The organism is Streptomyces sp. NPDC086147, assembly GCF_040702165.1.
In the GTDB taxonomy this organism is placed as follows: domain Bacteria; phylum Actinomycetota; class Actinomycetes; order Streptomycetales; family Streptomycetaceae; genus Streptomyces.
This window is the reverse complement of the sequence record NZ_JBFBJO010000012.1, coordinates 1-56,081: the sequence shown is the minus strand read 5'-3', so window position 1 is coordinate 56,081 and position 56,081 is coordinate 1. Positions and strand designations below refer to the sequence as shown.

The 56,081-nt window shown below is 73.9% G+C and carries 52 protein-coding genes, 1 rRNA gene and 1 pseudogene (1 of these 54 running past the window's edge); 13 read left to right on the top strand and 41 right to left on the bottom strand.

Annotated features, from left to right (window positions below; genetic code table 11):
- The 5 genes from AB0398_RS24150 to AB0398_RS24130 all read right to left on the bottom strand — a co-directional run.
- Window positions 1-366, bottom strand: partial view of an ABC transporter substrate-binding protein gene (locus AB0398_RS24150; RefSeq protein WP_366377697.1) — the start only. Its footprint begins 609 nt before the window's first position; only the first 366 of its 975 coding nucleotides appear in the window; it begins with the start codon at window positions 364-366; the stop codon falls past the left edge of the window.
- 50 nt (window positions 367-416) lie between these two features.
- Window positions 417-1,214, bottom strand: a complete 798-nt coding sequence (locus tag AB0398_RS24145) for an amino acid ABC transporter ATP-binding protein (RefSeq protein ID WP_366377696.1) — start codon at window positions 1,212-1,214, stop codon at window positions 417-419.
- Window positions 1,211-2,107, bottom strand: a complete 897-nt coding sequence (locus AB0398_RS24140) for an amino acid ABC transporter permease (RefSeq protein WP_366377695.1) — start codon at window positions 2,105-2,107, stop codon at window positions 1,211-1,213. The genes AB0398_RS24145 and AB0398_RS24140 overlap by 4 nt, the downstream gene beginning before the upstream one ends.
- A gap of 100 nt (window positions 2,108-2,207) precedes the next feature.
- Window positions 2,208-4,013, bottom strand: coding sequence for an FAD/NAD(P)-binding protein (locus AB0398_RS24135; protein WP_366377694.1), 1,806 nt, complete (start codon window positions 4,011-4,013; stop codon window positions 2,208-2,210).
- Window positions 4,010-4,867, bottom strand: coding sequence for an amino acid ABC transporter permease (locus tag AB0398_RS24130; protein ID WP_366377693.1), 858 nt, complete (start codon window positions 4,865-4,867; stop codon window positions 4,010-4,012). Before AB0398_RS24130 ends, AB0398_RS24135 begins: the two co-directional genes overlap by 4 nt.
- 537 nt (window positions 4,868-5,404) lie before the next feature.
- On the opposite strand from AB0398_RS24130, the gene AB0398_RS24125 reads away from it, so the two are divergent.
- Both AB0398_RS24125 and AB0398_RS24120 read left to right on the top strand, forming a co-directional pair.
- Window positions 5,405-5,902: a GNAT family N-acetyltransferase gene (locus AB0398_RS24125; RefSeq protein ID WP_366377692.1), complete on the top strand. Its 498-nt coding sequence runs from the start codon at window positions 5,405-5,407 to the stop codon at window positions 5,900-5,902.
- Window positions 5,899-6,867, top strand: coding sequence for an ABC transporter substrate-binding protein (locus AB0398_RS24120; protein WP_366377691.1), 969 nt, complete (start codon window positions 5,899-5,901; stop codon window positions 6,865-6,867). Before AB0398_RS24125 ends, AB0398_RS24120 begins: the two co-directional genes overlap by 4 nt.
- A gap of 82 nt (window positions 6,868-6,949) precedes the next feature.
- Here the strand turns inward: AB0398_RS24120 and AB0398_RS24115 are convergent, their stop codons facing one another.
- Window positions 6,950-8,233, bottom strand: a complete 1,284-nt coding sequence (locus AB0398_RS24115) for a DUF5685 family protein (protein WP_366377690.1) — start codon at window positions 8,231-8,233, stop codon at window positions 6,950-6,952.
- Between the two features lie 371 nt (window positions 8,234-8,604).
- Between AB0398_RS24115 and sepF the strand changes: the two genes are divergently transcribed.
- Window positions 8,605-9,036, top strand: coding sequence for a cell division protein SepF (gene sepF / locus AB0398_RS24110; RefSeq protein WP_366377689.1), 432 nt, complete (start codon window positions 8,605-8,607; stop codon window positions 9,034-9,036).
- 42 nt (window positions 9,037-9,078) lie between these two features.
- On the opposite strand, the gene AB0398_RS24105 is transcribed toward sepF, so the two are convergent.
- Window positions 9,079-10,809 (bottom strand): MFS transporter, encoded by a 1,731-nt coding sequence (locus AB0398_RS24105; RefSeq protein WP_366377688.1) that lies wholly within the window; start codon window positions 10,807-10,809, stop codon window positions 9,079-9,081.
- A gap of 406 nt (window positions 10,810-11,215) precedes the next feature.
- Between AB0398_RS24105 and AB0398_RS24100 the strand changes: the two genes are divergently transcribed.
- The gene (locus AB0398_RS24100) at window positions 11,216-12,100 is read left to right on the top strand and encodes a phosphatase PAP2 family protein (RefSeq protein WP_366377687.1); all 885 of its coding nucleotides are present in this window, start codon (window positions 11,216-11,218) and stop codon (window positions 12,098-12,100) included.
- 83 nt (window positions 12,101-12,183) lie between these two features.
- Here AB0398_RS24100 and AB0398_RS24095 read toward each other — a convergent pair whose 3' ends face one another.
- The 4 genes from AB0398_RS24095 to AB0398_RS24080 form a co-directional block, all read right to left on the bottom strand.
- Window positions 12,184-12,399, bottom strand: a complete 216-nt coding sequence (locus tag AB0398_RS24095; protein WP_366377686.1) for an I78 family peptidase inhibitor — start codon at window positions 12,397-12,399, stop codon at window positions 12,184-12,186.
- A 302-nt stretch (window positions 12,400-12,701) separates the two neighbouring features.
- Window positions 12,702-13,688 (bottom strand): YafY family protein, encoded by a 987-nt coding sequence (locus AB0398_RS24090; RefSeq protein WP_366377685.1) that lies wholly within the window; start codon window positions 13,686-13,688, stop codon window positions 12,702-12,704.
- A gap of 83 nt (window positions 13,689-13,771) precedes the next feature.
- Window positions 13,772-15,046 carry a glycosyltransferase family 4 protein gene (locus tag AB0398_RS24085; RefSeq protein WP_366377684.1) on the bottom strand — a complete coding sequence of 425 codons (1,275 nt, stop codon included), beginning with the start codon at window positions 15,044-15,046 and terminating at the stop codon, window positions 13,772-13,774.
- A gap of 116 nt (window positions 15,047-15,162) precedes the next feature.
- Window positions 15,163-15,756, bottom strand: a complete 594-nt coding sequence (locus tag AB0398_RS24080; RefSeq protein ID WP_366377683.1) for a transglycosylase family protein — start codon at window positions 15,754-15,756, stop codon at window positions 15,163-15,165.
- A gap of 216 nt (window positions 15,757-15,972) precedes the next feature.
- Here AB0398_RS24080 and AB0398_RS24075 point away from each other — a divergent pair, with 216 nt between their 5' ends.
- Together AB0398_RS24075 and AB0398_RS24070 are read left to right on the top strand one after the other, a co-directional pair.
- Complete coding sequence (locus AB0398_RS24075) at window positions 15,973-16,755, top strand: hypothetical protein (protein ID WP_366377682.1); 783 nt, start codon at window positions 15,973-15,975, stop codon at window positions 16,753-16,755.
- 212 nt (window positions 16,756-16,967) lie between these two features.
- Window positions 16,968-17,246, top strand: coding sequence for a hypothetical protein (locus AB0398_RS24070; RefSeq protein WP_366377681.1), 279 nt, complete (start codon window positions 16,968-16,970; stop codon window positions 17,244-17,246).
- Window positions 17,247-17,331: 85 nt separating this feature from the next.
- Here the strand turns inward: AB0398_RS24070 and der are convergent, their stop codons facing one another.
- From der to aroH, 5 genes are all read right to left on the bottom strand, one after another.
- Complete coding sequence (der, locus tag AB0398_RS24065) at window positions 17,332-18,780, bottom strand: ribosome biogenesis GTPase Der (protein WP_366377680.1); 1,449 nt, start codon at window positions 18,778-18,780, stop codon at window positions 17,332-17,334.
- Between the two features lie 69 nt (window positions 18,781-18,849).
- Complete coding sequence (locus tag AB0398_RS24060; RefSeq protein ID WP_366377679.1) at window positions 18,850-19,494, bottom strand: lysophospholipid acyltransferase family protein; 645 nt, start codon at window positions 19,492-19,494, stop codon at window positions 18,850-18,852.
- A gap of 80 nt (window positions 19,495-19,574) precedes the next feature.
- On the bottom strand, window positions 19,575-20,270 hold the full coding sequence (cmk, locus tag AB0398_RS24055; protein WP_366377678.1) for a (d)CMP kinase: 696 nt from the start codon (window positions 20,268-20,270) through the stop codon (window positions 19,575-19,577).
- A gap of 150 nt (window positions 20,271-20,420) precedes the next feature.
- Window positions 20,421-21,509: a prephenate dehydrogenase gene (locus AB0398_RS24050; RefSeq protein ID WP_366377677.1), complete on the bottom strand. Its 1,089-nt coding sequence runs from the start codon at window positions 21,507-21,509 to the stop codon at window positions 20,421-20,423.
- On the bottom strand, window positions 21,506-21,868 hold the full coding sequence (gene aroH, locus AB0398_RS24045; protein WP_366377676.1) for a chorismate mutase: 363 nt from the start codon (window positions 21,866-21,868) through the stop codon (window positions 21,506-21,508). Before aroH ends, AB0398_RS24050 begins: the two co-directional genes overlap by 4 nt.
- A 199-nt stretch (window positions 21,869-22,067) precedes the next feature.
- Between aroH and AB0398_RS24040 the strand changes: the two genes are divergently transcribed.
- Window positions 22,068-22,505: a Rieske (2Fe-2S) protein gene (locus tag AB0398_RS24040; RefSeq protein WP_366377675.1), complete on the top strand. Its 438-nt coding sequence runs from the start codon at window positions 22,068-22,070 to the stop codon at window positions 22,503-22,505.
- A 10-nt stretch (window positions 22,506-22,515) separates the two neighbouring features.
- Window positions 22,516-23,205: a nucleotidyltransferase domain-containing protein gene (locus AB0398_RS24035; RefSeq protein ID WP_366377674.1), complete on the top strand. Its 690-nt coding sequence runs from the start codon at window positions 22,516-22,518 to the stop codon at window positions 23,203-23,205.
- On the opposite strand, the gene AB0398_RS24030 is transcribed toward AB0398_RS24035, so the two are convergent.
- The 14 genes from AB0398_RS24030 to AB0398_RS23965 all read right to left on the bottom strand — a co-directional run bounded on the left by AB0398_RS24030 (window position 23,202) and on the right by AB0398_RS23965 (window position 38,313).
- On the bottom strand, window positions 23,202-23,771 hold the full coding sequence (locus tag AB0398_RS24030; protein WP_366377673.1) for a S1 RNA-binding domain-containing protein: 570 nt from the start codon (window positions 23,769-23,771) through the stop codon (window positions 23,202-23,204). The genes AB0398_RS24035 and AB0398_RS24030 overlap by 4 nt on opposite strands.
- 3 nt (window positions 23,772-23,774) lie before the next feature.
- Complete coding sequence (locus AB0398_RS24025; RefSeq protein WP_366377672.1) at window positions 23,775-24,797, bottom strand: ADP-ribosylglycohydrolase family protein; 1,023 nt, start codon at window positions 24,795-24,797, stop codon at window positions 23,775-23,777.
- On the bottom strand, window positions 24,794-25,531 hold the full coding sequence (locus tag AB0398_RS24020; protein ID WP_366377671.1) for an NUDIX domain-containing protein: 738 nt from the start codon (window positions 25,529-25,531) through the stop codon (window positions 24,794-24,796). Before AB0398_RS24020 ends, AB0398_RS24025 begins: the two co-directional genes overlap by 4 nt.
- Window positions 25,528-26,607, bottom strand: a complete 1,080-nt coding sequence (locus tag AB0398_RS24015) for an AAA family ATPase (protein ID WP_366377670.1) — start codon at window positions 26,605-26,607, stop codon at window positions 25,528-25,530. The genes AB0398_RS24020 and AB0398_RS24015 overlap by 4 nt, the downstream gene beginning before the upstream one ends.
- Window positions 26,604-27,254 (bottom strand): nicotinamide riboside transporter PnuC, encoded by a 651-nt coding sequence (gene pnuC / locus AB0398_RS24010; RefSeq protein WP_366377669.1) that lies wholly within the window; start codon window positions 27,252-27,254, stop codon window positions 26,604-26,606. The genes AB0398_RS24015 and pnuC overlap by 4 nt, the downstream gene beginning before the upstream one ends.
- Window positions 27,255-27,426: 172 nt before the next feature.
- Window positions 27,427-28,701: a pseudouridine synthase gene (locus AB0398_RS24005; protein WP_366377668.1), complete on the bottom strand. Its 1,275-nt coding sequence runs from the start codon at window positions 28,699-28,701 to the stop codon at window positions 27,427-27,429.
- On the bottom strand, window positions 28,701-29,324 hold the full coding sequence (gene scpB / locus AB0398_RS24000; protein WP_366377667.1) for an SMC-Scp complex subunit ScpB: 624 nt from the start codon (window positions 29,322-29,324) through the stop codon (window positions 28,701-28,703). Before scpB ends, AB0398_RS24005 begins: the two co-directional genes overlap by 1 nt.
- The gene (locus AB0398_RS23995) at window positions 29,321-30,496 is read right to left on the bottom strand and encodes a segregation/condensation protein A (RefSeq protein WP_366377666.1); all 1,176 of its coding nucleotides are present in this window, start codon (window positions 30,494-30,496) and stop codon (window positions 29,321-29,323) included. Before AB0398_RS23995 ends, scpB begins: the two co-directional genes overlap by 4 nt.
- A gap of 45 nt (window positions 30,497-30,541) precedes the next feature.
- Window positions 30,542-31,039, bottom strand: a complete 498-nt coding sequence (locus AB0398_RS23990; protein WP_366377665.1) for a hypothetical protein — start codon at window positions 31,037-31,039, stop codon at window positions 30,542-30,544.
- A complete protein-coding gene (locus AB0398_RS23985; protein WP_366377801.1) occupies window positions 31,024-32,049 on the bottom strand; it encodes a ParA family protein in 1,026 nt (341 codons plus the stop codon). The genes AB0398_RS23990 and AB0398_RS23985 overlap by 16 nt, the downstream gene beginning before the upstream one ends.
- Window positions 32,050-32,498: 449 nt before the next feature.
- Window positions 32,499-33,614, bottom strand: a complete 1,116-nt coding sequence (ald, locus tag AB0398_RS23980; protein WP_366377664.1) for an alanine dehydrogenase — start codon at window positions 33,612-33,614, stop codon at window positions 32,499-32,501.
- Window positions 33,615-33,762: 148 nt separating this feature from the next.
- Complete coding sequence (locus tag AB0398_RS23975) at window positions 33,763-35,748, bottom strand: tetratricopeptide repeat protein (RefSeq protein WP_366377663.1); 1,986 nt, start codon at window positions 35,746-35,748, stop codon at window positions 33,763-33,765.
- A gap of 178 nt (window positions 35,749-35,926) precedes the next feature.
- Window positions 35,927-36,553 carry an NUDIX hydrolase gene (locus tag AB0398_RS23970; RefSeq protein ID WP_366377662.1) on the bottom strand — a complete coding sequence of 209 codons (627 nt, stop codon included), beginning with the start codon at window positions 36,551-36,553 and terminating at the stop codon, window positions 35,927-35,929.
- A 110-nt stretch (window positions 36,554-36,663) separates the two neighbouring features.
- The gene (locus AB0398_RS23965; RefSeq protein WP_366377800.1) at window positions 36,664-38,313 is read right to left on the bottom strand and encodes a CTP synthase; all 1,650 of its coding nucleotides are present in this window, start codon (window positions 38,311-38,313) and stop codon (window positions 36,664-36,666) included.
- Between the two features lie 526 nt (window positions 38,314-38,839).
- Here AB0398_RS23965 and AB0398_RS23960 point away from each other — a divergent pair.
- From AB0398_RS23960 to AB0398_RS23950, 3 genes are all read left to right on the top strand, one after another.
- Window positions 38,840-40,642 carry a glycoside hydrolase family 15 protein gene (locus tag AB0398_RS23960; protein ID WP_366377661.1) on the top strand — a complete coding sequence of 601 codons (1,803 nt, stop codon included), beginning with the start codon at window positions 38,840-38,842 and terminating at the stop codon, window positions 40,640-40,642.
- A gap of 111 nt (window positions 40,643-40,753) precedes the next feature.
- Entirely contained in the window at window positions 40,754-42,145 is a 1,392-nt protein-coding gene (locus AB0398_RS23955) for an FAD-binding oxidoreductase (protein ID WP_366377660.1), read from the top strand.
- A gap of 172 nt (window positions 42,146-42,317) precedes the next feature.
- Entirely contained in the window at window positions 42,318-43,946 is a 1,629-nt protein-coding gene (locus AB0398_RS23950) for a PucR family transcriptional regulator (protein ID WP_366377659.1), read from the top strand.
- Between the two features lie 63 nt (window positions 43,947-44,009).
- Here the strand turns inward: AB0398_RS23950 and AB0398_RS23945 are convergent, their stop codons facing one another.
- The 6 genes from AB0398_RS23945 to AB0398_RS23920 form a co-directional block, all read right to left on the bottom strand.
- A complete protein-coding gene (locus tag AB0398_RS23945; RefSeq protein ID WP_366377658.1) occupies window positions 44,010-45,089 on the bottom strand; it encodes a glycosyltransferase family 4 protein in 1,080 nt (359 codons plus the stop codon).
- Window positions 45,090-45,198: 109 nt separating this feature from the next.
- The gene (locus AB0398_RS23940) at window positions 45,199-45,918 is read right to left on the bottom strand and encodes a hypothetical protein (RefSeq protein ID WP_366377657.1); all 720 of its coding nucleotides are present in this window, start codon (window positions 45,916-45,918) and stop codon (window positions 45,199-45,201) included.
- Complete coding sequence (recN, locus tag AB0398_RS23935) at window positions 45,915-47,663, bottom strand: DNA repair protein RecN (RefSeq protein WP_366377656.1); 1,749 nt, start codon at window positions 47,661-47,663, stop codon at window positions 45,915-45,917. The genes AB0398_RS23940 and recN overlap by 4 nt, the downstream gene beginning before the upstream one ends.
- Window positions 47,664-47,755: 92 nt before the next feature.
- Complete coding sequence (locus tag AB0398_RS23930) at window positions 47,756-48,679, bottom strand: NAD kinase (protein ID WP_366377655.1); 924 nt, start codon at window positions 48,677-48,679, stop codon at window positions 47,756-47,758.
- Entirely contained in the window at window positions 48,676-49,491 is an 816-nt protein-coding gene (locus AB0398_RS23925; protein WP_366377654.1) for a TlyA family RNA methyltransferase, read from the bottom strand. Before AB0398_RS23925 ends, AB0398_RS23930 begins: the two co-directional genes overlap by 4 nt.
- A gap of 7 nt (window positions 49,492-49,498) precedes the next feature.
- Complete coding sequence (locus AB0398_RS23920) at window positions 49,499-49,882, bottom strand: hypothetical protein (protein ID WP_366377653.1); 384 nt, start codon at window positions 49,880-49,882, stop codon at window positions 49,499-49,501.
- Window positions 49,883-49,924: 42 nt separating this feature from the next.
- Between AB0398_RS23920 and AB0398_RS23915 the strand changes: the two genes are divergently transcribed.
- Window positions 49,925-50,272 (top strand): SCP2 sterol-binding domain-containing protein, encoded by a 348-nt coding sequence (locus tag AB0398_RS23915; protein ID WP_366377652.1) that lies wholly within the window; start codon window positions 49,925-49,927, stop codon window positions 50,270-50,272.
- Between the two features lie 19 nt (window positions 50,273-50,291).
- Here AB0398_RS23915 and AB0398_RS23910 read toward each other — a convergent pair whose 3' ends face one another.
- Together AB0398_RS23910 and AB0398_RS23905 are read right to left on the bottom strand one after the other, a co-directional pair.
- Complete coding sequence (locus AB0398_RS23910; protein ID WP_366377651.1) at window positions 50,292-51,134, bottom strand: ABC transporter ATP-binding protein; 843 nt, start codon at window positions 51,132-51,134, stop codon at window positions 50,292-50,294.
- 152 nt (window positions 51,135-51,286) lie between these two features.
- Complete coding sequence (locus tag AB0398_RS23905) at window positions 51,287-52,360, bottom strand: HAD hydrolase-like protein (protein WP_366377650.1); 1,074 nt, start codon at window positions 52,358-52,360, stop codon at window positions 51,287-51,289.
- A gap of 80 nt (window positions 52,361-52,440) precedes the next feature.
- Between AB0398_RS23905 and AB0398_RS23900 the strand changes: the two genes are divergently transcribed.
- The gene (locus tag AB0398_RS23900) at window positions 52,441-53,772 is read left to right on the top strand and encodes a DUF1015 domain-containing protein (protein ID WP_366377649.1); all 1,332 of its coding nucleotides are present in this window, start codon (window positions 52,441-52,443) and stop codon (window positions 53,770-53,772) included.
- An 85-nt stretch (window positions 53,773-53,857) separates the two neighbouring features.
- Here AB0398_RS23900 and AB0398_RS23895 read toward each other — a convergent pair whose 3' ends face one another.
- From AB0398_RS23895 to rrf, 3 genes and pseudogenes are all read right to left on the bottom strand, one after another.
- Window positions 53,858-54,634 (bottom strand): hypothetical protein, encoded by a 777-nt coding sequence (locus AB0398_RS23895; protein ID WP_366377799.1) that lies wholly within the window; start codon window positions 54,632-54,634, stop codon window positions 53,858-53,860.
- Window positions 54,635-55,201: 567 nt separating this feature from the next.
- Window positions 55,202-55,789, bottom strand: a pseudogene (locus AB0398_RS23890) (RNA helicase); the annotation flags it as partial.
- A 201-nt stretch (window positions 55,790-55,990) separates the two neighbouring features.
- A 5S ribosomal RNA gene (rrf, locus tag AB0398_RS23885) occupies window positions 55,991-56,081 on the bottom strand; the annotation flags it as partial.

Genomic DNA, 56,081 nt, shown 5'->3' with positions numbered 1-56,081 from the left:
CCACGAGACGGCGTTGAACTCGGGCTTCAGTCCGAGGGCGTCGGCGACCAGGGTGGCGATGTCGACCTCGACGCCGATCAGGGTCTTGTCGTCGGTGGCGCGGAAGGCGAGCGGCGGATTGCTGGACGCGGAGACGCCGAGGACGAGCGTGCCTCTCTCCCGTACGGCCGGGGGGAGCTTGGCCGCGACGGCGTCGACCTTGGGGGTGTGGACGCGGTTTTGCTCCGGGCCCAGGTTGATGCCGTGGCCCTTCTTGCCCTCGGGCTTGACCTCGTTGACGGCGGCTTCGCCCGAGCCGCAGGCGGTGAGGACGCCGAGGGCGGCGAGCGAGGCGAGGGCGGTGAGGAGGGTACGGCGGGACTTCATGGCGGTGCTCCTGTCGTGAGGCGGTGCAGGGGAAGGAGGGGAAGGGCGGGTCAGAGGACCTTGGAGAGGAAGGCGCGGGTGCGTTCGTGGCGCGGGCTGTCCAGCACCTCGGCCGGCGGGCCCTGCTCGACGATCCGGCCCTCGTCCATGAAGACCACGGTGTCGGCGACCTCGCGGGCGAAGCCGATCTCGTGGGTGACGACGATCATGGTGGTGCCGGTGGCGGCCAGGTCCTTGATGACGTCGAGGACCTCGCCGACCAGTTCGGGGTCGAGTGCGGAGGTCGGCTCGTCGAAGAGGAGCAGGCCCGGTTCGAGGGCGAGCGCGCGGGCGATGGCCACCCGCTGCTGCTGTCCGCCGGAGAGCTGCTTGGGGTACGACTCCGCCTTGTCGGCGAGCCCGACGCGTTCGAGGAGCGTGCGGGCCGCGGCCTCGGCCTCCCTGCGGGGGCGCTTGAGGGCCGAGACGGGGGCCTCGACGACGTTCTCCAGGACGGTCAGGTGCGGGAAGAGGTGGAAGTTCTGGAAGACGAAGCCGATCCGGGTGCGCTGCTTGAGGATCTCGCGCTCGCGCAGCTCGTAGAGCTTGTTCCCGGAGCGCCGGTAGCCGACGAGGACGCCGTCCACGCTGACCGTGCCGCCGTCGACCTTCTCCAGGTGGTTGATGGTCCGCAGCAGGGTGGACTTGCCGGAGCCGGAGGGGCCGAGGACGACGGTGACCTCGCCGGCCCGCACGTCGAGGTCGATGCCGCGCAGCACGTGCAGGGCGCCGAAGTTCTTGTGGACGGCCCGGATCTCGACCTTGGCGGTGGTGGCGGGGGTCTTCTCGGCGGTGGTGGCGGAGCTCATCGGGTGCTCCCCTTCGCGTAGTGGCGTTCGACGTAGTGCTGGACGACGGAGAGCGCGGTGGTGAGCAGGATGTACCAGGCGGTGGCGACCATCAGGAGCGGGACGACCCGCCCGTTGCGGCCGTAGACGACCTGGACCTGGTAGAAGAGTTCGCCGATCGCCATGACGGAGACGATCGAGGTGCCCTTGAAGAGCGAGATGACCTCGTTGGCGGCGTTGGGCAGGATGGAGCGCATCGCCTGCGGCAGGATGATCCGGCGCGCCTGCCGGAGCTTGGGGATGCCGAGGGAGGCCGCGGCCTGCAACTGGCCCTCGTCCACGGCGAGTACGCCCCCTCGGACGATCTCGGCCGCGTAGGCCGCCTGGTGCAGGGCGAGTCCGAGGACGGCGGCGCTCATCTCGCCGACCAGGCCCATCGTGTCGAAGGAGAAGAAGCCCGGCCCGAAGGGGATGCCGATGCTCAGCTCCTTGTAGAGGTAGGCGAGGTTGAACCAGAAGAGGAGCTGGACGATGAGCGGGATGGAGCGGAAGGCCCAGATGTAGCCGAAGGCGACCGAGCGCAGGAACGGGCTGGCCGACAGGCGCATGAAGGCGACCACGATGCCGATCGCGAAGCCGAGGGCGGTGCCGTAGAAGGTGAGCTGGAGGGTGACCCAGACCGCCTTGAGGATCGTCTCGGTCGTGAAGAACGCGGCGAAGACGTCCCATTCCCAGCCGGGGTTGGTGACGAGCCCGTGGGCGAACTGCACGAGCAGGACGGCGGTGGCGGCGACGGCCACCCAGCGCCAGGGGTGGCGGACGGGGACGATCACGAGGTCGGGGGCCGCCGGGGCGGCGGGGGCGGCCGGTTCCTTCGTGAGCGGTTCGGCCGGTGGGTCGCTGGTGAGAGCCATGGCGGTTCCTCGGGAGGCGTGCGGGCGGGGTACGGGAGGGGAGCGGCCGGTCGGACGCCCGGCGGACTGCGGAGTGCGGAGTACGGGAGGGAAGCGCCGGTCAGGCGCTCAGCGGGGCCGGGAGGCGACACTCCAGGTCGCGCAGGAGGGCCAGCGCGGCGCGCGCGGTGACGTCGTTCTGCCCGAAGGCGACCCCGCCGGTACGGGGCCGGGTGAAGGCCCCTCCGGCGCGGGCGGTGGTGTGCGGGCCGAGCGCGAAGCGGCGCGGGTGCGGGCGTCCGTCGCGCTCCAGGATCCGGGCGTCGACGGGGTCGACGACGAGGAGGCCGCTGGCGGTGGCGCGGGCCCCCTCCTCGTGGAGGGCGCGCAGCAGCGGGCTGCCGGTGAGCTCCAGGGTGGGGTCGGGCAGCCGGGCCTCGACCAGGGCGCGGGCCTCGGTCCACTCCCCCGGCACGGCGTCGGAGGAGGCCCGGAAGAGGCCGCGTTCCTCGTCGGTCGCGACGGTGACGCGGGGGCCGAGGAAGCGGACGACGCCCGCGCGGGAGAGCGCGAGGAGCTGGCGGAGCCGGGGGCCGGGCGGCCCGGAGGCGAGGTAGCTGAAGAAGCCGTGCCACCAGCCGCCGGGGTCGATGCGGTCGCCGAGCCGCAGGAGCTGCCCGTAGACGGAGAGCAGTCCGGCGAAGACGGCGGCGTCGGCGCTGTGGGCGGGGTCGTGGCGGCGGGCGAGGTCGGCGGTGACGTAGGCGCGCAGGCCCTCCTGGAGCGCTTCGGCGGAGGCGAAGCGGACGCCGTCCAGGGGGTGGTCGAGGGCGTCGAGGTCGAGCCGGTCGGCGGGGTCGGGGACGGCGGCGACGACGAGCGCGGCGAGTTCGGCGCCGCGCGGCCCGGCCGCCTCGTAGGCCTTCTCGAAGTCGCTCCAGGGGAGCGCGGTCCGCTCGGGGTGGGTGGAGAAGAGCCGGTGGTAGTGGGCCCAGCCGAGCTCCTTGTCGACGAGCGGCCACACGTCGCGCCGGAAGTCGATCGGTTCGCGGCGCGCGAGCAGGGCGTCGGTCTGCGCGGTGCCGAAGAAGCGGGGCAGCGGGGGCCGTTCGCCGTCGAGGGCGTAGCCGATCTTCGAGTGGTACGGGACGCCCCGGCGCGATCCGACGTGCAGCACGGGCTCCCGGCCGGAGGGCACGTACACGAGGTCGTCGCCCTCGCCCTCGTAACGGCCGCCGCGGCCCTCGGTGAGGAGGACCATCAGGTCGACGAAGGCGAGTCCGAAGCCGCGGACGAGGACGGGTTCGCCGGCGGGGAGCGCGCTCAGGTCGGTGTCGGCGGTGAAGTCGGGCGGCAGGTGGACGAGGCCGTGACGGGCGGCGAAGTCGGCGAGCGCCCGCTGCTCCCGGTCGGGTTCGGCCTCCAGGTGGCCGACGGTGAGGACGACCAGATCGGCGGGGAGGGGCACGGCGGCGCCCTCCAGCCAGACCCGCTGGCGCCCCTCGCGGGGGCCGCCGACCCGCAGCGCGCTGACGCGGTGCTCGTGGACGGTGACGGAGGCGGGCAGCGCGGCCCGGGCCCGCTCGTAGGCCCAGCGCAGGTAGGCGCCCTGGAGGGGGCGGGTGGGGAAGGTGCGGCCGTCGACGCCGGCCCATTCGGCGAGGGTGGGTCCGGGCCGGACGGGGCCTTCGAGCTCCACGGTCTCGTCGGTGAACATCGTGACGTCCTCGGCCTGGGAGTTCATCCAGAGCAGCGGGGACTGTTCGGTGCGCCATATCCGGCCGGGGCCGGGCGGGTGCGGGTCGACGAGGTGGACGTCGAGGGGCCGGTCGCCGTACAGCTCGGGCAGGTTGGCGGCGAGCCGTTCGAGGAAGCCGGTCCCCCGCGGCCCGGCGCCCACGACGACGACGGAGGGGCGGGTGCTCATCGGGCACCGCCCGTCCCGCGGGCGTAGTGCCGCTCGACGTAGTACTGGCCGACGCTCAGCACCGAGGTGACGGCGACGTACCAGAGGGTGGCGACGAGGAGCAGCGGGATGATCTCGTACGTGCGGTGGTAGACGAGCTGGGTGGAGTAGAGCAGGTCCTGGACGGCGATCACGGAGACGATCGAGGTGCCCTTGAGGGTGCCGATCAGCATGTTCCCGGCGGGCGGCACGATGGCGCGCATGGCCTGCGGGAGGACGATCCGGGAGAGCCGGCGCCACCGGCCGAGGCCGAGGGACTCGGCGGCCTCGATCTGGCCCCGGTCGACGGAGAGGATGCCGCCGCGGACGACCTCGGCGGCGTAGGCGGCCTCGTGCAGGGTGAGGCCGATGACGGCGACGGCGACGGGGCCGAGCAGGTTGACCGTGTTCACGCCGAGGATCTGCGGGTACAGCATGCCGATGTTGAACCAGAAGAGCAGCTGGACCAGGATCGGCGTGGACCTGAAGAACCAGATGTAGCCCCAACTGACCGCGCGCAGAACGGGGTTGGCGGAGAGCCGGCAGACGGCGAGCAGGGTGCCGAGGACGAAGCCGAGGACCATCACGAGGGCGGTCAGCCACAGGGTGAGGCCGAGGCCGCGCAGGACGGACGCGGAGGTGAAGTACTGCGCCACGACGTCCCACTGGAAGGCCTTGTTGCGGACGACCGAGACGAGGCCGAGCGCGAGCAGGACGAGCACGGCGACGGCGGCGGTCCACTGGCCGGTGCGGCGGGTGGGGACGATCCGGAGGGCCGGTTCGGCCGGCGGCGGGGCCGCGGCCTCCTTGGCGAGGGTGGCGAGGGGTGTCGACATGCGAAGGCTCCGTGGATGCCAGGGGGCGGATCGAACACGGGAGTGCGCACGAAACGCGCGGGACGTTCGTACGGGGAACGCGCGGGGCGTTCGTTTCGCACGGGTAACGCCCGGTCGTTCGTACGGGGAACGCGCGGGGGCGTTCGCACGGGTGCGCCTTCACACGCACGGCGAGCGGTGAGCGCGGGACCGGGCCCCTCAGCCCGGTGTCCGCCCTGTGAGGCTACGGCCGTCGAGCGGAGGCTTGTCAAGTCCGTCCGGAATATGAGCCGTTCGTCTCAGGATGGTTGACGGGGAAACGGATGCCTGTTCCACTGGGCCCATGCATTCGCAGCAGCTGGTCACGCGCTCCCACATCGACTTCGGTCGCGTGTGGTCCTCTTCCTGTTGAGCCGACCCCCTGCGTCTCCTGCTCCTTCCTCCCCGCCCGTGGTGTCCCTCGTGACGCCCTCGGCGGTTCCTTCACCCGCGCGGCACTGAGCTCCCCTCCCCTCGCCCTTTTTCCTCTTCTTCGTTCTCTTCGCCCGAAAGAGACACATGCCTCTCACGCCCAGTCGTGAGTCCGCGCTGTCCGTGCGCCGGACCACGACCGACGACCCGTTGGCGCGCCCGCTCCTCGACGAGCTGGCGTACGAGTACACGACCCGGTACGGCTCGGCGCACGACCTGAGCCGCTATCCGGCGGAGGAGTTCGCCCCTCCCCGCGGCGCCTTCCTGCTCCTCCTGGAGCGGGACGTGCCCGTGGCGGGCGGCGCCTACCGCCGTTACGACGAGCACACCGCCGAACTGAAGCGGATCTGGACCCACTCGGCGCACCGCAGGCGCGGACTCGCCCGCCGCGTCCTGACCGCGCTCGAACAGGAGGCCGCGGACCGCGGCTACTCCCGCGTCTACCTGACGACCGGGCCGCGCCAGCCGGAGGCCAGGGGCCTCTACCTGGCGAGCGGCTACCGCCCGCTCTTCGACGTGACCGCCGATCCCGAGTCGATCGGCCCGCTGCCGTTCGAGAAATTCCTGGAGAACCCGAAGCCATGAGTACGCGCACGAGCCCCGGTCCCGCCCGCACCGCCCTGGCCTTCTCCCTGATCACCGTCGCCGCGCTCGGCCTCACCGCCTGCGCGGGCGGCGAGCCCGCGACCGCGCCGGCCGGGGCCCCGGGCGCGGCGAAGGGCGCGCTGCCCACCGAGGACGTGGTGGCGGGGGTGAAGAAGAACGAGGCCGCGGCGAAGCTGCTCCCCGCCGACGTGCGGCAGCGGGGCTCCTTCGCGGTCGCCGCCTCGGTCGGCACTCCGCCCAGCTCGGCCTATCTGCCCGACGGCAGGACCGTGGTGGGCGTGGACGCGGACTTCACCGCGGCCGTGGCGAAGGCGCTCGGTCTGGAGGCGAAGCGCGAGGCCGTCGGCTTCGAGGCGATCCTGCCGGCCCTCGGCAGCGGCAAGTACGACGTGGGCACCGGGAACTTCGGCGTGACCGAGGAGCGGCGGAAGACGATCGACTTCGTCACGTACGTCAACGACGGGCAGGGCTTCGCGGCCCGGGCCGACAGCCCGCTGAAGGAGATCACCGACCTCACCCAGTTGTGCGGCCTGAGGGTGGCGGTGGACGCCGGGACCACCTTCGAACGGACCCTGGAGAAGAACAAGGGCCGGTGCGCGGAGGCGGGGAAGAAGCCGTACGGGATCGACGTCTACAACCAGACCGGGGCCGTCTGGATGGCGCTCCAGCAGGGCCGCAGCGACCTCGTGATGAGCACGATCAACGGCCTGCGGTACGCGGTGACGCAGCAGAAGGGCATGAAGTTCCTCAACGAGTACCGGCGCCTCGACGTCGGCTTCGCCTTCAAGAAGGGCACCCCGCTCGCGCCGGCCTTCGAGGCCGCGGTGAACGGTCTGAAGGCCGACGGGACGTACGACCGGATCCTCAGGAAGTGGGGAGTGACGGGCTCGGGCATCGAGCGCTCGCAGATCTCCCCGCCGGAGCTCCCGGCGCCGAAGAAGTAGCGGTACGGGGAGGGGCGGGTCGGCGGGGTCCCGCGGAGGGCTTCCGGCGGGGGCGTCCCGCCGGGTTTCCTCCGACGGCCCGTCAGCAGTCGCAGCCGCAGTTGCAGTCGCCGCAGCAGCCGTCCCCCTCGCCGCAGGAGCAGCAGTTTCCGCAGTTGCTGCAACAGTCACAGCAGTCGCAGCAGCTTCCCGGGTCGCACTGGCCGCAGAGGCCCTCGCGCCGCTCCCGGCTCCAGGGGTCCTCGTACGTCCCGCAGCACATCTGGCAGGTGCAGGCGAGGCCGACCCAGAGGGCGCATCCGGCGATCAGTCCGCGCCGGCCGGGCGGTCCGGGCGGGAACGGCCCACCGGGGCCACCGGGACCGCCGGGGCCGGGAGCGTGGGGCCCGCCCGGCCCTCCGGGGCCGCCGGGGCCGGGAGCGAACGGGTTGCCGGGCCCGGGCCCCTGGGGCGCGTACGGGTTCCCCGGCACCGGCCCGTGACCGGCGCCGGACGCCCCGTGCGAGCAGGTGGTCGTGCCGAAGGCCCGGTCCACCGAGGTGCGCAGTTCGTGGGCGAGCAGGACGTGGACCAGCTTCCCGTCGGTGAAGCGGGCGTCCTTCAGGGCGAGGCGTATGCCGTGCAGGGCGTCGTCGGCGAGCCGGCGGGCCTCCTCGCGGGAGGTGCCGGTCGCGGTGAGCGGGTTCCAGGCGCCGCTCGCCGCGTCGGCGGCCTGGTCCTCCACGGCGTCGAGGAGGTGGGCGAGCCGGCCGAAGAGGCGGCCGGCCTCGGCGAGCGGTCCGGCGTTCTCCGGCCGGCCCGCGAGGACGGCGGTGTGCGCGAAGGCGGCTGCGGTCGCGGTCTCGGTCGGCTCGGTGACGGCGAGCAGGGGCGTGCCGGGGCCTGTGAGGGACTCGATGCCGGTCTGGCGGTCGACGGCGTCGACGAGGACGGCGGTGTCGAAGCCGAGGGCGCGGCCGGTCCTGGCCCCGGCCCGGTCCCAGGAGCGGGCGACCCGGCGGGCCGCGGCGGCGACGGGCCGGCGCGCCAACAGGCCGTCCCGGTCCGCGACGTGGTCCCGCACCTTCGCCGAGGCGAGGACGAGCGAGACGGCGGCGGCGAGCCTGGCGCCCTCGCCCCGGGCCACGGGCGCGGTCCGCATGCCGCGCAGCGGGCAGGGTCCGGCGGTACGGCGCCCGCTCGCCACGGCGCCGGTCTGAGCCTCCGTCAGGACCGAGACGATGAGCCCGTCGTAGTTGGTGACGACCCGGGCGAACTGGCCGTGGTCGGCGCGGAGCGCCAGGCAGAGGCCGCAGAGGTGGGCCGTCCACTCGACCTTGAGGCGGTCGGTGAGCCGGTGCGTGCAGGGTCTGACGATTCCGAACAAGGACTCCCCCGTGAGTCGTGGGCCGGGGCCGCCCCGAAAGGCGTCCGGAAAGCGGTGCGCAAGGCCGTACCGAGGCCGTACGGAGGGCCGTCGAGCGGCCTCGCGGCATCGTAGCGAGCGGTCCCGTTCACCCGTACGCGCCCATCGTCACTCTTCCGGCACGACTTTCATATTTTCATCTGCATGGCCCCCCTTCAGGACCCGCATACCGCAAGTTTCCTGACGAATCGCCAGGAAACGGCCCTCACGTTCTGCACCAGTACCGTCACGAATCCCCTGCACGGCGCTTATCCGCTTGGCGCGCGATCCGCATCATGGACGACGATGGGGACATGCGGAACCACAAGTGACCGCGTTGAAAGGAGGCGTCGATGGGATCGGTGCGCAAGGCAAGTGCCTGGCTGGGACTCGTCGAGGACAACGACGAGCGTTACTACGACGACGAGTACGCCGACAGTGCCGAGAGCGGCGACGCCTGGGTGACGGACCCCCGGGTCCGGGTGGCCACGGACACCGCCGAGGACCGGGGCCGCCGGATCGCCACGGTCTCCCCGGACGGCTTCCGGGACGCCCGGGGCATCGGCGAGCTCTTCCGGGCCGGCGTCCCGGTCATCGTGAACCTGACGGCGATGGAGCCGGACGACGCCAAGCGCGTGGTCGACTTCGCCGCCGGCCTCGCCTTCGGCCTGCGCGGTTCCATCGAGCGCGTGGCGACGCGGGTCTTCCTGCTGACCCCGGCCGACACCCAGATCGTCAGCGAGGGCGGCCGGCGCCCGCAGGACGGCTTCTTCAACCAGAGCTGATCGGGTCCGCCGGCCCGACCGGACGCCTCCCGACGGATCGGGTCAGTGCGCCGGACGTCTCCCCGAGCCGGCGGGCTCGATCGCTTCCCGGGTCGCGGGCACCCGCGGCTCGGACACCCCGGGCGACCCCGCCTTCCCGACGCGCTCCGCGGCGGGGGCAGGACCGTCCGGGACCTTCCGCGCGCCCTCGGCCTCCGCCGCCGCCTCCGGGTCGTCCGGACCCTCGGGGTCCACCGGACACTCCATGACGCGGGGCAGGCGCAGGGCCATCAGCGCACCGGCCAGCAGCAGCACGGCGCTCACGCAGAGCGTGATGTGCAGGCCGTTCACGAAGGACTGCCGGGCGGCCTGGTGCAGGGCGCCGCCGGCCGGCCCGCCGAGCTGTTCGGCCACCTTGTAGGCCTCGCCGAGCGAGTTCGCGGCGGCCCGGCCCGCCTCCTCCGGAACCCCGGGGATCCCGCTGAGACCGGGGGCGTACGCCGCGTTCATCACGCTGCCGAGCAGCGCGATGCCCATGCCGGCGCCGAGCTGGTACGAGGTCTCCCCGATCGCCGCCGCGCCGCCCGCGCTCCGCGGGGGCGCCTCGCTGAGCATCGACTCGTACGCCGAGAAGAGCGTGGTCTGCAGGCCGAAGCCGAGCAGCACGAAGCCCACCGTGAGCAGCAGCGGCCGGTCGTGCTCGCCCATGAGGACGAGCAGCAGCACCGCGCCGGCCGTGAGCACGAAGCCCCAGCCGACCATCCGGCGCGGCCCGATCCGGCGCAGGGTGTACGAGCCGGTGGCGCCGGCCGCCATGGCGGCGAAGGTCAGCGGGAGGAGCCGGAGGCCGGTCTCCAGGGGGCTGAGGCCGAGGACGAGCTGGAGGTACTGGACGGCGATGAGCTCCAGGCCGACCAGGGCCAGCATGGCCAGGACGATGCAGCCGACCGAGGTGGTGAAGGCGGGACGGGCGAAGAGCCCCGTGTCGATCAGCGGGTGCGGACGCCGCCTCTGCCGCCGCACGAAGAGGACGAGGAGGACCGCGCCGAGCAGCAGCGGCCCGGCGGTGGGCAGGGCGAGCAGCGGTTCGCCGGCCCCGGCGCGCTTGACGCCGAGGACGCAGCCGAGCACTCCGGCGGCGGCCATGAGGGCGCCGAGGACGTCCCAGGGGCCGTCGGCGGCGCCCCGGGACTCGGGCAGCAGACGGCGGCCGAGCGGCAGGATCAGCGCCATCAGCGGGATGTTGATGAGGAAGACCGAGCCCCACCAGTAGTGCTCGACGAGGAAGCCGCCGAGGACCGGACCGGTGGCGGCGCCTATCGCGGCGACCGCCGTCCAGACCCCGATGGCGGTGGCGCGCTCCCGCCGGTCGGGGAAGACCGCCCGGAGGATGGAGAGCGTGGCGGGCATGATCATGGCGCCGCCGACGCCGAGCAGCGCGCGGGCCGCGATGAGGACGGACGGCTCGGTGGCGAGGGCGGCGACCGCGGAGGCGACGCCGAACAGCGCGTAGCCGAGCAGCAGGACCCTGCGCCGCCCCACCCGGTCCCCGAGGGTGCCGAAGAGGATGAGGAGCGAGGCGCAGACCAGGGGGTAGGCGTCGACGATCCAGAGCAGCTCGGTGGAGCCGGGGCGCAGGTCCTCGGTGAGCGAGGGGACGGCGACGTGGAGGATGGTCGCGTCCAGGGCGACCAGGAGGAGGCTGACGCAGAGGACGACGAGGACGACCCAGCGGTTGGCACCACCGCCCGCGGCGGCACGAGGTCGTGCTGGGGCCGTGTTCGTCCGCGACATGTACGTACCTCCCGGTGGAACTCTCGCGCTCGGTGGGCCCCCGACCAGGGGTTGCCTCCCCGGAGCGGCCCGGCATCGACGGGCGAGCGAGCCGCCAGCGTACGCGAGGTCGACCGTCGAGCGCGTGGTGGACCTCTCACCCTGTCCGGGCTCCGGGTGTGGCGTACGCCACTCGGACCGGCCCCCGGAGCGTACGGAATTCCACGCGGACGCCCGTTCGGAGGAATTCCCTCACGTTCAAACATTCTTCCGGAATGCCCCTTCGGGGAATGGGTCCGCAGGTCATCCGATTTCCGGACGGACGCCGGTAATGAGAGTCCCCCTGAGACCTACTCCACATCACATCGTCATCACGAAGGGAGCGGTGTGACGGGGTCGGCTTCTCACTCCCTGTAACGTCGATTGGGTGCGTACCGACATCTTTGCCCGGCTGGACCGGGAGCCGGAACCGCCGAAGATAGAGGTCCCGGGGATGACCCGCACGCGTCTCGCCCTCTTCGGCGGGACGTCGGCGTTCTATCTCGCCATCGTCGTGGCCGTCCTGCTGTCGACCCGGCTGGTGACCCTCGACTGGAAGATCATGCTGTTCCGGCCCTACCAGCAGTGGCCGGAGCTGCACGCCTTCCTCGACTACTACGTCGTCCTCGGTCAGCGCGGCCCCACGGCCGTCATGGTGGCCGCCTGGCTGGGCTGGCGCTCCTGGCGCCAGCACACCCTGCGCCCCCTGCTGTGTCTCGGCGCCGCCCTTCTGCTGCTCAACGTCTCGGTCGGCTCGGTCAAGCTCGGACTCGGCCGCCTCGGACCCCACTACGCGACGCAGGTCGGCTCCGCCGAGCTCTTCGCGGGCGGCGATATATTCCCCTCCGGCCACACCGCCAACGCGGTCGTGACCTGGGGAATCCTGGCCTATCTGGCGACCACCCCGCGGGCCCGGCGCTATCTGTCGGCGCTCTCCGCCGTGGTCGCGCTCGGCGTCGGCCTCACCACCGTCTACCTGGGCACGCACTGGCTGAGCGACGTCCTGCTCGGCTGGGCGGCCGGCCTCCTCGTCCTGCTCGCGCTGCCCTGGTGCGAGCCGGTCCTGGCCGTGGCGGAGTCCTGGATCCTCGCCGCGCGCGACCGGCTGCGGGAGCGGCTGCGGGACCGGCGGCGGCTGGTGCCCTCGCTGCCCGTGGCGTCCGGCGGACCCCGGCCGGGGTTCTTCCCGACCCGCCCGCCCGGCCCCGAGGAGCCGGTCCGGGAGCCCGTGGGGGTGGCCGGCGGCCGGCGCACCCCGGCGACGAGGGGCTGAGCCCCCGCACCTCTCCCCCCCGTACGCGCGGAAGGGCCCCGGCCGGGTCGGCCGGGGCCCTTCCGTGTGCGCGGGGCCGGGTGTCAGCCGAGCCAGCAGCGGGTGACGGTGCCGTCCTGGACCTCGAAGTTGATGCGCCCGGAGAGGTACTCCATGGTGATGATCGAGCCGGGCGGCAGGGAGCGGACGACGCTCCAGCCGCGGGTCCTGGCGAGCTGTTCGGCGCCTTCCGCACCGAGGCCCACATAGGACTCGGGAGCGTCGCCGGGCTGTTCGGGAGTGCGCGAGGTGGGTGCCATGAACCTCACGTTAGTCCCTTGCCGGTCACGCTTGTGTCACAAGTCCTCGACATCCGTTTGCCGCACCCCGTGCTCCCCGGAAGGGGGGTTACCCGCCGCTTCCCCACCCCTTCCCCGGCACTTCTCCGGTGCTTTACCGGGAACGTCCGGCAGTTCTCGCGCGGGGCCGGGAAGCGCCGATAGGAGACGGACAATTCCCGCCCGCCGTGCGGACTTCCCGAATTGCCCCGGCGGCGCCCGCGCGGGGCACTCACCCTTTCCTTACACAATGCTTACGCCGCCCGAACACCCCGGCACGCGCGTCAGGAGACCGTGCCGGGCCCGCCCTCCGTGCGGTCGAGGGCGCGGGACAGCCGGTCCCTGAGGTCACGGATCCGCCCGGTGAGCTCCCGCGGCTCGACCACCTCGAAGTCGAAGCCCAGCATCGCCACGTGGATCAGCAGGACGTCGAGTCCGTGCGCCCCCGTGCGCAGCAGGCAGGTCCCGTCGCCCTCGGCCTCCAGGACGCCGTGCAGCGGGCCGACGGCCGCCGCGGCCTCGGCGAGCGGCACGAGCAGCCGGACCGTCCCCTCCGTGGAGTAGGCGCTGCTCGACACGCCCTTCGCCACATATGCGGCCAGGTCCTCGGCGGGCGGTTCTCGGGGCGGGAAGCGGGGGCCGTGCGGCGGGGTGGGCTCGATCCGGTCGACCCGGAACGTACGCCAGTCGGCCCGGTCCAGGTCCCAGGCGACCAGGTACCAGCGCCGCTCGGTGCAGACCAGCCGGTGCGGCTCCACGCTCCTGCGGGTGGCGGAGCCGGCGTGGTCCCGGTAGGCGAAGCGGACCCGCTCGCTGTCCCGGCAGGCGTGGGCGAGGTCGGTGAGGACCTCCGGGTCGACCCGCTCGTCCGGGGTGCGCAGCAGCGGCACCGTGAAGGCGTTCAGCGCCCCGACGCGCCGCCGCAGCCGGCCCGGCAGGACCTGCTCCAGCTTGGCCAGGGCGCGCACCGAGCTCTCGCCGATGCCCTCGACGCCCTGCCCGGCGGCGGCGCGCAGACCGACCGCGACCGCCACGGCCTCCTCGTCGTCGAGGAGGAGCGGCGGCAGTTCGGCCCCGGCCCCGAGCTGGTAGCCGCCGCCGGTGCCGGGACTGGCGTGCACGGGGTAGCCGAGCTCCCGCAGCCGGTCGACGTCCCGCCGCACGGTGCGCGGGGTGACGCCGAGCCGGTCGGCGAGATCGGCCCCGGACCACTCGCGGTGGGCCTGGAGCAGTGAGAGCAGACGCAGCAGCCGTGCGGAGGTCTCCAACATGCGCCCGAGTCTGACAGCCCTCGCGGACGGCTACGGTCCTCAATGCGGACCTCGATGCGGGTCGCCGGGCTCTCCCGCCCGCCTCAGCGGAAGCGGCGGACCAGGCGGCCCGCCCTCGCCTTCTGCGCGTAGACGGCGTCGACGGCCCGGCCCACGCCCCGGTGGAGCGCCGTCCGCGCCGGGGAGTGCGTGCGCCGGCCCGCGCCCCGGTCCAGGAGCTCCGTCCAGAGGTCCTCGTGCCGGGCGGCGATCCGGGCGGGGTCGAAGCGCTCGGAGGCGGCGAGGGCCGCCCGCGCCGTCTTCGCCCGCAGTTCGTCGTCCTCGATGAGCTCGCGCAGCGCTCCCGCGACCGCCGCCACGTCGTCGACCGGCACGAGCCGTCCGTCGACCCCGTCCTCGATGATCTCGCGCGGCCCGTTCGGGCAGTCGGTGGAGACCACCGGGAGGCCGCAGCGCATCGCCTCCACGATCGTCATGCCGAAGGACTCTCGCCGGGAGGTGACGGCGGCGATCGAGCCCTTGACCCACTCCGGTTCCAGCGGGGTGACCGACCCCATCAGGAAGGCCCGTCCCCCGAGGCCCCGCTCCTCGATCCGCCGGGCGAGCGGCGCCCTGAGGTTCTGGACGGCGTCCCCGGAGCCGTAGATCCGCAGCGTCCAGTCGGGGTGGTCCCCCGTCGCCTCCGCGAAGGCGTCGATCAGCACGTCGTACCGCTTGACCAGGGTCAGCCGGCCCGCCGCGACGACCGTCTTCGCCGCCGGGTCGGCGGGCGGCAGCGAGGGCGCGGGCACGCTGTTGGGCACGGCCTCGATCCGTACGCCGGACAGCCCCAGCTTCCGGTAGGCGCGGGCGTCGGCCTCGGTGACCGTGGTGACGGCGTCGAGGAGCGCGTACTCGTGGCCGATGTCCCGGCGCAGCCGGTAGGTGTGGCCGTCCAGGGTCAGGTGCTCCTGGCCGATCAGGACGGGCCCGCGCCGGGCCTGCCGGGCGAGGTGGACGTTGAGCCCGGGCCGGGTGGCGACGAGGACGTCGGCCTCCACGCCGCGCAGGTGCTCCCCGATCCGGGCGTCGGTGAGCGCGCTGTACTGCTTCCAGCGTCCGTCGCCGCGCGGGAAGACCCGGGCGGGACGGTGGAAGTCGGGGTGCTCCCCGTCGTACCCGGGGCTTTCCTTCCGCAGGTCGACGAGGTGGCGCAGGGTCACCCCGGCGGGCAGGTCGAGCAGCGGGCGGTCGCGGTGGCGGAACACCGACACGATCTCGACCTCGTGACGCTCCGCCAGTTCCTCGGCGAGCGTGTAGGTCGTGCGGATCGTGCCGCCGTAGTGGTAGCCGTTGTGGAGCAGAAAGGAGATGCGCATCGCGCTGCCGGTTCCCCCCGGTCAGTTGATCGGTCGCCCGACTGTACTTGCCGGGGAGGCGGCGGCGCTCGGGCGCCCGGGCGGACGGACACCGGGGGCCCGCCCGGGCGGGAGCGTCAGAGCGGGGCGATGCGCAGCATGGTGCCGACGGCGATCCGGTTCGGATCGGCCCCGATCAGGCTCTTGTTCGCCGTGTACAGGGCCTGCCAGCCGCCCTTGACGTCGAAGCGGCGGGCGATCGAGCCGAGGGTGTCGCCGGGCTCGACGGTGTGGACGCGCCCGCTCAGGCCGTACCGCTTGGAGCAGACGGGCCAGGCGCCCCAGCCCTGGGTGCGCAGCACCTCCTCGGCGACCTCGATCTGCTGCGCGCGGGTGGCCAGGTCGGCGCGCGGGGCGTACGCGAGGCCGCCGTGCTCGACCCAGGTCGGCTGCCAGAACTGGAGCCCGCCGTAGAAGCCGTTGCCGGTGTTGACGTGCCAGCGCCCGCCGCTCTCGCACTCGGCGACGCAGCCCCACGGCCACTGGTCCTGGGCGCAGGCGTACGCGGGCATGGAGGAGGCGGCCGTACGGGGCGCGGTGGCGGACTCCCGGGCGTGGGCGGGGGCCTGGGGCCGTGCCTGCGCCTGGGCGGGGGCCGGGGCCAGGGTGAGGAGCGCGGCCGCGGAGGCCGCCGCGAGGGAACCGGCTGTCCAAAATCTGATCTTCGACATCGACGCAGGCTAGGCAGCCTCCCGGTCTTCCCGGCCCGTGCCGCGCGGTACTGCGCCGGCGCCCCACCCGGTCGGCGGCACCCTCCCGCCCCGCGCCCCGGCGGCAACTTGCCCCGCATCCACGCGTGACCCCGGCCGAGCCTGGCCCGTTGAACTCGGCATGAGACGACCGGGAACGGCCCGGCGTCCGCCCGTACCGAGTCCAGGGAGCCCCCCGTGCCGCGCATGCTCGACGTCAGCGAGGACGTACGCGCCGAGATCGGCGACGAAGAAGCCGACCGGCTGCTCGACGGCGACAACGCCCCGGGCAGCTACGACTGCACCTCCTGCCGCACGCCGGGGGACTCCGAGCAGGAGCGCACCAGCACGGTGCTGTTCGTCGGCGAGGAGACCGCGGTCCTCGCGTTCGCCCACGCCAGCTGCATCCCGTCGCAGGTCGTCCGGGTCGCGGAGGAGCAGCTCCAGGGCGCCGTCGCCTCCATCACGGCCTCGGACGCCGCCGACGCGCTCTCCGCCTCCCACCCGGAGCAGGCCGTCCTCGGGGTCACCAGCGGGCTCGTCCTGATCCGGGGCGAGCTGCACCCGGCCCTGGTGGTGGAGCCGACCGCCCCGGTGGCCCGCCCGGGGTCGGACGGCCTCGTCGACGAGTTCCTGCCGCTCCTGGCCGAGCAGGGCTTCCAGCAGGTCATGGACCTCGACACCCGGCCGGCGGCGCTGCCGGGCTGGTCGGTCCTGGTCGCCATGGGCCAGCTCCACTCGGTGCTCCAGCCTGGGCCGGGCGGCGCCGGGCAGGCCGCCTGGTGGCAGGCGCACCAGCCGCTCCAGGTCACCGAGGGCTGGCGCGCGGCGGCCAACAAGTCGCACACGGTCCTGGTCTTCGCCGCCCCGGTGGGCTCGATCGGCCAGCAGCCGCGCGAGGACCTGCTGCGCGACGCCCTGGAGAAGGCCGCCGCGAACGGGCGCCTGGTGGCCGCCGCGATGCCGCTGGCCGGCACGTGAGCGGGGACGCGCGGCGGGGCACGGGGTGGGTGCGGGTCGCCGGCGTGCCGGCGGAGCGGGGGACGCCGGGACCGGGGGCTCCGACCGTGCCGCGCCCGCGGCGGGCGGCCCTTTCGGAGAGCCGCCCGCATCCGACGGGCGGCGGGGTCGTTGGCACCTACGTGCACCCATACGACCCTTTCTCCCCGCCGCACCCGAGTCAGATCCCCTCCATGCGCCCCGTGTCGGACGGCGCGGCGGGCCCTTCGCCCACGCCGATCTACGACGCGCTGTACTCGGAGTACCGCCGGTCGTTCCGCACCTTGCCGGGCGATCGCAGCGGCGAGGAGGGACTGGCCTTCCGGGCCTTCGGCACGACGATGCCGGGCGCGGGCGGGACCGGGCGGAGGCACGCGGCGCCTCCCGCGGCGTGGGCGGCGCAGGCGCCGTCGCCACCTCCTCCGCAGTCCCCCCGGCCGGCGCTGCCGCCGGGGCCCCGCAGAGGGCTCTGAGAGGAGCCTCCGGGGGCGGAGGCGCACGGCCGAGGGCCGGGACCCGATCGGGTCCCGGCCCTCGGCCGTGCGCTGTGCGGGGGTGCTACTTCTTGCGGCCGCGCTTCTCGCGCACCCGGACCGAGATGTGGATCGGGGTGCCCTCGAAGCCGAACTCCTCGCGGAGGCGGCGCTCGATGAAGCGGCGGTAGCCGGCCTCCAGGAAGCCCGAGGCGAAGAGGACGAACCGGGGCGGCTTCGTGCCCGCCTGCGTGCCGAAGAGGATGCGGGGCTGCTTGCCGCCGCGGACCGGGTGCGGGTGGGAGGCGACGATCTCGCCGAGGAAGGCGTTCAGCCGGCCGGTGGGGACACGGGTCTCCCAGCCGGCGAGGGCGGTCTCGATGGCCGGGACCAGCTTCTCCATGTGGCGGCCGGTCTTGGCGGAGACGTTGACCCGGGGCGCCCAGGAGACCTGCTGCATCTCGGTCTCGATCTCGCGCTCCAGGTAGTAGCGGCGCTCCTCGTCCAGCTCGTCCCACTTGTTGTAGGCGATGACGACGGCGCGGCCCGACTCGACCGCCATCGTGATGATGCGCTGGTCCTGGACCGAGATGCTGTCGGTGGTGTCGATGAGGATGACGGCCACCTCCGCCTTCTCGACGGCGGCCGCGGTCCGCAGGGAGGCGTAGTAGTCCGCGCCCTCCTGGAGGTGGACCTTCTTGCGGATGCCGGCGGTGTCGACGAACTTCCACGTCACGCCGCCGAGCTCGATCAGCTCGTCGACCGGGTCGCGGGTGGTGCCGGCCAGCTCGTTGACGACGACCCGGTCCTCGCCCGCCACCTTGTTGAGCAGGGAGGACTTGCCGACGTTCGGGCGGCCGATGAGGGCGATGCGGCGCGGGCCGCCGACGGCGTTGCCGAAGCGCTGCGCGGGGGCCTCGGGCAGCTTCTTCAGGACCTCGTCCAGGAGGTCGCCGGTGCCGCGGCCGTGCAGCGAGGAGACCGGGAACGGCTCGCCCAGGCCGAGCGACCAGAGCATGGCCGCGTCGGCCTCGCCGGACTGGCCGTCGACCTTGTTGGCGGCGAGGACGACCGGCTTCCCGGCGCGGCGGAGCAGCTTGACGACGGCCTCGTCGGTGTCGGTGGCGCCGACGGTGGCGTCCACGACGAAGAGGCAGGCGTCGGCGGCCTCGATGGCGAACTCGGCCTGGGCGGCGACGGAGGCGTCGATGCCGAGGACGTCCTGCTCCCAGCCGCCGGTGTCGACGACCTTGAAGCGGCGGCCGGCCCATTCGGCCTCGTAGGTGACGCGGTCGCGGGTGACGCCCGGCTTGTCCTCGACGACCGCCTCGCGGCGGCCGATGATGCGGTTCACCAGGGTCGACTTGCCGACGTTCGGGCGGCCGACGACGGCGAGGACGGGGAGCGGGCCGTGCCCGGCCTCCTCGATCGCGCCCTCGATCTCCTCCGCGTCGAAGCCCTCTTCCGCGGCGAGCTCCATGAACTCCGCGTACTCGGCGTCGCCAAGTGCCCCGTGGTCGTGCTGGTCGTTCATGAAGTCCGTTCCTCGATCATTCGTGGTCGGTGGTTCCCGGTCGACGGGTTCCACTACTGAGAGTCTCGCTCAGCGCCCGGTGAGGCGCCTGGCGTTTTCCAGGTGGGCGGTGAGCTTGCCCTGGATCCGTACGGTGGCCTCGTCCAGCGCCTTGCGGGTGCGCCGACCGGAGCCGTCGCCCGCCTCGAAGGCGTCGCCGAAGACGACGTCGACGCGGCCGCGCAGCGGGGGCAGGGCCTTGACGAGCCGCCCCCGGCGCTCGGTGCTGCCGAGGACGGCGACCGGGACGATCGGCGCGCCGCTGCGGACCGCGAAGTACGCGAGGCCCGCGCGCAGCGAGGCGAAGTCGCCCTCGCCCCGGGTGCCCTCGGGGAAGATCCCGAGGACGCCGCCCCGCTCCAGGACGCCCAGGGCGTTGGCTATCGCCGCGCGGTCGGCGCCGTGGCGGTCCACCTTGACCTGCCCGATGCCTTCCAGGAAGCCGCCGAGCGGGCCGACGAACGCCTCCTTCTTGATGAGGAAGTGCACGGGGCGCGGGGCGGTGCCCATGAGCATGGGGCCGTCGATGTTGTGCGCGTGGTTGACGGCGAGGACGACGGGGCCGGAGGCCGGCACCCGCCAGGCGCCGAGGACGCGCGGCTTCCACAGCCCGTACATCAGCCCGATGCCGATGCCGCGGCCGACGGCGGCGCCCTTCGCGGAGGGCACGGTCATCCGACGGCCGCCCGCTTCTCTGCGCTTGTGGTCGCGCTCCGCCTCGACTCCGCTCCGGCCGAGTCCCCCTCGCTCGTTCCTCACTCGGGAGCCTCAACCTGCGCTGCGTCTCGGCTGCGCCGCTCGTCCACCAGGGTGACGACGCACTCGATCACCTGGTCGAGCGTGAGGTCGGTGGTGTCGACCTCGACGGCGTCGCCGGCCTTGGCGAGCGGGGAGGTCTTGCGGCTGGAGTCGGCCGCGTCCCGCTTGACCAGGGCCTCCTGGGTGGCGCGCACGTCGGCGCCCTTGAGCTCGCCGGAGCGGCGGGCGGCGCGGGCCGCGGGCGAGGCCGTGAGGAAGATCTTCAGGTCGGCGTCGGGCAGGACGGTGGTGCCGATGTCCCGGCCCTCCACGACGATGCCCTGCTCGGCGCCCCGGGCGATGGTCCGCTGGAGCTCGGTGATCAGCGCGCGCACCTCGGGGACGGCGCTGACGGCGCTGACCTTCGAGGTGACCTCCTCGGTGCGGATGGGGCCGGAGGCGTCGGCGCCGTCCACGGTGATGGTGGGCCGGGACGGGTCGGTGCCGGAGACGATGACCGGCTTGGCGGCGACGGCGGCGACGGCCCCGGCGTCGGAGACGTCCACGCCGTTGCTGATCATCCACCAGGTGATCGCCCGGTACTGGGCGCCGGTGTCGAGGTAGCTCAGCCCCAGCTTGGCGGCGACCGCCTTCGAGGTGCTCGACTTGCCCGTGCCGGACGGCCCGTCGATGGCGACGATCACGGATTCCACGGTGGGAACACCTTCCTGGGGTGGGGTGGCGGGACCCGGCAAAGTCGCGACGGGCTCCCCCCAAGGTTACCGAGTCCCACGCACCCGTTCGGCCCAGCCCGTGCCGGACCCCCGGGGCCGGTCCTCCGCCCCCGGGCTCCGGCGTCCGCGTCAGCCCGTACGGAGGGACCAGCCGAGCTCCTGGAGGGCCGCGCCGAGGACCGGGGCCGCCGAGGGCTCCACCATGAGCTGGACCAGGCCGGCCTGCTGGCCGGTCGCGTGCTCGATGCGGACGTCCTCGATGTTGACGCCCGCGCGGCCCGCGTCGGCGAAGATCCGGGCCAGCTCGCCGGGCCGGTCGCCGATGAGGACGGCGACGGTCTCGTAGGCGGCGGGGGCGGCGCCGTGCTTGCCGGGGACGCGGGAGCGGCCGGCGTTGCCGCGGCGCAGGACGTCCTCGACGCCGGTGGCGCCGTCCCGGCGCTTGTCCTCGTCGGCGGACTGGAGGGAGCGCAGGGCGCGCACGGTCTCGTCGAGGTCGGCGGCCACGCCGGAGAGGACGTCGGCGACGGGTCCGGGGTTGGCGGAGAGGATCTCGACCCACATCCGGGGGTCGGAGGCGGCGATCCGGGTGACGTCGCGGATGCCCTGTCCGCAGAGGCGCACGGCCGACTCGTCGGCCTCCTCCAGGCGCGCGGCGACCATGGACGACACCAGCTGCGGGGTGTGGGAGACCAGGGCGACGGCCCGGTCGTGGGCGTCGGCGTCCATGACGACGGGGACGGCCCGGCAGAGGGCGACGAGCTCCAGGGCGAGGTTGAGGACCTCGGTGTCGGTGTCCCGGGTGGGGGTGAGGACCCAGGGGCGGCCCTCGAAGAGGTCGGCGGTGGCGGCGAGCGGGCCGGAGCGCTCCTTGCCGGACATCGGGTGCGTGCCGATGTACGCGGTGAGGTCGAGGCCCAGGGCCTCCAGCTCCCGCTTCGGCCCGCCCTTGACGCTGGCGACGTCCAGGTAGCCGCGGGCCAGGCCGGCGGTCATGGCCCCGGCGAGGGTGGCGGCGGTGTGCGCGGGGGGCACGGCGACGACGGCGAGGTCCACGGGGCCCTCGGGCGCCTCGTCGGTGCCGGCGCCGAGCGCGGCGGCGGTGCGGGCGCGGGCCGGGTCGTGGTCGCGCAGGTGGACGGTGACGCCCCGGCCGGCGAGGGCGAGGGCGGCGGAGGTGCCGATCAGGCCGGTTCCGATGACGAGCGCTGTTCTCACTGGGCGATGTCCTTGCGCAGGGCGGCCGCGGCGCCGAGGTAGACGTGCGCGATCCGGGACTTGGGCAGCTCGGTCTCGACGTGGGCGAGGAGCCGGACGACCCTCGGCATGGCGCCCTCGACGTCGAGTTCCCGGGCGCAGATCAGGGGGACGTCCACGAGGCCGGTGTGCCGGGCCGCGGCGGCGGGGAAGTCGCTGCGCAGATCGGGCGTGGCCGTGAACCAGATGCTGATGAGGTCCTCGGCGGTGAGGCCGTTGCGTTCGAGGACGGCGGCGAGCAGCTCCTCGACCCGCTCGCGCATGTGCTCGGCCTCGTCCCGGTCCAGCTGGACGGCGCCTCGGACCGCTCGTACCGCCACGTCGTGCTCCTTCGCCTGCGTCTGTGCTCCGGTCAGCCTAGTCAGGGGCGGGGGGCCGGGAGCACGGCGCCCGCTCTCCGAGACGGGGCGAACGCACGGATCAGGGTCAATGTCACGCGAACCGGTGCGTTCCGCCACTCGGGGTACGGGGGCAGGCGTGTCGCGGGACCCGGCGGCGGCGCGTGGCCAAGCTGGCGCCATGACGTCCCACAGCACGAGCCGCCGTACCGTCCTGCTCGCCGCCGCGGCCCTGACGGCGACGGGCTGCGGCTCGGACGGCGATGACGACGGCGGCACCGCCACGGCCACCCCGGAGGCACCGGAGTCGCCGGATTCCCCCGAGGAGGACGGCGAGGCGCTGGCCAGGACCTCCGAGATCCCGGTCGGCGGCGGAGCGGTCTTCGCGGAGGAGAAGGTGGTGGTGACGCAGCCGACGGCCGGCGAGTTCAAGGCGTTCTCGGCGGTCTGCACGCACCAGGGGTGCCTGGTGAACAGGGTCGCGGACGGCACCATCGACTGCCCCTGCCACGGTTCGAAGTTCCGCGTCGCGGACGGCTCGGTGGTGACGGGCCCGGCCACCCGCCCGCTCCCGGCGGAGCGGATCAATATCTCGGGCGGGACGATCACCCTGGCGTAACCTGCCCGGCATGACTCCGGACGAGCTGGTGCGCGAGCACACGGTCTACTCCTGTGTGGTGGGTTCGCGCGCCTTCGGTCTGGCGACCGAGGGCAGCGACACGGACGTGCGGGGCGTCTACCTCGCCCCGACGCCGCTCTTCTGGCGCTTCGACAAGCCCCCGGCGCACGTCGAGGGGCCGCGCGAGGAACAGTTCAGCTGGGAGCTGGAACGCTTCTGCGAGCTGGCCCTGCGCAACAACCCGAACGTCCTGGAGTGCCTCCACTCCCCCGTCGTCGAGTACGCCGACGACCTCGGCCGCGAGCTGGTCTCCCTGCGCGGCGCCTTCCTCTCCCGGCAGGCCCACCGGACGTTCGTGCGGTACGCGGTCGGCCAGCGCCGCAAGCTGGACGCGGACGTGCGCCAGTACGGGCATCCGCGCTGGAAGCACGCCATGCACCTGCTGCGGCTCCTGGCGAGCTGCCGCGACCTGCTGCGCACGGGCGAGCTGCGCGTCGACGTCGGCGGGGACCGCGACCGCCTCCTCGCGGTCAAGCGCGGCGAGGTGCCCTGGCCGGAGGTCGAGTCCTGGATGAACCGCCTCCACGAGGAGGCCGACCGCGCCCACGACACCTCCCCGCTGCCCCCCGAACCGGACCACGCGCGCGTGGAGGACTTCCTGGTCCGCGCCCGCCGGGCGTCGGTGCCGAGCGCGTCCTAGACCTGCCGGCCGGGCCGGACCGGGGAGAGGCGCACCCTGCGCCGCGTGAGGTCCACGTCCGTGACGACGACCGTCATCCGGTCGCCGACCGCCACGACGTCCTGGAGGACGGCTCCGGGGGCCAGGCCGAGGTCGTCGACGTGGACCAGTCCCTCGACGCCGTCGGCGACCCGGACGAAGACGCCGAACGGAATCAGCCCGGTGACCTCTCCCGGCAGCTCCCGGCCGCACGCGACGTGCGCGGCGAACGCGCGCAGCGGATCCGGCCGCATGGCCTTCAGGGAGAGCCTGGCCTCCCCGTTGTACGTGTCGAATTGGAGGAACTCGCACGAGACGCGCTGCCCGACCCGGACGACGTCCTCGAACGACGCGAAGCGCTCCCAGGACAGTTCGGCCGCCGAGACGAACCCGACGCCGGGGAAGAGGGGATGGCCGGGGCCGTCGTCCAGGGCCACGAACACGCCGAACCGCTCGATGGCCGCGACCGTGCCGGAGAGGACCTCGCCGCGGCGCCGCGCGTTCAGGAAGTCCCACAGCTCGGGGTGTTCGTCCGGGACGAGCGTCACGGCTCACGCGTCCCAGAGGGCGCCGAAGGAGATCAGGTCGCTCCGGTACTCGACGCGGTCCGCCCACTCCTCCGGCCAGGCGTCCGCGCCGAGGTGGGCGCCGGCGAAGGCGCCCGCGAGGGCGGCGATCGAGTCGGAGTCGCCGCGGGTGCAGGCGGCCCGGCGCAGGGCGGTGAGGGGCTCGTCGGGAAAGAGCAGGAAGCAGAGCAGCCCGGTCGCGAGGGCCTCCTCCGCGATCCAGCCGTCACCGGTGTACGTGCAGGGGTCGAGCTCCGGGTCGGCCGTGCGCTGGACGGCGTCCAGGCGCTCCAGGACCGCCAGGCACTCGTCCCAGCCGCGCTCGGTGAAGTGCCGGGCGGAGGGGTCCTGGGAGCGGGTCCACAGGTCGCCGAGCCACTCCTCGCGGTAGCGGGAGCGGTTCTCGTACGCGTACGAGCGGAGCTGTCCGACGAGCCCGGCCGGGTCCACGCCCCGCGCGAGCAGGTGCACGGCGCGGGCCGTCAGGTCGGAGGCGGCGAGCGCGGTGGGGTGGCCGTGGGTCAGCGCCGACTGGAGCTGCGCGGCGCCCGCCCGCTGCTCGTCGCTCAGCCCGGGGACGAGCCCGATCGGCGCGACCCGCATGTTGGCGCCGCAGCCCTTGGAGTGGATCTGGCCGGCGTCCTGCCAGGGGACGTCGGTCGTCAGCAGTTGGCAGGCGACCATGCAGGTGCGTCCGGGGGCGCGGTTGTTCTCCGGCGACCGGTACCAGTCGACGAACTCCTCCCGCAGCGGTCCGACGAGCCGGGTCGGCGCGAGTACGCCCCGGTCCATGGCGGTGCGGACGCCCCGGGCGAAGGCGAGGGTCATCTGGGTGTCGTCGGTGACGCGGCCGTTGCCGGGCAACTCCAGCTCCCGCCACGGGCCGTACCAGCTGATGATGCGCGGCACGTCGATGAACTCCGTGGGGAGTCCCAGCGCGTCGCCGAGCGCGAGTCCGATCAGGGACCCGGTCGCGGCCCGCTCGACGGCGGTGGGTGCGTGGTTCACGAGGAGCGTCCTTCCGGTCGCAGGAGGGGCGGGTGGAGGGCCGTGGCCCCGCCCGCCCGGTAGAGGGCGGCCGGTTTCCCCCGTCCGCCGGTGAGGCGCGGCGGTCCCTCCACGGCCCGGACGAAGCCGGGCGTGGCGAGGACCTTGCGCCGGAAGTTGGGGCGGTCGAGTTCGACGCCCCAGACCGTCTCGTAGACCTGCCGCAGCTCGCCGAGGGTGAACTCGGGCGGGCAGAAGGCCGTGGCGAGGCAGGTGTATTCGAGCTTGGCGCCGACCCGTTCGTGGGCGTCGGCGAGGATCCGGTCGTGGTCGAAGGCGAGCGGCCCGTGCGTCCCGTACGGGATCCACCGCGCCTGCGCCGCGTCCCCGCCGCCGCGCGGCTCGGGCGGGTCGGGTACGAGCGCGGTGAAGGCGACGGAGACGACCCGCATCCTCGGGTCGCGGTCCGGCTCGGTGTAGGTGCGGAGCTGTTCGAGGTGGAGCCCGGCGACGGTGGTCCCGGAGAGACCGGTCTCCTCGGCGAGTTCGCGGCGGGCGGCGGTCTCGGCGGACTCGCGGGGCAGCACGAAGCCGCCGGGCAGCGCCCAGGACCCGGCGTACGGCTCCTGGGCGCGTTCGACGAGCAGGACGTGGAGGCGCTCCTCGCGGATCGTGAGGACGGCGAGGTCGACGGTGACGGCGAACGGCTCGAAGGCGTGCGGGTCGTAGCCCTCGGGGGCCCGGTGGGCGGTCATCGGCGCTCCGGCAGGGGGTCGGTGAGGCCCGGGCCCTCGGCCAGCAGCGCGTCCACGGCGGCGACGGCGGTGGCGAGCCGTTCCTCGTGCGGGCCGGTGAGCACGACCGTGCGGCGGCCGGAGTGGGCGAGCTGGGTGAGGAAGCGGGCGGTCATCCAGGGCCGCAGGTGCTCCCCGTCGCGCAGTCCGTCGTCCTCGAAGTCGACGCCCCGGTGGTCGGTGAGCAGCCAGAGGTGCTGCCGGCCGCGGGCGGCGATCTCGCCGGTGTCGGGGCTGGTGGTGCCCATGTACCGCTCGTGCCAGATGGTGGTGGCGAAGGCGTCGGTGTCGCAGACGAGGACGGGCGAGCCGGCGCGGGCGGCCTCCTCCTCCAGTTCGGCCTGGCGCTGGGCGATGACGGGGAAGTCGGAGGAGCGGAAGACGACGTCGGACCAGGTGGCGCCGGGGCGTTCGGCCCTCAGCTCGGCGAGCTTGAGTTCGCTGTACGCGCGCCCGTACTCCGGTACGTACCGGGTGCGGGCCCAGACGCCGCCGCGCCGCCGGTAGTGGTCGGCGAGGGCGAGGGCCAGGGTGGTGGTGCCGGTGGACTCGGCGCCGAGGACGACGACCCGGCGGGTGAGCGCGGCCCGCACGGGGGCCTCCAGGTGGTCCCAGCAGCCGGCGGGGTCCGCGCGGACGGCGGTGCCGGAGACGGGGAAGCGGACGCGGTCGGGGTCGACGAGGACGGAGTCGGCGCCGAAGCGGCGGCCGAGCTCCTCGCCGTACGGCTCCGAGGTGAAGACGGCGTCGACGCGTTCGGGCACGGCGGCCCGGAAGACGGCCATGTGGGCCTCCCAGACGTCGGGGTCGTGGAGGTCGACGGGGTGGTCGTCGACGGCGCCGACGACGAGGGCGTCGGGGTGGACCTCGCGCATCCAGGCGACGCGGTCCTCCAGGGGGACGGATTCGGCGGAGGAGGCGCAGACGAGGACGGTGAGGCGCTCGCAGCGGTCGAGGGCGGTGCGGACGAGGTGGTGGTGGCCGGCGTGCGGCGGATAGAACTTGCCGAGGACGAGGCCGTGCCCGTAGCGCTTCACGCCGTCGCCCCCACCGGTCGCCGGGTCTCCGTGAGGTCCCGGGTCCAGCCGCGCAGGCCCATCACGCAGAGCGTCATGAAGCCGACGTACAGCAGGGAGGTCAGGTACAGGCCCTTGTGCGCGTACAGCGGCACGTAGACGACGTCGGCGGCGATCCAGAGCCACCAGGACTCCAGGCGCTTCCGGCACTGGCCGTAGGTGGCCATGAGGGAGAGCGCGGTGGTCAGGGCGTCCCAGAAGGGGACGGTCGAGTCGGTGGCGCGGTCGAGGAGCAGGGTGAGCCCGAGGGTCCCCACCACCCCCGCCGCGAGCAGCCACGTCCATTCGGCGCGCGTGGTGCGGCGCACCGGAAGGGCGTCGGAGCCCGGTCCACCCCCGTGGGTCCAGGTCCACCAGCCGTACGCGGCGAGGGTGATGAAGACGATCTGGAGGCCGGCATCGGCGTAGAGCCCGGCCTGCGTGAAGAGCAGGACGAAGAAGAGGTTGTTGGCGATGCCGATCGGCCAGTTGGCCACGTGCTGGCGGGCCACCAGCCAGACGCAGAGCGCCCCGCTGCCGAAGCCCAGGACCTCGGTCCAGCTGACCGGGGTGTCCAGGACGGTGAGGAGCGGCCGTTGCAGGGGTTCGAGCAAAGTCGCGAGGCTCACGCCCGCCTCCTTAAGAGTCATCCTGACTATAAAGGGTGGCGGACCACGCCCACAAGGGCCGGGCGCGGACACGGAGGGGCGGACGCGGACACGGAAGGGCGGACGCGGACACGGAAGGGCCCGTGACCGCCGGAACGGTCACGGGCCCCTTCGCGGGCGCACCCCGGGGGTGCTACATGCCGACTTCCTTCATCAGCATGCCGACCTCCGTGTTGGTCAGGCGGCGCAGCCAGCCCGACTTCTGGTCGCCCAGGCCGATCGGGCCGAAGGCGGTGCGGACCAGCTTCTCGACCGGGAAGCCCGCCTCGGCCAGCATCCGGCGCACGATGTGCTTGCGGCCCTCGTGCAGGGTGACCTCGACCAGGTAGTTCTTGCCGGTCTGCTCGACCACGCGGAAGTGGTCGGCGCGGGCGTAGCCGTCCTCCAGCTCGATGCCGTCCTTGAGCCGCCGGCCGACCTCGCGGGGCAGCGGGCCGGTGATGGCGGCCAGGTAGGTCTTCTTCACGCCGTACTTCGGGTGCGTGAGCCGGTGGGCCAGCTCGCCGTGGTTGGTGAGCAGGATGATGCCCTCGGTCTCCGTGTCGAGCCGGCCGACGTGGAAGAGGCGGGTCTCGCGGTTGGTGACGTAGTCGCCGAGGCACTGGCGGCCGTCCGGGTCCTCCATGGTGGAGACGACGCCGGCGGGCTTGTTCAGCGCGAAGAACAGGTACGACTGGGTGGCGACGGTCAGGCCGTCCACCTTGATCTCGTCCTTCTCCGGGTCGACGCGCTTGCCCTGCTCCAGGACGATCTCGCCGTTGACCTCGACGCGGGCCTGCTCGATCAGCTCCTCGCAGGCGCGGCGCGAGCCCATGCCGGCGCGGGCGAGGACCTTCTGCAGCCGCTCGCCCTCCTGCTCGGCGCCGGGGAAGGTCTTGGGGGTCTTGATCTCGGGCCGGTTCTCGTACCGCTCCCGGTTGCGCTGCTCGATCCTGGCGTCGAGCTCGCGCGAGCGGGCCGGGGCCTGCCGCTGACCGTGCGGGCCGCGACGGGGCGGGGTGCCGCCCTGCGGGGCCTTGGGGCCGCCCTTGGCGCCGCCGCGGGCCGCGGAGCCGCGGCCCTTCTTCGGGGCGTCGGCGGGCGGGCTCACGTCGTAGGAGCGCTCCTCGGGACGGGGCCGGCGGGGGTTGCTCGGACGCTTCTGGTCGTCACGGCCGCCGCCGCCCTGGTAGCCGCCGCCACCGGAGCCGCCGCCGCGGTAGCCACCGCCGCCGGAGCCGCTGCCGCCGCCCCGGTAGCCGCCACCGGAGCCGGAGCCGGAGCCGCCGCCGGAGCCCCGGTAGCCGCCGCCACCGCCGGCTCCGCTGCCGCCACGGCCGCCACCGCTGCTGCCGCCGCGGCCGCCGCTGTTGCCACCACGGCTCCCGCCGTTGTTTCCGCTGCTGTTCCTGCCGCTGCTGCTTCGCATCAAAGTTCCGTCTTGTCGTCTACGTCTGCGTCGGGTTCGAACGACGGGACGCCTTCGAGGGAGTCCGGCTCGACCGCCTCCGCCTCGGGGAGGAAGGGGGCGAGCTCGGGGAGTTCGTCCAGGCCGCGCAGGCCCATCCGCTCCAGGAAGTAGTTCGTCGTCCTGTACAGGATCGCACCTGTTTCGGGTTCCGCGCCCGCCTCCTCCACCAGACCCCGCTGGAGGAGGGTCCGCATCACGCCGTCGCAGTTGACCCCGCGGACCGCCGAGACGCGGGAACGGCTGACCGGCTGGCGGTACGCGACGACCGCGAGGGTCTCCAGGGCAGCCTGGGTGAGCCGGGCCTGCTGGCCCTCCAGGACGAAGGCCTCGACGGCCGGGGCGTAGGCGGGACGGGTGTAGTAGCGCCAGCCGCCGGCGACCTGGCGCAGCTCGAAGCCGCGGCCCTGGGCGGTGTACTCGTCGGCCAGCTCGCGCAGGGCATCGGCGACCTCCCGGGGGGCGCGGCCGAGGACCTTGGCGAGGTGGGCCTCGGTGGCGGGCTCGTCGACGACCATGAGGACGGCTTCGAGGGAGGGCCTGAGGTCGCTGTCCGTATCGGTATCGATGTCGGGGGCGCTCACGCGCGGGCCTCCGTTTCCTGTCCGGGTTCCTGGTCGAACTCGTCGGTGACCCTGGCCTCCCCGTCCCCGCCGGTCCAGGAGACCGTGAGGTCGCCCAGGGCGGTCTCCTGGTCGAGCGCGACGGCCCGCTCGCGGTAGAGCTCCAGGAGGGCGAGGAAGCGGGCGACGACGGTGAGGGTGTCGCCGGCGTCCTCGATCAGCTCCCGGAAGGCCGCCGTGCCGCGCTCGCGCAGCAGGGCGGCGACCACGGCGGCCTGCTCGCGGACGCTGACGAGGGGTGCGTGGATGTGCTCGACGTACACCTGCGGCTCGGCCTTGGGCTGCATGGCCTTGACGGCCAGCTTCGCGAAGCCCTCGGCGCCGATGGAGATGATCACCTCGGGGAGCAGCTCGGCGTGGTGCGGTTCGAGCCCGACGGTACGGGGATGCCGACGGCCCTCGTTCTCCCAGCGCTCCTCGAAGACCGCCGCGACCCGCTTGTACGCGCGGTACTGGAGGAGCCGGGCGAAGAGCAGGTCGCGGGCCTCCAGGAGGGCGAGGTCGGCCTCGTCCTCCACCTCGGCGGCGGGCAGCAGCCGGGCGGTCTTGAGGTCGAGCAGGGTGGCGGCGACGACGAGGAACTCGGTGGTCTGGTCGAGGTCCCCGTCGGGCCCGAGGGCGCGCAGGTGGGCCATGAACTCGTCGGTGACCCGGGAGAGCGCGACTTCGGTGACGTCGAGCTTGTGCCTGGTGATGAGCTGGAGCAGCAGGTCGAAGGGCCCCTCGAAGTTCGAGAGCCGCACGGTGAACCGCCCGTCGGCGCCGACGGGGGGCTGGTCGGGTCCGCCGGAGGCCTTTCCCGACCCGTCACCGGTCCGCTCGGTCCCGCCGAGGGCCTCCTCTGGCCCGTCAGCGGCCCACTCGCCGCCCCCGTCGCCCGCCTCGGCCCGTACAGCCCCGGCGTCGACCCGCCCGGACGGTGCGAAGGCCGCGGCGAGGGCCGCGAGGGCCTCAGGAGGCCCGGCGGCCCCGGGCACGGCCCCTACGAGCCTCTCGGGGGCTTCGGCGGCCTCCGGGACCGGCTCGCCCGGCTCCGCCCCCCGCAGGGGCCCCGCGCCCCCTCCGCGTCCCAGAGCGCGGCGGCGCGGCGGGCGGGACGTTTCGTCGGGGGCGGAGTCGGGGGCGTGGTGCATGGAGGTCCAGGGGGAGCGGGGAGCGGGGCAGCCCGCAGGCTATCGTCAGCGGCCGCGCAGACGGCGGACGAGGATGCTCGCGTCGCCGCGCGACTCCAGGTCCGCCAGGACGACCGCGACGGCCTCCCGGACGATCCGGCCCCGGTCGACGGCGAGGCCGTGCTCGCCGCGCAGCACGAGCCGGGCGTGCTCCAGGTCCATCAGCTCCTCGGCGGAGACGTAGACCGTGATCTTCTCGTCGTGGCGCTCGCGGCCGCTGGGCCGCCGGCTCGCGGTGCGCCCGCCGCCGCGCCGCCGGGGCGCGGCGGCCTGGGCGGAGGAGGCGGCCGGAGCCGCCTTCTCGGTCTCGGGGGACGTCCGGGCGCGCGGTTCCGCGGCCTCGGAGTCCGCGGCCGCGTGCTCCGCGGAGCCCTCGGCCGCCGCCGGGTCGCTCTCGCCCGCCGGTGCCGGGACGGCCCGGCGGGGTGAGGACGCCTGGAGCGCCGTCCCCCCGGTCGTACGGAAGAGTTCGTCGGCGCCGGGCAGACTCACTCGGCGTGACACCGGGCGAGCACCTCCCTGGCGAGCTGACGGTAGGCGGCGGCGCCCACGGAGTTGGAGGCGTACGTGGTGATGGGCTCGCCGGCGACCGTGGTCTCCGGGAAGCGCACGGTCCGCCCGATGACCGTGTGGTACACGTGGTCGTCGAAGGCCTCGACGACGCGCGCGAGCACCTCGCGGCTGTGCACGGTCCGGGAGTCGTACATCGTGGCGAGGATGCCGTCGAGCTCCAGCTCGGGGTTGAGCCGCTCCTGGACCTTCTCGATGGTCTCGGTGAGCAGGGCGACGCCGCGCAGGGCGAAGAACTCGCACTCCAGCGGCACGATGACCTTGTGAGCGGCCGTCAGGGCGTTCACGGTCAGCAGGCCGAGCGAGGGCTGACAGTCGATCACGATGTAGTCGTAGTCGTTCATCAGCGGCTTCAGGGCGCGCTGGAGCGTGGACTCGCGCGCGACCTCGCTGACGAGCTGGACTTCGGCGGCCGAGAGGTCGATGTTGCTCGGCAACAGGTCCATGTTGGGCACGGCGGTCTTCAGGAGGACCTCGTCCGCCGACATGCCCCGCTCCATGAGCAGGTTGTAGACGGTGAGGTCGAGCTCCATCGGGTTCACGCCGAGGCCGACCGACAGGGCTCCCTGCGGGTCGAAGTCGACGAGCAGGACCCGCCGTCCGTACTCGGCGAGCGCGGCGCCCAGGTTGATGGTCGACGTGGTCTTGCCGACGCCGCCCTTCTGGTTGCACATCGCGATGATCTTCGCGGGTCCGTGGTCGGTCAGCGGGCCCGGGATCGGGAAGTACGGCAGGGGCCGTCCGGTCGGGCCGACCCGCTCGCGGCGCTGGCGGGCAGCGTCGGGCGCGAGGGTGGCCGCGTACTCCGGATCGGGCTCGTACTCGGCGTCGGGGTCGTAGAAGTGCCCCTCGGGCACCTCGTCGTAGGCGGCGAAGTGGGTGGACTCTCGGCCCATCTCGTTGCCGGCCGTGGCGTTCACGTGTAGGCCGTCCATCGTCTTCATCGTGTGGGCTGTCGTCACGGGCTGGTGCGTCGCGAAGGTCCGCACCGCGACGGAGCCGATCGGAGCTCCCGGCGCACCACTCCCGGGAGTAAATGTCGACTCATTCACAAGTCGTCTTACCTCCTTGAGTGTGACCGGGAACATTTATCGATAGGTCAGCGTGGCACCATGCCGACGGTTGGCGACTCTATGGCGTGTCACCGGTCCGCAGCAACACAATCCGCCGGACCCGGCCCGATGTGTCGGCAACCGAACACGTCTCTGTCAAGGGCGCGCGGCCACGCATCCGCACGTTTCCGGGGTGTGCGAAACGGTTAAAGAGTTACGTTCGCCGCGAGTTGCCCGAACGTTTCGGCGTGGCCGGAGACACAGCCGGCCGGACCTTGTCGAACAAGGTCCGGCCGGGTGCGTGGTATTGACGGCGCGCGTTGACGGCGGCGCCGCGGAGGTCAGCCCAGGAGGCCGAGCAGCTCGGTGTGCGGGAGGCCGTGCGCCTCGGCGACCTCCTTGTAAACCACCTTGCCGTCATGGGTGTTGAGGCCCAGGGCGAGGGCGGCGTCGCGGCGCAGGGCCTCGGCCCAGCCGTTGTTCGCCAGCGACACGATGTAGGGCAGCGTGGCGTTGGTGAGGGCATAGGTGGAGGTGTTCGGGACCGCGCCGGGCATGTTGGCGACGCAGTAGAAGACCGAGTCGTGGACCCGGAAGGTCGGCTCGGCGTGGGTGGTCGGGTGCGAGTCCTCGAAGCAGCCGCCCTGGTCGATCGCGATGTCGACAAGGACACTTCCGGGCTTCATCTTGGCGACGAGCTCGTTGGTGACCAGCTTCGGGGCCTTGGCGCCCGGGATGAGGACGGCGCCGATGACGAGGTCGGCCTCGACGACGGCCTTCTCCAGCTCGTAGGCGTTGGAGACGATCGTCTGCACCTTGGTGCCGAAGACCTTGTCGGCCTCGCGGAGCTTGTTGATGTCCTTGTCGAGCAGGGTCACGTGGAAGCCCATGCCGACGGCGATCTGGGTGGCGTTCCAGCCGGAGACGCCGCCGCCGATGACGACCGCCCTGCCGGCGTGGGTGCCGGGGACGCCGCCGGGCAGGACGCCGCGGCCGCCGGCCGAGCGCATCAGGTGGTAGGCGCCGACCTGCGGGGCCAGGCGGCCCGCGACCTCGGACATCGGGGCGAGCAGCGGGAGCGCGCGGTTGGCGGTCTCGACGGTCTCGTACGCGATGGCGGTGGTGCCGGAGGCGAGCAGCGCGTCGGTGCACTCGCGGGAGGCGGCGAGGTGCAGGTAGGTGAAGAGGGTCTGGTCCTTGCGGAGGCGGTGGTACTCCTCCGCGATGGGCTCCTTGACCTTGAGCAGCAGGTCCGCGACGGCCCAGACCTCGTCGGCGGTGGGGAGGATCCCGGCGCCCGCGGCGACGTACTCCGCGTCCGTGATCGAGGAGCCGACACCGGCGTTCTGCTCGACGAAGACCTGGTGGCCGTGGCGGACGAGCTCGTGGACACCGGCGGGGGTGATGGCCACGCGGAACTCGTTGTTCTTGACCTCGCGGGGGATGCCGACCTTCATCGTCGATCACGGTCCTTGAATCAGGGAGGGATAAGTGGCGCACTGCGATACATACCCGGATGCATGGAGGCGCACCGGGGCAGACCACGTTCGAACGCGGCGGACCCAGTCTAATGAAGGAGTTCCCGCTGTCTAGCCTTTCAAAGTACTAATCTTCGACGGACCCACTGCGGATTTCGCAGGTGGATGGTTCCGTTTCCAGCAGTCTCTCCGCTCCGGCCCGGTGCAGCCGGGCCGCCGCCGGGTCGCCGAGCCGGTCGAGGGTGTCGGCGAGGCGCAGCCGGAGCGCCGCCTGGAGCCGGGTGTCCTCGGCCCGGCGGGCCCACTCCACGGCCTCCTCGCAGGTCCGCAGGGACTCCTCGGGCCGTCCGGCGTACTCCTGGACCCGGGCCGCCTCGCTCAACGCCCTTGCGTAGCCCGGGAGATCGGAGAGCCTGCGGTAGCCGGCTGCGGCGGCCCGCCAGTTCCGCAGCGCCTCCCCGTACCGCCCCGCGTAGGTCTGCACGGCGCCGAGGCGGCCGTACAGCCGGGCCTGGTCGGCGCGCTCGTCGCGGGCGAGGCGCTGGGCGAGCGCCCGTCCGTACCAGTCGCCGGCCCGCTGCCAGTCCCCCAGCTCCTGATAGGAGCCACCTACGGATTCCATCGCCCGACCGGTCGCGTACGGGTCATTTGCTGCGCGTCCGGCCTCCAAAGCCGACCGATATCGCAGCAGAGCCTCCTTCGTCCTGCCGGTGCGGGCGTCGAGGTCGGCCAGGTTGAGCAGGGCCGCGGCCCGCTCGCGGTGCAGTCCGCGCCGCTCGGCCACGTCCAGGACGAGGCGGTGCAGCCCGTACAGCTCGGGGGCGGCGGTCTCGGCGCCCCGGTGCGCGGTGAGCGCCCGGACCAGGGAGGCGATCAGGCGGCGGGCCAGGGTGTCGAGCTCCCCGTCGGCGACGGCGAGACGGGCGGAGGCCAGCAGGACGGGCAGCCGGGAGTCCAGCCAGGCGGCCCCGGCGGCGGCGTTCGGGAAGCGCAGGGCGCGCGGCAGCCCGGCCAGCTTCCTGCGGGCGGGCGAGCCCTCGGGCTCGGTGACCGCGCGGCAGGACTGGAGGAGCCGCACGGTCCGCTCCAGCATCCGGGCCCGGGCGAGCTGCACCTCGGCGGGCCGGTCGCGCTCCTCCAGCTGCGCGCGGAGGAGGGGGACGAGATGGGCGCGCACCTCGTACTGCCCGTCCTCGCCGGCCGAGACGAGCCCCAGGGCCTCGAAGTCGGCGAGCGTGGTGGCGGCCGCCGAGACCGAGCAGCCGGCCAGGGCGGAGGCGGTGTGGGCGTCGGCCCGGCCGAGCGGGGCGAGGACCAGGAACCGCAGTATCCGGGAGGCGGTGGCGGGCAGCGCCTCGTGGGCGAGCAGGAAGGCCCGGGTGAGGGGGTCGCCGCCGAGTCCGCGCAGCCGCTTGGCGAGGTCGGCGACGGAGGACTCGGGGTGGGTGGAGAGCCAGCCGCCGGCGAGGACGACCGCGGCGGGCAGCCCGCCGCACTCCTCGACCAGGGTCTCGGCGGCCTGCGGGTCGACGGTGACGCGGACGGAGCCGGTGAAGGAGGTGAGCAGTTCGATGGCCGACTTGGGGTCGAGGCCGCCGAGGGTGCAGGGCCGTACGTCGGGGATGCCGGTGAGCGGCCCTCCGGCGACCCCGATCACCAGGGTGCGGGGCTCGTCGGGGATCAGCGGGTCCGCCTGCGCCGCGTCGACGGCGTCGTCGAGGACCAGGACGGCCCGGCGCCCGGCGAAGGCGCCGCGGACCAGTTCGGTCAGCTCGTCCTCGGCGGCGCCGGGCGGCCCGGCGACCCCGAGGGCGGCCAGGAGTTCCTGGGCGGCCCGGCCGGTGGGGACGGGCTCGCCGTCGGGCTCGGTCAGCCGGACGCGGAAGATCCCGTCGGGGTACCGGTCGGCGATCCCGGCGGCCAGCTCCTCGGCGAGGGCGGTGCGTCCCGAGCCGGGTCTCCCGGCGACGAGCAGGACCCGGGCGCGGGGCGCCTTGCGGCCGGTGAGGGTGTCGAGGCCGGTCCGTTCGATGTCGGCGCGCAGGGCCTTCAACTCGCGCTGGCGGCCGAAGAACCGCCGGCTGCCGGTTGCCGCCACCGCCTGATCCGTCACGGGCCACGCTCCCGTCCACCTGCGCACGAGCCGATCCCGCGGGAGGGGCTTCGCGCGGGCTTTTCCGAGCGTAGTTCAGCGCACGGCACGTACCCGGCGGAGCAGGGCGGACACATCCCCCGATCGGATCAACAGATCTTCCGACCGGACCGCCTCCCCCTGGGGGGAGGCGTCGGGCCTACGCCTCGAACGGGCGGGCCGGCCAGGGCGCCTCCGCCGGGCGGAGGGCGTCGAGGCCGTCGCCGGCGCGGGCGGCGGCCAGCGCCAGGACGCCGGTCACCAGGCAGTTGTTGTGCAGGTCGCCCGCGAGGACGCCCCGGACGAGGTCCGCGAGCGGCACCCGCGCCACCTCCATGTCGGCCTCCTCGTCGGCCACCTCGAAGCGCTCGCCCTCCGCCTCCGCGAGGTCCCGCGCGAGGAAGATCCGCACGGCCTCGTCGCTGCCGCCCGGGGAGGTGTAGAAGTCGGTCAGGACCCGCCAGTCCTCCGCCTTGACGTGCGCCTCCTCGTACAGCTCGCGCCGGACGGCGTGCAGCGGGTTCTCGCCGGGCACGTCGAGCAGCCCGGCCGGGATCTCCCAGAGCTTGTGCCGCACCGGGTGCCGGTACTGCTTGACCAGCAGCACCCGGTCCTCCGCGTCCAGGGCCAGGACGGCCACCGAGCCGGGGTGGACCTGGTAGTCGCGGCGCGCGACCGTTCCGTCCGGCATGACCACGTCGTCCGTGCGGACGCCCGTCTTCTTGCCCTGGAAGGGGGTCGCCGTCGCGGCGATCCGCCACTCCTGCGGGGTGTCCTGCAACTCCATCAGCCGTCCTCCCGTAGACGAACACGCGCTACGCGCACCACACGGACACACGAAAACCGGGGTGCGGGACCCGAACGGGCCCGCACCCCGGCAACGTTAACGCCTGCGCCCTACTTGCCCGTCTTGCGCTCCACCGCGGCCTTCACCAGACCGGCGAAGAGCGGGTGCGGGCGGGTCGGGCGGGAGCGGAGCTCCGGGTGCGCCTGGGTGGCGACCAGGTAGGGGTGGATCTCGCGCGGGTACTCGACGTACTCGACGAGCTTGTTGTCCGGGGAGGTGCCGGAGAAGACCAGGCCGGCCTTCTTCTCCAGCTCCGCGCGGTAGGCGTTGTTCACCTCGTAGCGGTGGCGGTGGCGCTCCTCGACGTACGGCTCGTCGCCGTAGACCTCGCGGACGATCGATCCCTCGGCGAGCTTCGCCGGGTAGAGGCCCAGGCGCATCGTTCCGCCCAGGTCGCCGGCGCCCTCGACGTACGCGAGCTGCTCCTCCATCGTGGAGACGACGGGGTGCGCGGTGGCCGGGTCGAACTCGGTGGAGTTGGCCTCGGGGATGTCGGCCAGGTTCCGGGCGGCCTCGATGACGATGCACTGGAGGCCCAGGCAGATGCCGAGCAGCGGGACCTTGTGCTCGCGGGCGTACCGGATCGCGCCGACCTTGCCGCTCACGCCGCGGTCGCCGAAGCCGCCGGGGACGAGGATCGCGTCGACGTCGCCGAGCTGCTTCTCGGCGTCGGCCGGGGTCTTGCAGTCGTCGGAGGTGACCCACTTGACCTTGACCCGGGCCTTGTTGGCGAAGCCGCCGGCCCGCATGGCCTCGGTGACCGACAGGTAGGCGTCGGGCAGGTCGATGTACTTGCCGACGAGCGCCACGGTGACCTCGTGGTCCGGGTTGTGGACGCGGTCGAGGAGATCCTCCCAGACGGTCCAGTCCACGTCGCGGAAGGGCAGGTCGAGCTTGCGGACGACGTAGGCGTCCAGGCCCTCGGTGTGCAGCACCTTCGGGATGTCGTAGATCGACTTGGCGTCGATGGCGGCGACCACGGCGGCCTCGTCGACGTCGCACATCAGCGAGATCTTGCGCTTGATGGCGGTGGGGACGTCGCGGTCGGCGCGCAGCACGATCGCGTCGGGCTGGATGCCGATGTTGCGCAGGGCGGCGACCGAGTGCTGGGTCGGCTTGGTCTTCAGCTCGCCGGAGGGGCCGATGTAGGGCAGCAGCGAGATGTGCACGACGAAGACGTTGTCGCGGCCGACCTCGTGGCGGACCTGGCGGACGGTCTCCAGGAACGGCAGGGACTCGATGTCGCCGACGGTGCCGCCGACCTCGGTGATGACCACGTCGACGTCGTCGGTCGCCATGCGGCGGATCCGGGACTTGATCTCGTTGGTGATGTGCGGGATGACCTGCACGGTGTCGCCCAGGTACTCGCCGCGCCGCTCCTTGGCGATGACCTGCGAGTAGACCTGGCCGGTGGTGACGTTGGCCGAGCCGTCGAGGTCGACGTCGAGGAAGCGCTCGTAGTGGCCGATGTCCAGGTCGGTCTCGGCGCCGTCGTTGGTGACGAACACCTCGCCGTGCTGGAACGGGTTCATCGTGCCGGGGTCGACGTTGAGGTACGGGTCGAGCTTCTGCATCGTGACCCGCAGGCCCCGCGCCTTGAGGAGCGCACCCAGGCTGGAGGCGGTCAGGCCCTTGCCGAGGGAGGAGGCGACACCCCCGGTGACGAAGATGTGCTTGGTCGTCGTGGTGTTGGGCGGCATCGCCAAGAGGGGGCTCCCGTGGTCGCGTTCTGGAGGTGCGTACCGGCGTCCCCTCCGGAAGAATCGGGGGGTGCCGTCGCTGCGGTTTCGGGGTCCTCGGCTGTCGCCGTTTCCCACCGGTCCACGGGGTACCAGGGTATCAGCGACCCGGGGAGACCGCTTCCGGCCACACGCGGCAGCCGGGCGTTCACGGACGGCGACGCGACCGGGGTCCGGCCGGTCGGGATGGGGAACGGGACGGGGAAAGGGGGCGTTCACCCGATTGGAGCAACGACGTTACTGGTGTGATCAACGGGTGGCGTGGGGCGCGACGTATCCTGCTCGGACATGGCCCGCCGAGCCGGCCGGCCGACGACGCCACCGCCTGTCCCCCCGGGGCCGAACGCCCGGGGACCCATCCCGGACCGAGGCTTGTCGCAGACCCCCTGATGGCTGACACACTCGGACCCCGGCCGGCATATGCGGCCGGGCATCTGGAGCAAGCGCCCCGAGGGGCGGACATGGCCGTTCGACTGGAGTGAAGCACGTGGCCGGGCGCATCGAGGATTACGCACTCATCGGAGACATGCAGACCGCTGCCCTGGTCTGCCGGGACGGCAGCGTGGACTGGCTCTGCCTGCCCCGCTTCGACTCGCACGCGATCTTCGCGGGACTCCTCGGCACAGAGGAACACGGATTCTGGCGGGTGGCCCCCGCCGGTCCGGAGGACGCCGACCCGGCCCCGGCCGACCGGCGCCGCTACCGGGGGGACTCCCTCGTCCTGGAGTCCGAGTGGGACACCCCGCGCGGCACGGTCCGGGTGATCGACTTCATGCCCCCGCGCGACGGGGCGCCGCAGCTGATCCGGATCGTCGAGGGCGTCTCCGGCCGGGTCCCGATGCGGTCCGCGCTGCGGATGCGGTTCAGCTACGGCCGGATCGTGCCCTGGGTGCACAAGGTCGGCGACCGCACGGTCGCCGTCGCCGGGCCCGACTCGGTGTGGGTGGACACCGAGGCCGAGACCCACGGCGAGGACCTCACCACGTACTCCGATTTCACCGTCGGCCCCGGGGAGCGGGTCGCCCTCACGATCTCCTGGCAGCCCTCCCACAAGGAGCAGCCGGCGCTGCCGGACCCCGAGGGGGCCCTGGAGGCGACCGCCGACTTCTGGCGCGAGTGGGTCGACCACTGCACGTACCACGGCCCCTACCGGGAGGCCGTGGTCCGCTCCCTGATCACCCTGAAGGCGCTGACGTACGCGCCGACCGGCGGGATCGTCGCCGCGCCGACCACCTCGCTGCCCGAGGAGATCGGCGGCGTGCGGAACTGGGACTACCGCTACACCTGGCTGCGGGACGCGGCGATCACCCTCTCCTCGATGCTGCGCACCGGCTACCGCGAGGAGGCCCGCGCCTGGCGGGACTGGCTGCTCCGCGCCGTCGCGGGCGACCCGGAGAACCTCCAGATCATGTACGGCATCGCGGGCGAGCGCGAGCTGGGCGAGGCCGAGCTCGACTGGCTGCCGGGGTACGAGGGCTCCACCCCGGTCCGGGTCGGCAACGGCGCCGCCAACCAGCTCCAGCTGGACGTGTACGGCGAGGTCACCGAGGCCCTGCACCTGGCGCACATGACGGGCCTGTCCCGCAACGACTACGCCTCCCTGCTCCAGCTCAAGCTGATCGAGTACCTGGAGAAGAACTGGGACCAGCCCGACGAGGGCATCTGGGAGGTCCGCGGCCCGCGCCGGCACTTCGTGCACTCCAAGGTGATGGCCTGGGTCGCCGTGGACCGCACGATCAAGCTCATCGAGTCCGGGGACGCCGACGGCCCGCTGGAGCGCTGGCGCGAGCTGCGCGACGAGATCCACCGGGACGTGTGCGAGAAGGGCTACGACAAGGAGCGGAACACCTTCACGCAGTCGTACGGCTCCAAGGAGCTGGACGCCTCGCTGCTGCTGATCCCGCAGATGGGGTTCCTGCCGCCGGACGACAAGCGGGTCATCGGCACGATCGAGGCGATCCAGCGGGAGCTGTCCACGGAGGACGGCTTCGTGCTCCGCTACCCCACGGCCGGCGAGGAGGCCGGCGTCGACGGCCTGGAGGGCGACGAGGGCGCGTTCCTGGCGTGCTCCTTCTGGCTGGCCGACGACCTGGCGATGATCGGCCGGGTCGACGAGGCCCGCACCCTCTTCGAGAAGCTGCTCGCGCTCCGCAACGACCTGGGCCTGCTCGCCGAGGAATGGGACCCGAGGCTCCAGCGCCAGGTGGGCAACTTCCCGCAGGCCTTCAGCCACGTCCCGCTGATCGACACGGCGCTGCGCCTGACGGCGAGCGGCGCCTACGGCGGCTGAGGGAGCGCGGGAGCGACCGGGCGCCGGGACGCGCGGAAGCCGGGGAGCACGGGCCGGGGGCCGGACCTACGATGAAAGGGTCCTGTCCCCCGCAAGGAAGGGGGGCACCCCATGGCTCCCCGAACGCTCGTCCCCGACAGCGCCCTGGCCGGTCTCCGCGAGGACCTGGCGGGTGAGGTCTTCGTGCCGGACGACCCCGGCTACGACGGGGCGAGGACCGTCTTCAACGGCATGATCGACCGGCGCCCGGCCGTCGTCGCCCAGTGCGCGACCCCCGAGGACGTCTCCAACGCGGTGCTCTTCGGCCGGGAGGCCGGCCTGCCGATCGCGGTGCGCGGCGGCGGCCACTCCGTCGCCGGCACGGCGCTCAACGACGGCGGCCTGGTGGTGGACCTGCGCCGGATGCACGCGGTGGTCGCGGACCCCGAGCACATGACGGTACGGGTCGGGGGCGGGGCGACGATGTCGCACCTGGACCGCGCCTGTCAGCCGTTCCACCTGGCGGTGACCGGCGGGCGGGCGTCCACGACCGGGGTCGGCGGGTTCGCGCTCGGCGGCGGTTCGGGCTGGCTGGAGCGGAGGTTCGGCCTCGCCTGCGACAGCCTGCTCTCCGCCGAGCTGGTCACGGCCGAGGGCCGGCACGTGCACGCCGACGCCGGGGAGAACCCGGAGCTGTTCTGGGCGCTGCACGGCGGCGGCGGGAACTTCGGGGTGGTGACCTCGCTGACGCTGCGGGTGCACGAGCTGCCGGAGTTCTGCTTCGCGCTGCTGATGTTCACGCCGGATGCGGGGCCCGGGGCGGTCCGCGCGTACCGGGACGTGTTCGACGCCCCGGCCCCCGACGCGGCGGGCGGCGCGGTGCTCTGCCTGACGGCCCCGCCGGAGGACTTCGTCCCGCCGGAGCTGGTGGGCACGCCGGTCTACGTCGTGCTGACGACGTACGCCGGGCCGGAGGCGGAGCTGCGGGAGGTGATGGCGCCGCTGCTCGCGCTCGGCCCGGCGGCGACGGTGGTGACGGAGATCCCGTACGCCGACTTCCAGTGCATGCTGGACGACCCGCCGGGACAGCGGAACTACTGGTCGGCCGAGTACCTGGACGCCTTCCCCGACGAGGCCGTGGACCGCTTCTGCGCGCGGGAGGAGGACATGCCGGTGCCGACCGGGACCCAGCACCTGGTCTTCCCGATGGGCGGGCGGGTGGCGGCCGGGCCCTCCGGCTACCCGCTGCCGTGGCGCACGGCTCCGTGGGGCGTGCACCCCTTCGGGGTGTGGGAGGACCCGGCCGACGACGAGCGGGTGATCCGCTGGGTGCGGGACGTCCGGGCCGACATGCGGCCGTGGGCGGTCGGCGCCGTGTACCTGAACTTCATCGGCGCCGAGGGCGCGGACCGGGTGGAGGCGGGCCTCGGCGCGGAGAACGCCCGGCGGCTGGCCGGGGTGAAGGCGGCGTACGACCCCGAGAACGTGTTCCGCTTCAACCACAACATCGCCCCGGCGGCCTGAGGACCGCCCGCCCGTTCCGGCCCCCTCGGCGGGTGACGCAGGACACACTCGACACATGATCGCGCAATCCCCCTCCGGGGGCGACGAGTTGTCGGGCCGGTGTACGAAGTGTCCGGCGCCGTGACCGTGGGGTGATGTCGCCGGAAGTCGGACGCGGGTAGCGTCCGGGCCCATGGACAACCAGGGCGGTATCACCGTGCAGCGGGCCCTCGAACTCCCCGGCCTGCGCGGCGGGCTCCCGGAGGTCGTCGCCGGCGCGGACCGGCTGCACCGGACGGTGCGCTGGGTGCACGCGGGCGAGGTGCCGAACATCGCGTCGCTGCTCAAGGGCGGCGAACTGCTCCTCACCACGGGCCTCGGGCTCGGGACCCGGCCGGCCGAGCAGCGGACCTTCGTGCGGCGGCTCGCCGACCGGGGCATCGCGGCGCTCGTGGTGGAGCTGGGGCCGCGCTTCGCCCGCCTCCCGGCGACGATCGTGGAGGCCGCGCGGACGGCGGGCCTGCCGCTGGTGCAGCTGCACCGCGAGGTGCCGTTCGTGACGGTGACGGAGGAGATCCACACCGAGATCGTCAACGGCCACTACGCCCTCCAGCGGCGGGCCGAGGAGGTCCACCGGCAGTGCACGGAGGCCCTGCTCGGCGGCGGCGGGGTCCCGCAGGTGCTGCGGATCCTCTCCGACTTCGCCGCCAACCCGGTCTTCCTGGAGACCCCCGACGGACAGCTCCTGTACGCGGCGGGCACCGAGTCCGCGCCCGCCGACCCGCTCCAGGTGTGGGACGGGCTGCGCGGCGGCCGGGCGGCCCGCGAGTCGGGCCCGCCCACCGGCACGGTCCTGGTCGACGTCCCCGGCGGCGGCCCCGGCACGGGCTCGGTGCGGGCCCGTCTGGTGCTCCTGTCGGTCTCCGGCGCCCTCTCCCCCGTCCACCGGATGGCGGCCGAGCGGGCGGCCGGGCTCCTCGCGGTCGTCCTCATGCAGGCGCGGCAGGAGGAGGAGCTGGCCGCGCGCGGCCGGGGCGACTTCCTGACGGACCTGGCGGAGGGCAGGATCACGGCCGAGGACGCCCCGGCGCAGGCCCGGGTGCTCGGCTTCAAGCCGGGCGACGGCCCGCTCCTGCCGGTGGTGATGCGGCTCGCCCCGGAGCTGTCCCCCTCGGGGAACTGGGCGCTGCTCGCCCGGGCGGTCCTGGAGGAGCTGTCCTCGGTCGGCGTCCCCGTGCTGCTCGGCGTCCGCCCGGTCGAGGGCCGGGTGCCGCTCCTGCTCGGCCTGCGTTCGGAGACCGAGCGCACGGCGGTCGCGGACCGGGTCGCGGCGGCCCTGCGCGCGGGCGTGGAGCGGGCCGGCCTGGAGCGCGCGGGCACGCACCCGCCGGTGATCGTGGTGGGCGTGGCGGGCGGCTGGGCGGCGGCCTCGGCGGGCCTGCGGCACGCGGCGGAGACGGCGACGGCGGCGCAGGGCCTGTCGGACCTGCCCTGGTACGACGCGCGGCGCCTCGACATCGACCTGCTGCTGTGGCGGCTGCACTTCCACGGGGACACGGTGCTCGGGGCCTTCGTGGACCGCGCGATCGGCCCCCTCCAGGAGCACGACCGGACCTCCCGGCCGCCGCTGCTGCCCACCCTGGAGACGTATCTGGCCCACGCGGGCCGCAAGGCGGAGACGGCCCGCGAGCTGCACCTCAACCGGCAGACCCTCTACAACCGGCTCGCCCGCATCTCGGAGCTCCTGGGCACGGACCTGGACGACCCCCAGACGGTCCTGGCCCTCTCCCTGGCCCTCAGGGCCCGCCGCCACACCTCGTAACGCCCGGGACGGGGTCCGTCGGCGCCCGGCCCGTCCGCCGTCCACGCCCGGCACCGGGATCCGTCAGCGCCCCGCCAACTCGTCGTACACGCTGAGCACGTGCGCCACCGTGTCGTCCTCGGTCGGCCACGTGCCCGCCTGGACCCGGCCCGCCGCCGCCAGGTCCATCCGCCGGTCGGCGTCCTCCAGGAGGCCCCGCACCGCCGCCGCGAGGGCCGCGGAGTCCCCGTACGGCACCAGTTCGGCGGCATCGCCGACGAGTTCCGGCACCCCGCCGACCGCCGTCGCGACGAGCGGCACGCCGAGCCGCAGCGCCGCCTGGGCGAGCGGGGAGCGGGCCTCCCAGCGGGACGGGAGGACGGCGACGTCCGCCGCCGCGAGCAGCTCGGCGACGTCCTCGCGGCTCCCGATCAGCCGGACCGGCAGGTCCTCGTCGGTGATCCGCCGCTGGAGGAAGGCCCGTTCGCGCCCCTCGCCGGCGATCACGAGGAGCGGCTGCGGGTCGAGGTTCCGCCACCGCCGGGCCGCGTCGAGCAGGGTCCGGTACCCCCGGCCGCGTTCGAGCGCCCCGACGGCCATGAGCAGCGGGCGGTCGACGGCGCCGAGTTCGGCACGCGCCTTGCCGTCGTGGAGGCAGACCGGCCCGTGCGCGGCGGGCACGGTGACGGGGGCGAGCCGGGCGTCGCGGGCGCCGCGCCGCCGGGCCCGGTCGACCAGTTCGGAGGAGGTGGCGAGGACGACGCTCGCGGCCCGTGCGGTCCGCCGTTCGAGGAGCCGGAGCACCCCGCCCCGCGCGCCCTCCGCGTGGCTGCGGGTGTGCCAGGTCGTCACCAGCGGGACCGGCGCCCCGCCGGACAGCGCGAGCGCGGCCCGCACGGAGGCCTGGAGGCCGTGCGCGTGGACGACGTCCGCGCCGACGCAGGTGTTGCGCAGGGCGGTGACGGCGGCGTGGTCGCCGAGGCGCGGCAGGGGCACGAAGCGCGCGCCGGCGCCGAGGTAGTCGTGGGCGCGGTCGAGTTCGGGAGGGGCGCACACGGTCACCCGCACGCCCCTCGCCACGAGCCCCGCGGCGAGTGATCGGACGTGAGCGCTGCCGCCCGCGCTGCCGCCGCCCAGCACTTGGACCGTACGGAGCTGTGTCACGCGCCCAAGGATGCCAGTCCGGGCCCCGGACCGTACGCACGTTCCGGCACCGAAATGGAGTCGTTCCCTTGCGCGGAGGGCGCCCGACGCCCCCGCCCACCTCATGGGTTCACCCACACGGGTGAGCGCGTGAGGAGGCCGCGCGCTCCCCCCAGACGGCGGCCGCGACGAGTCCGACCGCGTGCGCGGCGAGCCCGAGCCGCCCGTTCCCGGCCGCGATCGCCCCGCCGACGGCGGCCCCGAGCGCGTGCGCGCCCGTGTCGCCGAGCATGGTCCGCTCGCCGAGGTCGTCCGCGAGGACCGCGGCGACGGCTCCCATCGGGGCGGCGGCGGGCGCGCCGCGGAGCAGCCCGGGGGCGGCGAGCGCGAGCACCGCCAGACCGGCCCGCCCCGGCCGCACGTCCACGAGGTTCACCAGATGGGCGCTGCCCGCGACGACGACCCCGGCGAGGACCTTGTCCACGGGCCGCTCCTTCAGCAGCGCCCCGGCCACGAGCGAGGCGGCCCCGATCCCGAGGAGCTTGACGGCCCCGCTGGTCACCTCGCCGTCCCGCAGCGCCGCCGAGTGCGCCCGGAAACCGCGCCGGTGATCCCCCTTCACGTCGTCGTACGCCCCGCACGCCCCGGCCGCGAGCACGGCGAGGGCGACGGGCCCGCCGCCGCTCCCGGCCGCCGTCCCGAGGACGACGGCGGGCCCGGCCCACAGGCCGACGTCCCGCCCCGCGTGGTTCGTCCGCGTCCACCGCGCGTCGCGCGGGAGCCTCCGCAGCCCCTCGTACACCCCCCGCGTCACCGCACCGGCCAGGCCGAACGCGGCGAGGCGCCTCACCCGTCCGCCCGCGCCGTCGCGAGGAGTTCCTCCGCGTGGGCCCGGGCCGTCTCGGAGTCCTCCTGGCCGGCGAGCATCCGGGACAGCTCGCGGACCCGCTCCTCGCCCTCCAGGACGGTGACGCCGGAGCGGGTCACCGAGCCGTCGTTGGTCTTCTCGACGAGGAGCTGGCGGTCGGCGAAGGCCGCGACCTGCGGGAGGTGGGTGACGACGACGACCTGCGCGGTCCTGGCGAGCTTGGCGAGGCGGCGGCCGATCTCGACGGCCGCCTTGCCGCCGACGCCCGCGTCGACCTCGTCGAAGAGGTACGTGGGCACCGGGTCGACCCCGGCGAAGACGACCTCGACGGCCAGCATCACCCGGGACAGCTCGCCGCCGGACGCGCCCTTGGCGATCGGCCGCGGCGGGGCGCCGGGGTGCGGGGCGAGCAGCAGCTCGACCTCGTCGGCCCCGGACGGTCCGTACGCGACCCGCCGGCCGCCGACCTCGACCCCCTCGGGGTCCTCGGTCTGCGCGAGGGAGAAGGACACGCGCGCGTGCGGCATGGCGAGCGAGGCCAGTTCGGCGGTGACGGCTGCCGCGAACCGGTCCGCCGCCTCCGTCCGCGCGTCGGTGAGCCGCTGCGCGAGCGCCGACAGCTCGTCGCGCAGCCGGTCCCGCTCGGCGGTCAGCTCCTCGACGCGGTCGTCGTCGTTGTCCAGCTCGCCGAGCCGGGCCGCGCTCTCCTCGGCCCAGGCCAGGACCGCGCCGACGCCCTCCCCGTCCCCGTACTTGCGGACGAGCTGGGTGAGGGCCGCGCGCCGCTCCTCGACGGCGGCGAGCCGCAGCGGGTCGGCGTCCAGGTCGTCGGCGTACCCGGCCAGCTCGGTGGCCACGTCGGCGAGCAGGATGGAGATCTCCCCCATCCGGTCCGCGAGCGCGGCGAGCGCCGGGTCGTGCGACCGCACGGCCTCCAGGGCCCGGCTCGCGCCCGCGACGAGCGTGGTCGCGTCGACGGACTCGGGGTCCTCGGGCGAGCCCGCGAGCGCGGAGTGCGCGAGCGCGGCGGCGGAGGCGAGGGCCTCGGCGTGCCCGAGCCGCTCGGCCTCGGCGGCCAGTTCGGCGTCCTCGCCGGGCAGCGGGGCGACGGCCTCGACCTCGTCGAGGCCGAAGCGCAGCAGGTCGGCCTCCTGGGCGCGTTCCCTGGCCCGGGTGGTGATCTCGTCCAGCTCGGCGGCGACGGCCCGCAGCCGCCGGTACGCCTCGCCGTAGGCGGCGAGCGGCACCGAGACGGCCTCGCCCGCGTACCGGTCGAGCGCGCCGCGCTGCCGGGCGGGCTTGAGCAGGCCCTGCTGGTCGGTCTGGCCGTGGACGGCGACGAGTTCGTCGGCGAGCTCGGCGAGCAGCCCGACGGGCACGGAGCGCCCGCCGAGGTGGGCCCGCGAGCGCCCCTCGGCCGAGACGGTACGGCTGACGAGCAGCACCCCCTCGTCCAGCTCGGCCCCGGCCTCCTCGGCGCGCACGGCGGCGGGCGCGCCCGGGGGCACGCTGATCCGCCCCTCGACCACGGCCGAGGCCGCGCCGATCCGTACGAGCGCCGCGTCGGCCCGGCCGCCGAGCAGCAGCCCCAGACTGGTCACGACCATGGTCTTGCCCGCACCGGTCTCACCGGTCACCGCGGTGAAGCCGGGCGACAACTCGACCACAGCGTCGTCGATGACCCCGAGCGACCGTATCCGCATCTCCTCCAGCACGCCCCAGACCATACGAGGTTTCCCTGGTCCGATGCGACATCGCCCCGGCCGTAACCCTCCGGCGCGCCGATCGTTCCGGCCCGCGGCGGCGGGCGGCGGGCCGGTCAGCGCGGGGCGCCCCGCCAGCCCGACACCGGGAGGGCGAACTTGGCGACGAGCCGGTCCGTGAAGGAGGCGTGGTGCAGCCGGGCGAGCCGGACCGGGACGGCGCCCCGCCGGACCTCGACCCGCGCGCCCGCCGGGAGCTCCACCGTCCGCCGCCCGTCGCACCACAGCACCCCGTGCGGGGTGTGCGGCTCGACCTCGACCGCGAGCACCGACTCGGGGGTGGTCACCAGCGGCTTGGCGAAGAGCGCGTGGGCCCCGATCGGGACCATGAGCAGCGCCTCGACCTCGGGCCAGATGACCGGCCCGCCCGCCGAGAAGGCGTACGCGGTGGAGCCCGTGGGTGTCGCGCAGATCACCCCGTCGCAGCCGAAGCCGGTCACCGGGCGCCCGTCGATCGCGAGCACGACCTCCAGCATCCGCTCCGGGGACACCTTCTGCACGGCCGCCTCGTTGAGCGCCCAGTCCTGGTGCAGGACGTCGCCGTTCTGGTGCACGGTGACGTCAAGGGTCATCCGCTCCTCGACCTCGTACGCCCGGGTGACGACCCGCTCCACGACCTTGTCGAGGTCGTCGCGCTCGGCCTCCGCGAGGAAGCCGACCCGCCCCAGGTTGACGCCGAGCATCGGCACCCCGGAGGCCCGGGAGAACTCGGCGCCGCGCAGCAGGGTGCCGTCACCGCCGAGGACGACGAGGAGTTCGCAGTCGTCGATCGCCTCCGAGCAGGCCTCCGGGACCTTCTCCACGGAGGACGGCAGCGGCAGGTCCGCCGCCTCGGCCTCCAGGACGCGGACGCCGAGGCCGGCGCGCAGCAGCCCCAGGACGACCAGTTCGGCGCTGCGCACTGCGGCCGGCCGGCCCGTGTGCGCGAGCAGGAAGACGGTGCGTGGTGCGGTCTCTGGTGGTGCTTCCGTTGAGCTCAACGAGGTCCCTCCGCCACGGCGCGGTCGACGTCCGCCGGATCCAGCGCGGGCGCCCCTGCCCGCAGCCACAGAAAGTACTCGACGTTGCCGGAGGGTCCGGGCAGGGGGCTGGCGGTGACGCCGAGGACGCCGAGCCCGAGTTCGCCGGCCCGCCGGGCCACGTTCTTCACGGCGTCGGCGCGGAGTTCGGCGGAACGGACGACTCCGCCCGAGCCGAGCCGCTCCTTGCCCACCTCGAACTGCGGTTTGACCATGAGGACCAGGTCGGCGCCGGGCGCCGTGCAGGCCGCCAGGGCGGGCAGGACGAGGCCGAGCGGGATGAAGGACAGGTCCCCGACGACAAGGTCGACGGGCACGCCGTCGATGGCGTCCAATGTCAACTCGCGTACGTTCGTGCGGTCCTTCACGGTGACCCGCTCGTCGCTCTGCAGCGACCAGGCGAGCTGCCCGTAGCCGACGTCGACGGCGACGACGTGGGCCGCGCCCGCGCGCAGCAGGACGTCCGTGAAGCCGCCGGTGGAGGCCCCGGCGTCCAGGGCGCGCCGCCCCTCGACCACGAGCCCCCGCGGGACGAAGGCCTCGAAGGCCCCGGCGAGCTTGTGGCCGCCGCGCGAGACGTAGTCGGGGTCGGAGCCGTCCTGGGCGACGACGATGGCCGCGGCGGTCTCGACCTGGGTGGCGGACTTGGTGGCGACGGTCTTGCCGACGGTCACCCGGCCCGCGGCGATCAGCTGCCCGGCGTGCTCCCGCGAGCGCGCGAGCTTGCGCCGGACCAGCTCGGCGTCGAGACGGCGGCGTGCCACTCCTGCCACGTTCTGTTCAGCTCCTGTTGTCGTACGGACGGGGGGCGGGGGCCGCGTCGAGCGAGGTCAGCTCGTCGCGCAGCCCACGGTGTACATCCTCGTACACCTCCAGGTGCCCGTCCGCCGGGAGGGCGTCGACCTCGGCGAGACGCGCGAGGCGGGCGTCGACGACGGAGTGGCCGGTGAGCTCCCGGGCGACGCCGAGGGGCGCGGGGGCGGCGGGCTCGCCGATCGCGTCACCGGGCTCCCCGGTCCTGCCGGTCTCACCGGTCCCGCTGATCTCCCCGGTCCTGCCGGTCTCCCCGGTCCCGCTGGTCTCCCCGGACCCTTCGTCGATCCGGCCGTCGACCTGGTCGTCCGCCGGCGGTTCCCCCACCGGTTCCGGCATCGCGTCGCTCATGCCACGACGCTACCGCGAACCCCTGGGGTACCGTCGACGTCGATGGCGACGATCACCGAGTGCCGCGGCGCACTGGACAGACTTTCCGACGGCCTCGCACGGGCGGACGGCGACGTGCGCGGCGCGGCCGCGCTCGACCGCACCCTGAGCTGCCACGTCACCGACCTGGACACCACCTTCACCGGCCGCCTCGCGGACGGCCGGATCCGGGTGGACTCCACCGTGCAGGGCCCGCCGCCGGCCAAGGCGCAGATCCGGCTCGCGATGACCGGGGACGACCTGGTGGCGATGGTGGACGGGCGGCTGAACTTCGCGAAGGCCTGGGCCTCGGGCCGGGTCAGACTGGAGGCCGGCTTCCGCGACCTGCTGCGGCTGCGCTCGCTCCTGTAGCGCCGCTTCCGCCCCGGCGTCACTTCGACAGCGCGGGCCCCGCCGTCGCGGCGGCGGTGGCGCGCACCTTCCGCCCGGCGGGCACGACCAGCGGCGTCCCCGTCTCCGGGTCCTCGATGACCTGGCAGCGGAGCCCGAAGACCCGCTCGACCAGCTCGGCGGTCACGACCTCGGACGGCGGCCCCTCGGCGACCACCTCGCCGCCGCGGACGGCGATGAGGTGGGTCGCGTACCGGGCCGCGTGGTTGAGGTCGTGCAGGACGGCGACGAGCGTGCGCCCCTGCGTCTCGTGCAGCTCGGCGCAGAGGTCGAGCACGTCGATCTGGTGCTGGATGTCGAGGTACGTCGTCGGCTCGTCGAGCAGGAGCAGCGGGGTCTGCTGGGCGAGCGCCATGGCGATCCAGACGCGCTGGCGCTGGCCGCCGGAGAGCTCGTCCACGTACCGGTCGGCCAGCTCGGCGACGCCGGTCGCCTCCATCGACTCCCGGGTGATCCGCTCGTCCTCGGGGGACCACTGGCGCAGCAGGCCCTGGTGCGGGTAGCGGCCGCGGGCGACGAGGTCGGAGACGGTGATGCCGTCGGGGGCCAGGGAGGTCTGGGGCAGCAGCCCGAGGGTCTTGGCGACCTTCTTGGCGGGCAGGGAGTGGATCGACTGCCCGTCGAGCAGGACGCGCCCCTCGGCGGGCTTCAGCATCCGGGAGAGGGCGCGCAGCAGGGTGGACTTGCCGCAGGCGTTCGGCCCGACGATGACGGTGAAGGAGTTGTCGGGTATCTCGACGGACAGATCACGGGCGATGACCCGCTGCTCGTACGCCAGAGTGACCGCTTCCGCGCTCAGGCGCTGCTTCTGCCGACCGTCCATACCCGTGACTCCTGTGTGTCCTCGTCCGTGACCGTGGCGGATGCTGACGACCACGACCCAAGCGGAGTTAGGTTAGCCTACCCAACTTCCGCGACCACCCGACGACCGCCCGCCCCAGCCACAGCCACAGCCACAGCCACAGGGCTACAGGGCTACAACCCCAACCGCGCGATCGCCTTCTCCGCGTCCAGGGCGCCCGCCCCGTCCCCCGCCGCCGACCACGCCGCCCCGCACAGGGCCCGTACCCCGTCCATGGGGTCCGCCTCCCCGGACGCCACCGGCTCGACCGCCAGCGCGCTCCCGCCCGCCGAGGCCCGCCACGCCCCGCACACGAACCCGCCGTCTCCGTCCGCGACCACCTCGGGCTGGCCCGTGAGCAGCCCCCGCAGATCGGCCGCCACGTACGTCGGCCGGTGCTCGGGCACGGCCGCGAGGAGCTGCGCCACGTCCGTCACCCCGGTCAGGACGAGCAGCGAGTCCACCCCGCCGTTGAACGCCCCCTCGATGTCCGTGTCGAGCCGGTCCCCGACGACGAGCGGCCGCTCCGCCCCGGTCCGCAGCACCGTCTCCCGGTGCATCGGCGGCAGCGGCTTCCCGGCCGCCTTCGGCTCGAAGCGCCCGCCGGTGGCGATCCGCACGACCTCCACGGCCGCCCCGTTCCCGGGCCCGATGCCGCGCGCGCCGGGGATCGTCAGATCCGTGTTGGAGGCGTACCACGGCACGCCCCGCCCTACCGCGTAGGCCGCCTCCGCGAACCGCTTCCACGGCAGCTCCGGCCCGCCGTAACCCTGCACGACCGCCACCGGGTCGTCGTCCGCCGAGTCCACCGGCACGAGCCCCCGCTCACGCAGCGCCACCGCGAGGCCCTCGCCGCCGATGAGCAGCACCCGGGACCCGGCCGGCACCTCGTCCGCGATCAGCCGGGCGACGGCCTGCGCAGAGGTGACCACGTCCCCGGCCTCCGCCGGCACCCCGAGGTCCGTGAGGTGCTCCGCGACCGCCTCCGGCGTCCGCAGCGCGTTGTTGGTGACGTACGCGAGGCGCATCCCGCCGTCCCGGGCCGCCCCCAGCGACTCGACGGCGTACGGAACAGCGAGCCCGCCCGCGTACACCACCCCGTCCAGATCGAGCAGCGCCGTGTCGTACGCCCCGCTCAGCGGCTCCGCGCTGCCCTCCGGCCTTGTCCTGCCGCCGCCCCGCCGTTCCCGACCGCCCTGCACCGTCACGCTCGCTCCTCGCCTCACCGGATGTGATCGCCCCGCTCCCCCGATCATCGCTCATGCCCCGGCCCACATACGATGTCGAGATGAACACCTCAGGTCACGCGGCCGAAGACGTCCGCGACGACGGCGCCGGACTGCGCCTGGCCCCGTTCCGGGGGCTCCGGTACGTCCCCGAGCGGGTCGGCAGCCTCGCCGCCGTGACGTCCCCTCCCTACGACGTCGTCGTACGACCTGACGGGCTGCTCCACCTGGAGTCGGCGGACCCGCACAACATCGTCCGGCTGATCCTCCCGCAGGCGATCACCGCCGGCACCCGCCACCGCAAGGCCGCCGTCACCCTCGACCGCTGGCTCGCGGACGGCGTCCTCGCCCCCGACCCGGTGCCCGCGCTCTACGTGTACGAGCAGCGGGGCGACGGGATCCTCCAGCGCGGGATCATCGGGGCCCTGGAGCTCTCCGCCCCCGAGGCCGGCGTCGTCCTCCCCCACGAGGACGTGATGCCGCACGTGGTCGAGGATCGCGCCGCCCTGATGCGGACGACCGCGGCCAACCTCGAACCCCTGCTCCTCACCTACGTCGGCGAGGGCGCCCCGGCCGGGGAGGACGACTCCGCCGGAGAGGGCCGCGGAGACGCGAACGCGGTGATCGAGCGGACGGCGGAACGCGAACCGCTCCTCTCCACCACCACCGAGGACGGCTTCTGCCACCGCCTGTGGGCGGTGACCGACCCGGCCGAACAGGCCGCCGTCGCCGCGGACCTCGGCCGCCACCAGGCCCTCATCGCCGACGGCCACCACCGCTGGGCGACGTACCTGCGCCTGCGCGAGGAGCACGCCGAGCCGGGCGCCTGGAACTACGGCCTGGTCCTCCTGGTCGACACCGCCCGCTATCCCCTGCGGGTCCGCGCCATCCACCGCCTGCTCAACCGCCTCCCGGTCGCCGACGCCCTCGCGGCCGTCGAGGGCTCCTTCCGGGTGCGCCGCGTCGACGGACCCCTCCCGGAGGCGCTGGCGGCCCTCGCGGCGGCCACGGCCGAGGGCAACGCCTTCCTCCTCGCGGGCGACGGCGCCTTCCACCTCCTGGACCGCCCGGACCCGGCCCTCCTCGACCGCACGATCCGCACGGACCGCCCCGAGGCCTGGCGGACCCTGGACGCGACCGTCCTGCACTCCGCCCTCCTGGAGCACGTCTGGCACGTCCCGGACGCTCCCGAGGACATCGCCTACATCCACGACACCGAGGCGGCGGTCGCCCAGGCGGAACGCCGCGGCGGTACGGCGGTCCTCATGCACCCGGTTCGCGAGGAGGTCGTCCGGGACCTGGCGCGCCAGGGCGTCACGATGCCCCGCAAGTCGACCTCCTTCGGCCCGAAGCCGGCGACCGGCCTGGTCCTGAGAAGCCTCGCGCTGGACTGAACGGCACCACCGGAGCGAGCACGAGAACGAAGAAGGGCGGCACCCGGAGGCGCCGCCCTTCTTCACTCACCGATACCGATCCGGATCAGCCCTTGTCGCCGTCCCGGTCGTCGTCCCGGCCGTCGTCCTCGACGACACCGTCCGTCTCCCCGGCGAAGTCCTCGTCCTCCGAGTCCTCCGAGTCGTCGAACGCGTCGACGAACTCGACACCGTCCAGCTCGGCGAGCCGGTCGGAGGCGTCCGTGGCGCCGTCCTTGTCGGCTTCGAGGGCCTTGCCGAACCACTCCCGGGCCTCCTGCTCACGGCCGGCGGCGAGGAGCGCGTCGGCGTACGCGTACCGCAGGCGCGCGGTCCACGGGTGAACGGCGCCGGAGGCGAGCTCGGGGCTCTGCAGCGTCACGATGGCCGCGTCGAGCTGCCCCAGGTCCCGGCGGGCGCCGGCGGCCACGAGCCGCATCTCGACCTGCCCGGCCTTGTCCAGCTTCTGCACCTCGGGCTCACCGGCCATCGCGAGCGCCCGCTCGGGCCGGCCGAGGCCGCGCTCGCAGTCGGCCATGACGGGCCACAGCTCGACACCGCCGCTCATCCGCCGCGCGGCCCGGAACTCGGCCAGCGCCTCGGAGTACTTCTGCGTGGCGTACGCGGCGAACCCGGCGGCCTCGCGGACGGCGGCGACACGGGACGCGAGCCGCAGGGCGACCCTGGAGTACCCGTACGCCTTCTCCGGGTCCTCGTCGATCAGCTGGGCGACCATGACGAGGTTGCGCGAGACGTCCTCGGCGAGCCCCTTGGGCAGGCTCATCAGCTCCTGGCGCACGTCCGGGTCGATCTCCTCGCCGGTGACCTCCGGCGGGATCGGCAGGCGCTTGATCGGCGCGCGGTCACCACGGTCCCGGTCACGGCCGCCCCGGTCGTCGCGACGCCCGTACCCGCCACGGCTGTCGCCGCCCCGGTCGTCCCGCCCACGGAACCCGCCACCACGGCTGTCGTCCCGGCGGAACCCACCGCCACCGCCCCGGTTGTCGTCCCGCCGGAACCCACCACGGCTGTCCCCACCGCGGTCGTCCCGCCGGAAACCACCACCGCGGTTGTCGTCACGGCGGTCGTCGCGTCGATCATCACGCTGGTACGAAGGCCGCTCATCGCGCCGGAACGAGGGACGCTCGCCACCCCGGTCGTCACGACGGAAACCACCGCCACGATTGTCGTCGCGCCGGTCGTCACGCTGGTACGAAGGCCGGTCGTCCCGACGGAACGAGGGACGCTCGCCACCGCGATCGTCGCGACGGAAACCACCACCGCGGTTGTCACCGCCACGGCTGTCGCCACCGCGGTCGTCACGACGGAACGGGGGACGCTCGCCACCCCGGTCGTCACGACGGAAACCGCCGCCACGGTTGTCACCACCGCGGTCATCGCGACGGAAACCACCGCCACGGTTGTCGTCGCGCCGGTCATCACGGCGGTCGTCACGCTGGTACGAAGGCCGCTCATCGCGCCGGAACGAGGGACGCTCGCCACCCCGGTCGTCACGACGGAAGCCACCGCCACGGTTGTCACCACCACGGTCATCGCGACGGAAACCACCGCCACGGTTGTCGTCCCGCCGGAAGCCACCACCGCGATTGTCGTCACGGCGATCGTCACGGCGGTCGTCGCGCCGATCATCACGGCGGTCGTCACGCTGGTACGAAGGCCGGTCGTCCCGACGGAACGAGGGACGCTCGCCACCGCGATCGTCGCGACGGAAACCACCACCGCGGTTGTCACCGCCACGGCTGTCGCCACCACGGTCGTCACGACGGAACGGGGGACGGTCGCCACCGCGATCGTCGCGACGGAAACCGCCACCGCGGTTGTCACCACCGCGATTGTCGCCACCACGGTCGTCACGACGGAACGGGGGACGGTCGCCACCCCGATCGTCGCGGCGGTCATCGCGGCGGAAGCCGCCCCCGCCCCGGTTGTCGCCGCCACGGTCGTCACGGCGCGGCCCACGGAAGCCGCCCCGGTCGCCACCACCACCGTCCCTGCGACGCGGCTCGCGCTCCGGACGGTCGTCGGGAGAGTTGGTGGGCATGGTCGTGACTCCTGTCTTCGGGTACTGCAGTCATTCTCGCGCAGCCGGCACTCCGCCGCGCAGTGGAGAAAAATCAAGGAAAAACAAAAGGACCCCTGGTCCCAGCATGAACGCTGGGACCAGGGGTCCTGAAGAATTGTTCGGCGGTGTCCTACTCTCCCACAGGGTCCCCCCTGCAGTACCATCGGCGCTGAAAGGCTTAGCTTCCGGGTTCGGAATGTAACCGGGC

Bases quoted from the DNA above. Each gene is read 5' to 3' on its own strand.
- AB0398_RS24145 (WP_366377696.1), bottom strand. From the start codon at position 1,214: ATGAGCTCCGCCACCACCGCCGAGAAGACCCCCGCCACCACCGCCAAG.
- AB0398_RS24140 (WP_366377695.1), bottom strand. From the start codon at position 2,107: ATGGCTCTCACCAGCGACCCACCGGCCGAACCGCTCACGAAGGAACCG.
- AB0398_RS24135 (WP_366377694.1), bottom strand. From the start codon at position 4,013: ATGAGCACCCGCCCCTCCGTCGTCGTCGTGGGCGCCGGGCCGCGGGGG.
- AB0398_RS24130 (WP_366377693.1), bottom strand. From the start codon at position 4,867: ATGTCGACACCCCTCGCCACCCTCGCCAAGGAGGCCGCGGCCCCGCCG.
- AB0398_RS24125 (WP_366377692.1), top strand. From the start codon at position 5,405: ATGCCTCTCACGCCCAGTCGTGAGTCCGCGCTGTCCGTGCGCCGGACC.
- AB0398_RS24120 (WP_366377691.1), top strand. From the start codon at position 5,899: ATGAGTACGCGCACGAGCCCCGGTCCCGCCCGCACCGCCCTGGCCTTC.
- sepF (WP_366377689.1), top strand. From the start codon at position 8,605: ATGGGATCGGTGCGCAAGGCAAGTGCCTGGCTGGGACTCGTCGAGGAC.
- AB0398_RS24105 (WP_366377688.1), bottom strand. From the start codon at position 10,809: ATGTCGCGGACGAACACGGCCCCAGCACGACCTCGTGCCGCCGCGGGC.
- AB0398_RS24095 (WP_366377686.1), bottom strand. From the start codon at position 12,399: ATGGCACCCACCTCGCGCACTCCCGAACAGCCCGGCGACGCTCCCGAG.
- AB0398_RS24090 (WP_366377685.1), bottom strand. From the start codon at position 13,688: ATGTTGGAGACCTCCGCACGGCTGCTGCGTCTGCTCTCACTGCTCCAG.
- AB0398_RS24085 (WP_366377684.1), bottom strand. From the start codon at position 15,046: ATGCGCATCTCCTTTCTGCTCCACAACGGCTACCACTACGGCGGCACG.
- AB0398_RS24080 (WP_366377683.1), bottom strand. From the start codon at position 15,756: ATGTCGAAGATCAGATTTTGGACAGCCGGTTCCCTCGCGGCGGCCTCC.
- AB0398_RS24070 (WP_366377681.1), top strand. From the start codon at position 16,968: ATGCGCCCCGTGTCGGACGGCGCGGCGGGCCCTTCGCCCACGCCGATC.
- der (WP_366377680.1), bottom strand. From the start codon at position 18,780: ATGAACGACCAGCACGACCACGGGGCACTTGGCGACGCCGAGTACGCG.
- AB0398_RS24060 (WP_366377679.1), bottom strand. From the start codon at position 19,494: ATGACCGTGCCCTCCGCGAAGGGCGCCGCCGTCGGCCGCGGCATCGGC.
- AB0398_RS24040 (WP_366377675.1), top strand. From the start codon at position 22,068: ATGACGTCCCACAGCACGAGCCGCCGTACCGTCCTGCTCGCCGCCGCG.
- AB0398_RS24035 (WP_366377674.1), top strand. From the start codon at position 22,516: ATGACTCCGGACGAGCTGGTGCGCGAGCACACGGTCTACTCCTGTGTG.
- AB0398_RS24020 (WP_366377671.1), bottom strand. From the start codon at position 25,531: ATGACCGCCCACCGGGCCCCCGAGGGCTACGACCCGCACGCCTTCGAG.
- AB0398_RS24005 (WP_366377668.1), bottom strand. From the start codon at position 28,701: ATGCGAAGCAGCAGCGGCAGGAACAGCAGCGGAAACAACGGCGGGAGC.
- AB0398_RS23995 (WP_366377666.1), bottom strand. From the start codon at position 30,496: ATGCACCACGCCCCCGACTCCGCCCCCGACGAAACGTCCCGCCCGCCG.
- AB0398_RS23985 (WP_366377801.1), bottom strand. From the start codon at position 32,049: ATGAAGACGATGGACGGCCTACACGTGAACGCCACGGCCGGCAACGAG.
- ald (WP_366377664.1), bottom strand. From the start codon at position 33,614: ATGAAGGTCGGCATCCCCCGCGAGGTCAAGAACAACGAGTTCCGCGTG.
- AB0398_RS23970 (WP_366377662.1), bottom strand. From the start codon at position 36,553: ATGGAGTTGCAGGACACCCCGCAGGAGTGGCGGATCGCCGCGACGGCG.
- AB0398_RS23965 (WP_366377800.1), bottom strand. From the start codon at position 38,313: ATGCCGCCCAACACCACGACGACCAAGCACATCTTCGTCACCGGGGGT.
- AB0398_RS23955 (WP_366377660.1), top strand. From the start codon at position 40,754: ATGGCTCCCCGAACGCTCGTCCCCGACAGCGCCCTGGCCGGTCTCCGC.
- AB0398_RS23950 (WP_366377659.1), top strand. From the start codon at position 42,318: ATGGACAACCAGGGCGGTATCACCGTGCAGCGGGCCCTCGAACTCCCC.
- recN (WP_366377656.1), bottom strand. From the start codon at position 47,663: ATGGTCTGGGGCGTGCTGGAGGAGATGCGGATACGGTCGCTCGGGGTC.
- AB0398_RS23920 (WP_366377653.1), bottom strand. From the start codon at position 49,882: ATGAGCGACGCGATGCCGGAACCGGTGGGGGAACCGCCGGCGGACGAC.
- AB0398_RS23915 (WP_366377652.1), top strand. From the start codon at position 49,925: ATGGCGACGATCACCGAGTGCCGCGGCGCACTGGACAGACTTTCCGAC.
- AB0398_RS23910 (WP_366377651.1), bottom strand. From the start codon at position 51,134: ATGGACGGTCGGCAGAAGCAGCGCCTGAGCGCGGAAGCGGTCACTCTG.
- AB0398_RS23900 (WP_366377649.1), top strand. From the start codon at position 52,441: ATGAACACCTCAGGTCACGCGGCCGAAGACGTCCGCGACGACGGCGCC.